General features: G+C 57.3%; 53 protein-coding genes (2 of these 53 cut by a window edge). 41 read left to right on the top strand and 12 right to left on the bottom strand.

The features are described 5' to 3' along the window. Nucleotides 1-1,114 carry the 5' portion of a choline metabolism transcriptional regulator GbdR gene (gbdR, locus tag F6Y09_RS13980; protein ID WP_152207556.1) on the bottom strand. Its footprint begins 26 nt before the window's first position, so 1,114 of the gene's 1,140 nt are visible here — the first part of the coding sequence; it begins with the start codon at nt 1,112-1,114; the stop codon falls past the left edge of the window. A gap of 309 nt (nt 1,115-1,423) precedes the next feature. Between gbdR and F6Y09_RS13975 the strand changes: the two genes are divergently transcribed. Continuing rightward, a complete protein-coding gene (locus F6Y09_RS13975) occupies nt 1,424-2,806 on the top strand; it encodes an L-serine ammonia-lyase (protein ID WP_152207555.1) in 1,383 nt (460 codons plus the stop codon). 27 nt (nt 2,807-2,833) lie between these two features. Here F6Y09_RS13975 and F6Y09_RS13970 read toward each other — a convergent pair whose 3' ends face one another. Beyond that, nucleotides 2,834-5,404, bottom strand: coding sequence for a GcvT family protein (locus F6Y09_RS13970; RefSeq protein ID WP_152207554.1), 2,571 nt, complete (start codon nt 5,402-5,404; stop codon nt 2,834-2,836). A gap of 239 nt (nt 5,405-5,643) precedes the next feature. On the opposite strand from F6Y09_RS13970, the gene F6Y09_RS13965 reads away from it, so the two are divergent. Continuing rightward, nucleotides 5,644-6,819: a metallophosphoesterase family protein gene (locus F6Y09_RS13965; RefSeq protein WP_152207553.1), complete on the top strand. Its 1,176-nt coding sequence runs from the start codon at nt 5,644-5,646 to the stop codon at nt 6,817-6,819. Further along, entirely contained in the window at nt 6,816-9,479 is a 2,664-nt protein-coding gene (locus F6Y09_RS13960; RefSeq protein WP_152207552.1) for an AAA family ATPase, read from the top strand. Before F6Y09_RS13965 ends, F6Y09_RS13960 begins: the two co-directional genes overlap by 4 nt. Nucleotides 9,480-9,525: 46 nt before the next feature. On the opposite strand, the gene F6Y09_RS13955 is transcribed toward F6Y09_RS13960, so the two are convergent. Continuing rightward, nucleotides 9,526-9,825, bottom strand: coding sequence for a DUF6482 family protein (locus F6Y09_RS13955; protein WP_152207551.1), 300 nt, complete (start codon nt 9,823-9,825; stop codon nt 9,526-9,528). 150 nt (nt 9,826-9,975) lie between these two features. Between F6Y09_RS13955 and F6Y09_RS13950 the strand changes: the two genes are divergently transcribed. Continuing rightward, a complete protein-coding gene (locus tag F6Y09_RS13950) occupies nt 9,976-10,647 on the top strand; it encodes an arginine N-succinyltransferase (RefSeq protein ID WP_152207550.1) in 672 nt (223 codons plus the stop codon). A 148-nt stretch (nt 10,648-10,795) separates the two neighbouring features. Here F6Y09_RS13950 and F6Y09_RS13945 read toward each other — a convergent pair whose 3' ends face one another. Beyond that, complete coding sequence (locus F6Y09_RS13945) at nt 10,796-11,800, bottom strand: hypothetical protein (protein ID WP_152207549.1); 1,005 nt, start codon at nt 11,798-11,800, stop codon at nt 10,796-10,798. Nucleotides 11,801-12,107: 307 nt separating this feature from the next. On the opposite strand from F6Y09_RS13945, the gene F6Y09_RS13940 reads away from it, so the two are divergent. After that, nucleotides 12,108-13,775, top strand: coding sequence for an autotransporter assembly complex protein TamA (locus F6Y09_RS13940; protein ID WP_246180543.1), 1,668 nt, complete (start codon nt 12,108-12,110; stop codon nt 13,773-13,775). Further along, nucleotides 13,772-17,476 (top strand): translocation/assembly module TamB domain-containing protein, encoded by a 3,705-nt coding sequence (locus F6Y09_RS13935; protein ID WP_246180542.1) that lies wholly within the window; start codon nt 13,772-13,774, stop codon nt 17,474-17,476. Before F6Y09_RS13940 ends, F6Y09_RS13935 begins: the two co-directional genes overlap by 4 nt. 4 nt (nt 17,477-17,480) lie before the next feature. On the opposite strand, the gene F6Y09_RS13930 is transcribed toward F6Y09_RS13935, so the two are convergent. Beyond that, nucleotides 17,481-18,173 (bottom strand): SIMPL domain-containing protein, encoded by a 693-nt coding sequence (locus F6Y09_RS13930; protein ID WP_152207548.1) that lies wholly within the window; start codon nt 18,171-18,173, stop codon nt 17,481-17,483. Between the two features lie 12 nt (nt 18,174-18,185). Between F6Y09_RS13930 and F6Y09_RS13925 the strand changes: the two genes are divergently transcribed. Further along, a complete protein-coding gene (locus F6Y09_RS13925; RefSeq protein ID WP_152207547.1) occupies nt 18,186-18,386 on the top strand; it encodes a hypothetical protein in 201 nt (66 codons plus the stop codon). Here F6Y09_RS13925 and F6Y09_RS13920 read toward each other — a convergent pair. Continuing rightward, nucleotides 18,352-19,071 (bottom strand): gamma-glutamyl-gamma-aminobutyrate hydrolase family protein, encoded by a 720-nt coding sequence (locus tag F6Y09_RS13920; RefSeq protein WP_152207546.1) that lies wholly within the window; start codon nt 19,069-19,071, stop codon nt 18,352-18,354. The genes F6Y09_RS13925 and F6Y09_RS13920 overlap by 35 nt on opposite strands. After that, the gene (locus tag F6Y09_RS13915; RefSeq protein ID WP_152207545.1) at nt 19,064-20,065 is read right to left on the bottom strand and encodes an amidoligase family protein; all 1,002 of its coding nucleotides are present in this window, start codon (nt 20,063-20,065) and stop codon (nt 19,064-19,066) included. Before F6Y09_RS13915 ends, F6Y09_RS13920 begins: the two co-directional genes overlap by 8 nt. A gap of 471 nt (nt 20,066-20,536) precedes the next feature. Here F6Y09_RS13915 and lexA point away from each other — a divergent pair, with 471 nt between their 5' ends. Then, nucleotides 20,537-21,148 (top strand): transcriptional repressor LexA, encoded by a 612-nt coding sequence (gene lexA, locus F6Y09_RS13910; RefSeq protein WP_179959424.1) that lies wholly within the window; start codon nt 20,537-20,539, stop codon nt 21,146-21,148. Nucleotides 21,149-21,239: 91 nt separating this feature from the next. Further along, on the top strand, nt 21,240-21,779 hold the full coding sequence (locus F6Y09_RS13905) for a cell division inhibitor SulA (protein WP_152207544.1): 540 nt from the start codon (nt 21,240-21,242) through the stop codon (nt 21,777-21,779). A gap of 19 nt (nt 21,780-21,798) precedes the next feature. On the opposite strand, the gene F6Y09_RS13900 is transcribed toward F6Y09_RS13905, so the two are convergent. Together F6Y09_RS13900 and F6Y09_RS13895 are read right to left on the bottom strand one after the other, a co-directional pair. Further along, a complete protein-coding gene (locus F6Y09_RS13900; protein WP_152207543.1) occupies nt 21,799-22,059 on the bottom strand; it encodes a hypothetical protein in 261 nt (86 codons plus the stop codon). 76 nt (nt 22,060-22,135) lie between these two features. Further along, entirely contained in the window at nt 22,136-22,612 is a 477-nt protein-coding gene (locus F6Y09_RS13895; protein WP_152207542.1) for a DUF6586 family protein, read from the bottom strand. 280 nt (nt 22,613-22,892) lie between these two features. Between F6Y09_RS13895 and F6Y09_RS13890 the strand changes: the two genes are divergently transcribed. Further along, nucleotides 22,893-24,251, top strand: a complete 1,359-nt coding sequence (locus tag F6Y09_RS13890; RefSeq protein WP_152207541.1) for a DUF1329 domain-containing protein — start codon at nt 22,893-22,895, stop codon at nt 24,249-24,251. A 106-nt stretch (nt 24,252-24,357) separates the two neighbouring features. Here the strand turns inward: F6Y09_RS13890 and F6Y09_RS13885 are convergent, their stop codons facing one another. Then, complete coding sequence (locus F6Y09_RS13885) at nt 24,358-24,681, bottom strand: hypothetical protein (RefSeq protein WP_218944172.1); 324 nt, start codon at nt 24,679-24,681, stop codon at nt 24,358-24,360. Nucleotides 24,682-24,765: 84 nt separating this feature from the next. On the opposite strand from F6Y09_RS13885, the gene F6Y09_RS13880 reads away from it, so the two are divergent. The 23 genes from F6Y09_RS13880 (at nt 24,766) to flhB (ending at nt 45,722) form a co-directional block, all read left to right on the top strand. Next, nucleotides 24,766-25,041 (top strand): type 2 periplasmic-binding domain-containing protein, encoded by a 276-nt coding sequence (locus tag F6Y09_RS13880; protein WP_152207540.1) that lies wholly within the window; start codon nt 24,766-24,768, stop codon nt 25,039-25,041. A gap of 94 nt (nt 25,042-25,135) precedes the next feature. Then, nucleotides 25,136-25,456, top strand: a complete 321-nt coding sequence (locus F6Y09_RS13875) for an SOS cell division inhibitor (RefSeq protein WP_152207539.1) — start codon at nt 25,136-25,138, stop codon at nt 25,454-25,456. Nucleotides 25,457-25,674: 218 nt separating this feature from the next. Beyond that, nucleotides 25,675-27,138, top strand: a complete 1,464-nt coding sequence (locus F6Y09_RS13870; RefSeq protein ID WP_152207538.1) for a sigma-54 dependent transcriptional regulator — start codon at nt 25,675-25,677, stop codon at nt 27,136-27,138. Between the two features lie 150 nt (nt 27,139-27,288). Continuing rightward, complete coding sequence (locus tag F6Y09_RS13865) at nt 27,289-28,623, top strand: sensor histidine kinase (RefSeq protein WP_152207537.1); 1,335 nt, start codon at nt 27,289-27,291, stop codon at nt 28,621-28,623. Beyond that, nucleotides 28,595-30,031: a sigma-54-dependent transcriptional regulator gene (locus tag F6Y09_RS13860; protein WP_152207536.1), complete on the top strand. Its 1,437-nt coding sequence runs from the start codon at nt 28,595-28,597 to the stop codon at nt 30,029-30,031. The genes F6Y09_RS13865 and F6Y09_RS13860 overlap by 29 nt, the downstream gene beginning before the upstream one ends. Before the next feature lie 249 nt (nt 30,032-30,280). Further along, on the top strand, nt 30,281-30,649 hold the full coding sequence (fliE, locus tag F6Y09_RS13855; RefSeq protein ID WP_152207535.1) for a flagellar hook-basal body complex protein FliE: 369 nt from the start codon (nt 30,281-30,283) through the stop codon (nt 30,647-30,649). A 15-nt stretch (nt 30,650-30,664) separates the two neighbouring features. Continuing rightward, entirely contained in the window at nt 30,665-32,365 is a 1,701-nt protein-coding gene (gene fliF / locus F6Y09_RS13850; protein WP_152207534.1) for a flagellar basal-body MS-ring/collar protein FliF, read from the top strand. After that, nucleotides 32,358-33,404, top strand: a complete 1,047-nt coding sequence (gene fliG, locus F6Y09_RS13845; protein WP_152207533.1) for a flagellar motor switch protein FliG — start codon at nt 32,358-32,360, stop codon at nt 33,402-33,404. Before fliF ends, fliG begins: the two co-directional genes overlap by 8 nt. Continuing rightward, nucleotides 33,404-34,264, top strand: a complete 861-nt coding sequence (locus F6Y09_RS13840) for a flagellar assembly protein FliH (RefSeq protein ID WP_152207532.1) — start codon at nt 33,404-33,406, stop codon at nt 34,262-34,264. The genes fliG and F6Y09_RS13840 overlap by 1 nt, the downstream gene beginning before the upstream one ends. Further along, nucleotides 34,245-35,603, top strand: coding sequence for a flagellar protein export ATPase FliI (gene fliI / locus F6Y09_RS13835; protein WP_152207531.1), 1,359 nt, complete (start codon nt 34,245-34,247; stop codon nt 35,601-35,603). The genes F6Y09_RS13840 and fliI overlap by 20 nt, the downstream gene beginning before the upstream one ends. After that, nucleotides 35,603-36,055 (top strand): flagellar export protein FliJ, encoded by a 453-nt coding sequence (gene fliJ / locus F6Y09_RS13830; protein WP_152207530.1) that lies wholly within the window; start codon nt 35,603-35,605, stop codon nt 36,053-36,055. Before fliI ends, fliJ begins: the two co-directional genes overlap by 1 nt. A gap of 180 nt (nt 36,056-36,235) precedes the next feature. Next, nucleotides 36,236-36,541, top strand: a complete 306-nt coding sequence (locus F6Y09_RS13825; protein WP_152207529.1) for an STAS domain-containing protein — start codon at nt 36,236-36,238, stop codon at nt 36,539-36,541. Nucleotides 36,542-36,584: 43 nt separating this feature from the next. Beyond that, nucleotides 36,585-38,327, top strand: coding sequence for a SpoIIE family protein phosphatase (locus F6Y09_RS13820; protein ID WP_152207528.1), 1,743 nt, complete (start codon nt 36,585-36,587; stop codon nt 38,325-38,327). 34 nt (nt 38,328-38,361) lie between these two features. Continuing rightward, nucleotides 38,362-38,709, top strand: coding sequence for an Hpt domain-containing protein (locus tag F6Y09_RS13815; protein ID WP_152207527.1), 348 nt, complete (start codon nt 38,362-38,364; stop codon nt 38,707-38,709). A gap of 78 nt (nt 38,710-38,787) precedes the next feature. After that, nucleotides 38,788-40,017 (top strand): flagellar hook-length control protein FliK, encoded by a 1,230-nt coding sequence (locus F6Y09_RS13810; RefSeq protein WP_152207526.1) that lies wholly within the window; start codon nt 38,788-38,790, stop codon nt 40,015-40,017. 185 nt (nt 40,018-40,202) lie between these two features. Next, complete coding sequence (locus F6Y09_RS13805) at nt 40,203-40,700, top strand: flagellar basal body-associated FliL family protein (RefSeq protein ID WP_152207525.1); 498 nt, start codon at nt 40,203-40,205, stop codon at nt 40,698-40,700. Between the two features lie 40 nt (nt 40,701-40,740). Beyond that, nucleotides 40,741-41,730, top strand: coding sequence for a flagellar motor switch protein FliM (gene fliM, locus F6Y09_RS13800; RefSeq protein WP_152207524.1), 990 nt, complete (start codon nt 40,741-40,743; stop codon nt 41,728-41,730). 6 nt (nt 41,731-41,736) lie between these two features. After that, a complete protein-coding gene (fliN, locus tag F6Y09_RS13795) occupies nt 41,737-42,243 on the top strand; it encodes a flagellar motor switch protein FliN (RefSeq protein WP_152207523.1) in 507 nt (168 codons plus the stop codon). A gap of 62 nt (nt 42,244-42,305) precedes the next feature. Then, nucleotides 42,306-42,752, top strand: a complete 447-nt coding sequence (fliO, locus tag F6Y09_RS13790) for a flagellar biosynthetic protein FliO (RefSeq protein ID WP_246180541.1) — start codon at nt 42,306-42,308, stop codon at nt 42,750-42,752. A gap of 41 nt (nt 42,753-42,793) precedes the next feature. After that, nucleotides 42,794-43,513 carry a flagellar type III secretion system pore protein FliP gene (gene fliP / locus F6Y09_RS13785; protein WP_425481857.1) on the top strand — a complete coding sequence of 240 codons (720 nt, stop codon included), beginning with the start codon at nt 42,794-42,796 and terminating at the stop codon, nt 43,511-43,513. Between the two features lie 15 nt (nt 43,514-43,528). Next, complete coding sequence (gene fliQ, locus F6Y09_RS13780; RefSeq protein ID WP_152207522.1) at nt 43,529-43,798, top strand: flagellar biosynthesis protein FliQ; 270 nt, start codon at nt 43,529-43,531, stop codon at nt 43,796-43,798. Between the two features lie 5 nt (nt 43,799-43,803). After that, complete coding sequence (gene fliR, locus F6Y09_RS13775; RefSeq protein ID WP_152207521.1) at nt 43,804-44,586, top strand: flagellar biosynthetic protein FliR; 783 nt, start codon at nt 43,804-43,806, stop codon at nt 44,584-44,586. Beyond that, entirely contained in the window at nt 44,586-45,722 is a 1,137-nt protein-coding gene (flhB, locus tag F6Y09_RS13770; protein WP_152207520.1) for a flagellar biosynthesis protein FlhB, read from the top strand. The genes fliR and flhB overlap by 1 nt, the downstream gene beginning before the upstream one ends. 37 nt (nt 45,723-45,759) lie before the next feature. On the opposite strand, the gene F6Y09_RS13765 is transcribed toward flhB, so the two are convergent. After that, nucleotides 45,760-47,031, bottom strand: a complete 1,272-nt coding sequence (locus F6Y09_RS13765) for a uracil-xanthine permease family protein (protein ID WP_152207519.1) — start codon at nt 47,029-47,031, stop codon at nt 45,760-45,762. 2 nt (nt 47,032-47,033) lie between these two features. Further along, nucleotides 47,034-47,672, bottom strand: a complete 639-nt coding sequence (upp, locus tag F6Y09_RS13760) for a uracil phosphoribosyltransferase (protein WP_152207518.1) — start codon at nt 47,670-47,672, stop codon at nt 47,034-47,036. 209 nt (nt 47,673-47,881) lie between these two features. On the opposite strand from upp, the gene flhA reads away from it, so the two are divergent. From flhA to F6Y09_RS13720, 8 genes are all read left to right on the top strand, one after another. Continuing rightward, nucleotides 47,882-50,044 (top strand): flagellar biosynthesis protein FlhA, encoded by a 2,163-nt coding sequence (gene flhA, locus F6Y09_RS13755; RefSeq protein ID WP_152207517.1) that lies wholly within the window; start codon nt 47,882-47,884, stop codon nt 50,042-50,044. Nucleotides 50,045-50,104: 60 nt separating this feature from the next. After that, nucleotides 50,105-51,385 (top strand): flagellar biosynthesis GTPase FlhF, encoded by a 1,281-nt coding sequence (gene flhF, locus F6Y09_RS13750; protein WP_152207516.1) that lies wholly within the window; start codon nt 50,105-50,107, stop codon nt 51,383-51,385. Between the two features lie 67 nt (nt 51,386-51,452). Beyond that, nucleotides 51,453-52,265 (top strand): MinD/ParA family protein, encoded by an 813-nt coding sequence (locus F6Y09_RS13745; protein WP_152207515.1) that lies wholly within the window; start codon nt 51,453-51,455, stop codon nt 52,263-52,265. Between the two features lie 8 nt (nt 52,266-52,273). Further along, on the top strand, nt 52,274-53,014 hold the full coding sequence (locus F6Y09_RS13740) for an RNA polymerase sigma factor FliA (RefSeq protein ID WP_152207514.1): 741 nt from the start codon (nt 52,274-52,276) through the stop codon (nt 53,012-53,014). A 162-nt stretch (nt 53,015-53,176) separates the two neighbouring features. Next, nucleotides 53,177-53,560, top strand: a complete 384-nt coding sequence (cheY, locus tag F6Y09_RS13735) for a chemotaxis response regulator CheY (protein ID WP_152207513.1) — start codon at nt 53,177-53,179, stop codon at nt 53,558-53,560. Nucleotides 53,561-53,580: 20 nt separating this feature from the next. After that, the gene (locus F6Y09_RS13730; RefSeq protein ID WP_152207512.1) at nt 53,581-54,369 is read left to right on the top strand and encodes a protein phosphatase CheZ; all 789 of its coding nucleotides are present in this window, start codon (nt 53,581-53,583) and stop codon (nt 54,367-54,369) included. 14 nt (nt 54,370-54,383) lie between these two features. Continuing rightward, the gene (locus F6Y09_RS13725; RefSeq protein WP_152207511.1) at nt 54,384-56,516 is read left to right on the top strand and encodes a chemotaxis protein CheA; all 2,133 of its coding nucleotides are present in this window, start codon (nt 54,384-54,386) and stop codon (nt 56,514-56,516) included. 35 nt (nt 56,517-56,551) lie between these two features. Continuing rightward, on the top strand, nt 56,552-57,203 hold the 5' portion of the coding sequence (locus F6Y09_RS13720; RefSeq protein ID WP_152207510.1) for a protein-glutamate methylesterase/protein-glutamine glutaminase. 494 nt of this gene lie beyond the right edge of the window; 652 of the gene's 1,146 nt are visible here — the first part of the coding sequence; the start codon lies at nt 56,552-56,554; its stop codon lies off the right edge, out of view.

Below are 57,203 nucleotides of genomic sequence, written 5' to 3'. Positions count from 1 at the left end.
CGCCGGTATGTTTGAAGGATTTGAAAGTACCGTAGGTCGGTTCGCTGCGGGCGCGTCTGAGCGCCTGCAGCGATGAGGAATGCAGGCTCTGCAGGATGTCCTCAGGAGCGTCACCCGGAGTTTCCGCTGCACAGGCTGTCATGCGTTCATATTTGGGTGCCTGCCCCATGGTTTTGCGGTAGCAGCGGCTGAAATGAGTCGCCGAGACAAACCCGCACATGGAGGCAATTTCCACAATCGAGCAAGAGGTTTGTTTCAGCAGACGGCGGGCGCGGTTCAGACGCACCCAGAGGTAATATCGGGAGGGCGTGCAGCCCAGATGTTTCAGGAACAAACGTTCAAGCTGCCGGCGAGAAATGCGTGTCAGCGTTGCCAGCTCCTGCAGCTCAATGGGTTCCTCAATATTGGCTTCCATCAACTGGGCCGCCTCGGCCAGCTTGGGTTGGGCGCATACCAACTGTGGGCGCATGGGCATGGGCTGTTGTTCGCGCTCTTCTCTCACCCGGTCACAGACAAACATGTGGGAAATCCCGTTGGCGAGCTCCTGACCATGTCGGCGGGCGAGAAAGCTGAGCATCATGTGCATGGGCACGGTGCCGCCGGTGCAGGTCATCCGTTCCCGTTCAACCGTAAACAGCCGATTATTGGTCTGGACCCGGGGGAAACCTTCTTGCATCGCTTCGAGACATTCCCAGTGGGCGCTGCAGGAGTGGCCATCCAGCAGCCCCGCACTGGCCAGGACATAGGGTCCGGTGCAGACGGCCCCCAGCAACACCCGCCTGCGCCCCATCTGTTTCAGCCAGTTGATCTCCTTACGGGAGAAGCTGTGAACGACATCCACGCCGGCGACGACAATCACCAGATCGAAAATGTGAGCTTCCCGGAGGGAAGCGTCCGGCAGCATGGTAATGCCATCACTGGCCCGGGCGGGTTCGCCCTCAGCGGTAAGCAACTTCCAGGAGTAAAGTTCGGAGCCCGCCAACTGATTGGCCATCCGCAGCGGCTCAACGGCTGTCGCCAACGCGATCAGGGTGAAATTATCGATCAGCAGAAAGCCTACCCGGTAGGGCACTTGAGTGGGCCTGTTTGCGAGCGAGCCTGTATCAGCGGTCATGTGCAACCCCCTTGCCCCGCCTGGGCCTGTTGTGGCTGCCGGTACCCGGAATGTCCGTGTCGACCACCACAACCTCAACACTAGCTGTTGCACCTCAATAGTGCAATAAGTGATCAGTTACAGTGTGGCTTCATTCTAAGGTGGTGGTCAGGACGCCAATGGTCCATATGCGACATTGTGGGTTCCAGGATGGCCTCCACGCGACTTTGAAACCTGTCGCAAATCATCTTTTCGGTGTCGCCGGCAAGCATGCGACCGGACACTGGCTGAGCTATTGTTGAAACAAGCCCCTATGGAGGAGTGCCGGAATTGGCCATCAGTGTGTTTGAACTGTTCAAGGTAGGCATTGGTCCTTCCAGCTCACATACCGTGGGCCCCATGGAGGCAGCACGGCGGTTTGCCGACGCTTTGGCGAGAGAAGGACTGATGGCGTCTGTGTGTCGGGTGAGGGTTTTCCTGTACGGCTCTCTCGGAGCTACGGGCAAGGGCCATGGCACTGGCCCGGCTGTGATGATGGGGTTGCAGGGTGAACGGCCTGACCGTATCGACCCCGAAGAAATGCCGGATTGCCTTGAGCGAATCCGGGGCAGCGAAACCCTGTTGGTGGCAGGGCACCACGCTATTCGGTTCCGCGAGAATAGCGATCTGGTCTATTACCGGCGTAAATCCCTGCCGGACCATCCCAACGGCATGATCTGCCAGGCGTTCGATGATAATGGCCAGTGCCTGTACGAAAAAACCTATTACTCGGTGGGCGGTGGGTTCGTTGTGGATGCCACCACCAAAGGCATCCCCACTATTCGCGAAGACGATACGCCACAGCCATACCCTTTCGGCAGCGGCAAGGCGCTGCTGAGCCTGTGCCGGGAAGGGGGACTGACAATTGCCGATATCATGTACGCCAATGAACAGGCCTGGCGCACACCGGATGAGATTCGCGGCGGTATCCTGGAACTCTGGCGGGTGATGCGGGCCTGCGTACAGAATGGTATTGCCCATGAAGGAGAGTTGCCAGGCGGCCTCAAGGTCCGACGCCGTGCCGCGTCGCTCTACCGTTCGCTGATGGATAAGCAGCGGGTGGATCTGATTTCACCGTCCCTGAGCGCCCTGGACTGGGTGAATCTATATGCCCTGGCCGTCAACGAGGAAAACGCCGCCGGCGGACGTATTGTAACAGCGCCAACCAATGGCGCAGCGGGCATTATTCCGGCTGTACTTCACTATTACTGGGAGTTCTGCCCCCAGGCGGATGAAGACGGTATTGTGCGCTTTATGCTGACCGCCGGGGCGATTGGCGTGCTATTCAAGGAAAATGCATCCATCTCCGGCGCTGAAGTGGGCTGCCAGGGCGAGGTTGGTTCGGCCTGTGCCATGGCTGCGGCCGGTCTGGCTGCGGCGACTGGCGGTTCGCCTGAACAGGTGGAAAACGCTGCCGAAATTGGCATGGAGCACCACCTTGGCATGACCTGCGACCCCATTGGCGGGCTGGTGCAGATTCCCTGTATCGAGCGCAATGCCATGGCCTCGGTGAAGGCCATCGACGCCGCCATCATGGCCCTGCGGGGTGATGGCAAGCATTACGTTTCGCTGGATAAAGTGTTGCACACCATGAGGGAAACCGGCCGCGATATGCTGGACAAGTACAAGGAAACTGCAAGGGGAGGGCTAGCGGTCAACATCATTGAATGCTGACCGTCAGGCGCGGCTGGCGAGAACTGGTCACGACTTGACCCGTTCGTTGTCCGGATCAAACAGGGCGCGGTAGCCCACCGCCTCGATACGGATTGGGTAGTGCTCCTGGAAGTACTCGAGGGCCAGTTCCCGGCCTTCCTGGGCATAGTCCACCGGAATATATCCCAGCAGGATGATTTTGCCCACAGAGGGGCCCCAGACTACGCTGGTGTTATAGGAGCGGCGGCCGTGGCTGTCCACCAGTACCTCGCCGGTCTGAGGGTCGAGAATCGGCCACTGGCCAACCGGATACCGCAGTACACCATTGGCGTCCCTGTGTTCCGTCATGGTCATGGTGCAAAGATACGCCGCCTGGTTGGGCCAGCCCCGCTGTTCCAGATAGGCGGCCTTGCCGTGGAAATCCGCGTCTTTTACCTTGGGCCGTTGCAGCCCGGCTTCATAAAGGTTGTATTCGGTTTCCAGGTCCACGTTCTGCAGGCGCAGGCTCTTCTCCAGGCGCCGGGTATTGGCGTAGGTTTCGATGCCCACCGGGGTAACACCGGCCTCAAACAGCAGGTCCCAGATTCGCACACCATAGCTGAACGGGAAGTAAAGCTCCCAGCCCTGTTCACCGACGTAGGAGATCCGGAAGGCCCAGACCGGCACGCCCCCGATGTCCAGTTCCCGTGCGGTGGCAAAGGGGAAATTCTCTGGCGACAGTTCCTCGGGTTCAGTGACGAACTGCGCCAAGGTTTCCCGGGCCTTCGGTCCCCAGAGCCCCAGGGTCGCCAACTCGTCGGTGCGGTCCTGCAGGCGGAAGTTGTGCAGACCTTTATCCCGGGCCATGCGGGTGATCCAACAATAGTCCCGGTGACCGGTGTCGCCGCCACAGACTACCCGGTAGTCGTTATCGTTCCGTCGGATGATGGTCAGGTCGGAGCGAATACCCCCTCGGGCATCCAGAAAATGGGTATAGACGCCTTTGCCATGGGGCGTGGTGCCGCCCACCCTGGCCACCGACAGGTATTCCAGCAGCGCTTCCGCGTCAGCGCCGGAGATGTCGAAAATGGCGAAGTGGGACAGGTTGATCATGCCCACGGATGCGCTCATTTCCAGTTGCTCGGCGTTGGATACTTCCCAGAAATGCCGGGCGTCCCATTCGTGTTCCCGCACCGGGATGCGATCGCGGTATTTTGCCAACAGGGTTGCCTCATTGGCGGCGTAGCCATGGGCTCGCTCCCAGCCGGCGACTTCCATGAAATAGGCGCCCAGTTCTGCCTCTCGCAGGTAAAAAGGGCTGGTGCGCAGCTTGCGCCCGGTCATATAGGGCTCCCGAGGATGAATCGCCGGGGTGTAGATCTTCTTGGCGGTTTCGTAGCAGCGGTTGTAGACGAAATCCGGTGTTTTCTGCAGCGGGTAGTGGCGGGCGATATCCACACTGTGGGGATCCATCTCCGGCGAGCCATGGGTCATCCAGTCTGCCAGTATCTTGCCCGCCCCGGGGCCGTCCTTGACCCACACCGCTTCGCAGAACCAGAGATTGCGTACTTCCGGGGATTCCCCTATCAGGGAACCGCCATCGGGTGTCACCGACAGCAGGCCGTTGAAGGAGTGCTTTTCCTCCCAGCCCAGCTCGCCCAGGATCGGGGTCATTTCAATGGCTTTTTCGTAGGCGCTCATTACCTGATCCAGTGAAAGGTCCCGCATGGAGGGTGACATCCGTGCCTCGCCGGGCTCGGCAATGGCGCCGGGGTAGACCAGCCGTGGGTTTTCGGCTTCGTAGTAGCCCCATTCGATACGACCACCTTCGGTGGTGGTGGGATCCCCGGTGTCCCGCACGTAGGCAGAGTTGCCCTGGTCGCGGAACAGCGGATAGACGATCTGCTTGCCGGTGCCGGCCAATTCCTCGCAGGGGCCGAAGAACAGCAGGGGGTGCTCCAGCGGCATCAACGGCAGGGGTGCCTTGGCGGTGTTCGCCATCAACGGGCCCCAGATACCCATGGAAAGCACCACGTATTCGGTTTCGATGTAGCCCTTGTGGGTGTCAACGCCGCGCACCTGGCCATCCCGGACATCGATACGGATCGCCGGGGTGTAGGCAAAAGCCTGCAGTTTGCCGGTGGCGACCGCTTCCGCCACCAGGTCGCCCGCTACTTTCTGGGAGCGAGGCACCACAAGCCCGGCGTCCGGGTCCCACATGGCGCCCTGGATCCGGCTTTCATCCAGAAGGGGGAACAGTGCCTTCGCCTGCCTGGGTGAAATCATGCTGACATTGGTGCCAAAGGCTTTCCCGGAACCTACCTTGCGGCGCAGTTCGTCCATGCGTTCATCGTCATCAACGCGAGCGACTTCCATGCCGCCGCACTTGACATAATTGCCACGCTTCTCATAAAAGACCTGGCTGTATTTGGTGGTGTAGATGTTCAGTTTGTCGTGGGAGGTGGTGAAGCAGAAGTCCGAGGCGTGGGAAGTCGAGCCGATATCAGTGGGAATGGCGGATTTTTCCAGCCCCACAATGTCATCCCAGCCCTGTTCGATCAGGTGGTGGGCGACCGAGGACCCAACGATACCGCCCTGGCCAATGATCACGACTTTTGCACGTTTCGGTAGTTGTGTCATCTTGCGCCCCTTTCTGCACAATGAACGCCTGTTTGCTCCGGTATGCCGGGCACGGCTTTGCTTCAATGTGGCTCTGATCCAGCAAGGCCGATAAATCCAATACGACATGGAGCCGTCCAAAAACGGCACGGGTGTCGGCGGGAATCAGCGGGTTTCATACCTCTGGCTTGCAACGGATCAGACCGTTCTGGATACTTTCGACCAGTCGGCTCATTCACCTATTGATAAAAGGACGTTACGTGCCGAAGTTTCTACACACAGCAGACTGGCAGATGGGACGCGTGTTCAGCCGGTTCGATACGGATGACGGCGCCGCTTTAGCCGAAGCCCGTTACGGGGCCATCGAGCGGTTGGCGGAACTTGCCACCGATCAAGGCTGTGACGCGGTGCTGGTCGCGGGTGACGTATTCGATGCACAGATGGTGTCGGAGCGGACGATACGACGGGTGTTTAACGCCATGGCCGGTTTCTCGGGGCCCTGGGTCTTGCTGCCTGGCAACCATGATGCCGCGCTGGTGGAAAGTGTGTGGACCCGGGCCCAGCGGCTCAGTGCCGTTCCCGCCAATGTTCTACTCGCGCTTGAGAGTGGCATCATCCCGCTGGCAGAGCAGGGCATTGCAGTTCTGGCAGCACCTCTGACCCAGCGCCATACCTACAGCGATCTGACCGAAGCTTTCGATACCATGGCAACGCCTGCAGGCCTTATCCGCGTGGGCCTGGCCCATGGCAGCGTGCAGGGCATCCTGCCGGACGAAGTGGACGCCACCAACCCGATCGCGCCAGACCGTGTCGAGCGGGCAAACCTGGATTACCTCGCCCTGGGCGACTGGCACGGGGCGAAAGAAGTCAATGAGCGCACCTGGTACAGCGGCACGCCTGAGCCGGAGCGGTTCCGCAATAATGACGCAGGCTATGCGCTGATCGTGGAGATCGCGGAGCCGGGTGCACGTCCTGAAGTGACCTGGCATGACACCGCAAAATACCGCTGGCATCAGTGGCGGGAGCAGCTTTCAGTGGCATCCGATCTCGACGCATTACTGAAGCGCCTGGAGAACCTGCCAGAGACTTCCGTGATCGATTGCCGGCTGGAGGGCACAATCACTCTGGCGGACGACCAGCGCCTGACAGAAGCGCTGTCTGTCGCTGAAGCAAAATATCGGAGCGTGTCCTGCGATCGCGCCGGGCTGCAGCTGGAACCCACCGATGAGGATATTGCCGCCCTCCATGCGGACGGGTATCTGGGTGAAGCGATCAAGGAACTGAGAGCCCTGCAAAGCGGCGAAAGCCAGACGGAGGCCCGTGATGCTCTGGGGATCCTGGCCCGGCTTCTGAAAGCGAGAAGCTCCCCGGGGAGTGCCGAACAAGCGTCTGCTGCTGCCGGGTATGGCACAGCGGCCGGGGGGGCCGGACGATGAAATTGCAACGTGTCCGCATTGAGGATCTCCGGCAGTTCAGAGCCAGCCTGACCCTGGATAACCTGCAGCCGGGCCTCAATCTTGTGCACGGTCCCAACGAATCCGGCAAGAGCACTCTGGTGCGGGCCATCCGCGCCGCCTTCTTCGAGCGTTATCGCTCCAGCGCGGTTGAGGACCTGCGCCCCTGGGGCGACTCCGGCGCGGCACCCACGGTCGAGATATCTTTCGAGCATGGTCAGCAACAGTGGCAACTGACCAAACAGTTTCTGCAACGCAAACGCTGTGACCTCCAGATCGGCTCGGATAGCTTCAGCGGGGAAGAGGCCGAGGAGAAACTGGCCGATCTGCTGGGCTACCAGTTCGCCAAAAAAGGCGCCAGCAAAGCCGAACACTGGGGTATCCCCGGCCTGCTGTGGGTGGAGCAAGGCACCGGGCAGGATATTGAACTGGCCGTGGGCAACGCCAGTGAGCATTTACAGTCTGCTTTGAACAACCTGGTAGGCGAGGTAGCCAGCAGTGGTGGCGACGAGGTGATCCAGTCCGTCGAACAGCAACGCGCAGAATTGCTTACCACCACCGGTAAACCCCGGGGCGATTACGTGCAACTGGACCGGGACCGGCAACAGCTGGAAACCCGCCTGGTTGAACTTGATGAGCGCATTGAGCGCTACCAGTCCCTGGTGGACCGGCTGGGAATCCTGCGGGAAGCCCACAATAAGGCGGAACGGGAACGCCCCTGGGACGGGGCCCGCGACAACCTGAAACTCGCTGAAACCCGTTTCCGGGAAATCGAGACCCTGCAGCAACAGCAACAACGGGACCATGAAGCGCTCAACAGCGTTCATCAGAGACTCGAGCTGTTGATGCGCAGCAGAGAACAGTTCGACGATCAGCGCCGAAAACTCGACCAACGACAAGCCGTCTTTCAAAGCGCCGAACGTGCCCTACAGCAGCAACAGGCTCAGGCCCCGGTGCTGAATGGCGCCGTTGAAGACGCCCGCAAACAGTATGAAGCTGCCAGACAGATGGTGGATAAAGCTCGCCTGCATGACCATCGCCAGCGCTTGCAGCGGGATCTGACCCAGCTTGAGAATGACCTCAGGGCACTGGAAGCCGGTGTGGCCAAAGCCACCGATTACCAGACCCGACTCGACCAGGCCCGGCAGGCCAAACAGCAGAACCTGATCGACAAGGCTGGCGTGGAACAGCTGCAGAAAACCCGACGTGCCCTGGAAGAGGAAACCATCCGCTCAGAAAGCATTGCCACCCGCCTGAGCTGGCAGTTGGAGCCGGGCAAAATCCTGCAACTGAACGGAAAGCCGGTGGAAGGGCAGGGCACAGAACGGCTGCTGGATGATAGTACGCTGGCGATTCCCGGCATAGGAACCCTGGGCATCATGCCCGGCGGTGAGGATTTAGGGCGGGTGCGCCGTCAGATAGAACGCCTGGAAAAAGACCTGCAGGATCAGCTCGCAGGCCTGAGCGTTCAATCGTCGGTGGCAGCAGAAAAGCGGCTGGCCCGATATCAGGACGCGAGCATCCAGGTCGAACGACTGGACGAGTTGCTCAAGTCCGTTGCACCGGGCGGGATTGACCGGCTTAAAAGCCGACAGACAGAGGTAAACGAGGAGCTCGCTGAGCGACGCAAGGACTGGCAGGCTATCCTGGAAGCGGGAGCGGATGAGGCGCCAAAAACCCTGGCCGCGGCGGAGGCAGATCTTGCCGCTGCCGAGCAACGACTGAACGATGCGGAACAGGCTTTCCGTCAGCATGAAACCGGCGTCCTGAAAACCAGCCATGCCTGCGAAAGCGCAAAGCGGGAGTGGGAAGAGCTAAGGGCCGAGCTCAACGGCCCGGAGCGTCAACAACAACAAGACGAACTGGACCGCGACATAACCGAAGAACAAAAACGCCAGCAGGCGCTGGAAACTACCATGACGCAGCGTAAGGCCTCCATCGACGAGGCGCGTCCGGAGCTGTTACAGCAGGACATGACCCGGCTAAAGGCCACCATCGACCAACTGGAAAAAGCCCATAATAGCCGTGCCCTGGAAATCCACGAACTGTGTGGGCGCCTGGAAGCCTGGGGTGCCGAAGGCCTGGAGGAGCAGCGCAACGAACTGGCGGCGGAGCTGGAGCACGTGAACCGGCGCTACAACGAACTGCATCGCCGCGCCCGGGCGCTGGATCTGTTGCTCGACCTGCTGCAAACCAGGCGGCAGGCGCTGACAAAACGCCTCCAGGCGCCCCTGCAGAAACATCTGGACCATTACCTTAGCGTGCTCTTCCCCCAGGCTCGGCTGGAAGTGAACGAACAGCTGATTCCCGGTACCTTCACCCGAGGCAACGAACTGGGTCAGGTCACCGAACTCAGCTTCGGCGCCCGGGAACAAATGGGCCTCATCAGCCGCCTGGCCTACGCCGACCTGCTCCAGGAAGCCGGCAGGCCAACCCTGGTAATTCTGGATGACACCCTGGTTCACAGCGATTCCAGCCGCCTGGTCGGCATGAAGCGGATCCTCTTCGACGCTTCCCAGCGGCACCAGATTCTGTTGTTCACCTGCCACCCGGATAACTGGCGGGATCTGGGGGTTGAGGCTAGAGATCTGGAAGCGTTGAAGACAAAGGCAGCGACATCTGCGGCGCCAGGTCAGAAGTGAACAGCAAGAATTAGCTGCTATTCAAACTCAAGAGGATGCAAAAGCCTCAGATTTTTACTTTCATCTGGACCATATCTGATGACGGCATACCAACCATTTCATCGGTACCTGTTGGCGGTATCAATTCTGTTGAAGCCGGATGGTATCGTTTGAAGTATTCCTTTACACCCGACGCGGCGGTGAACAGTACCGGGCTGTCGCTTTCATCGGTAAGAAGATAGGTGGTGGGGTCGGAGCCTGCAAAAGCAAAGCGCGCTAGGTAATAACGTCCTTCCATGGAAACAATTTCAAGTTTATCGATTCCGGTTTTGTGGGACAATTTGAGGCTTTTCTCAGACATGTGCATGTGGACTCTCCTCTTTTTAATACATACGGGACCGCCTGAGAGGAGGATCAATGCACCCATGCATTTCTGCCTGTACCAACCTGCGTGACGCTGGTGTCGGTTACGGGGAATATCCGGGACAGCTTACTTACCGAATCCTGAAGGTTTGAAATGAATACACCACCCGATGCTCGTAATTCATTAAAGACGGCAACCAAACTACGATGGCCCCAGGTTTTGCTCATCGTGCTGGCAACCATGGTGCTCACCGCAGGGCTCAGCTATTGGCTGCTGAGTAATTATCTTTTTCTGACAGAGTTTGAACCTGTCGAATTGAATACCCGTGAGCAACAGGTACTGGATAGAAAACTGAGTGCGGTTGGTCTGGATATGCAGGGTGAGGGCGCCAGCCCTGCGCTGGAACCGGAACCCTACAGTGAGGTGGGGGCGTCCCGGGAGGTGCGTTTCAATGAGCGGGAGCTCAACGCCATGCTGGCGACAAATACCGATCTGGCGCAGAAACTGGCGATCGATTTATCGGATGATCTGGTCAGTGCCAAATGGTTAGTGCCGCTGGAAGAGGATTTCCCCGTAATGGGAGGCAAGACCGTGCGAATCAACGCAGGGATGGAGTTTGCCTACCGTAACGGTCAGCCTGTTGTGGTGCTAAAAGGTGTCAGTCTGATGGGGGTGCCGATTCCGAATGCCTGGCTGGGCAATCTGAAAAACGTCGATCTGATCCGGGAGTTCGGTGGCGACAGCGGGTTCTGGCAAAGTTTCTCCGACGGCGTCGAACACATTCAGGTCCGGGATGGGTTGCTGGTTATCAAACTCAGGGAGTAGTGAACTTGCCGCCAGCAAACTCCGCTGGCGCACGGAATCCTGCCCCCCCCATTATCCTTTGATAATTGCGCAAACCTGAGTGTGGTCAGATCGATAATGTAACGCCGTCCTGTTGGTTGGTGCCTTGTGCTGATGGTATTCAGTCGGCTCAAAGCTCCTTGCGCCAACGTTTCACCCGCACCTGTTTTTTAATTGCTTCAATAATTTCATCGATCAAACGGATCAGTTCTTCGTTCTCCATCTCTTCTGCCTCCCGGTGTTCCGGGTCGGGTAAGAATACGGTCACGATATCTTCGATAAAGGCGTGATTCCGGGTCGAGGCCAGGTCGTCCAGGATCTGGTGGATCACGTCTGCCACGATGTCGCCCACAGCTTCTTCCAGAGCCTCCTGAATGGTCGACCCTACTACCGGCAGGAAGCGCAGCCGGGAGAGTTCGGTGTTCTGTTTCAGGGCATTGTCGACCCGGTTCTCAAGGTAGCTGCGCAGGGCCCCGCGATTGGGTACGTAACCTTCTTCGGCGGCCTGGGCGACGCGGGCGGATATCCAGTCAGAGATCATTTCCCGGCGGGGATAGAGAATGTCGTTCTGGATCCGGTCAAACAGTGGCGAACCCTGGTTGATTTCGTTCTGGGCGCCGGACAGCACCTTGATCACAATGCGGTCCGAGAGCTCCTCCATAAAGGCTTCGTAGTAAAAATTGAAAAACTGGAACGTCCGGGTTTTGGTGACATCGATAATGTTGTATTTGTGCAGCCGGTAGACGATGGAAATAACCCGCAGCACCCGCAAGAAGCGGAAGCCACCGGTGGGGATGCAGCCCGCCAGATCGTACCAGTGAATGAACGGGTAGAAATACCAGCGGTCATAGACCTTCGTTCCGACCGAATAGGCCCAGCGCACAGCGAACTCGGTGAGGAATATGCTGACGAAGACAAGATCGTAGAAGATGAAGTTTATATGGATCGGGTGGTAGACCTCTTTGAAGCCTCCGGCGTGAGCTTCGAGGAATTTCTGGATGGCCTCAAAATTGTAAATGGAATCAAAGATGATCAGCGCAAGATTGAAAATCAGCAGCCCAAGCATCAGGAAATCGATAATGAGCCATACCATCTGATGGCTCGACTTCAGATTTGCACGATTGATGGTGAACATCCAGGGCCTTTTTTTGGTTCTGCGGGTTGACGAATCAGCTGGCTTTTCAGAGCTCTAGCCTAGCTCATTTCCGCTCCGCAGACGACTTGTCCGGCAATCTTCGAGCAACGCCCGGTTTTTTAGAGCAGCCCCGGGCGAACCGGCCACGAGGAAAACTTGCCATGGATTAACCTGGTCGGTTACCGGTAAACTCACACGGTGTTTATAACGGAGTCCCTAACGGTCCGCGTTCTTGATGATGATCTGCTGGTGTTTTTTTCGTTGCAATTTTTGGTTGCCCGGCGTCTTTTGGCTCTGTTTTCCCATCATGGCGTGGGGGCAGGTTGAGGTGCGTATTGAGGGTGACTTCCCCGCGTTACAGCAAAACGCCGAGGCGTTTATTGGTGAGGTCGAGGGACGCAGCGCCAGCAACCTCCGGCGCTACGCCTCGACGGCTACTGAACAGGTTCGCCAGGCGCTGCGGGCTCTGGGTTACTACCGCCCCCAGATCGACTGGCAGGTAATTGACGACGAGCTACCACGGCTTGAGTTGACGGTGAAGCCGGGAGAGCCGGTGCGGATCACTTCGAGTAATATCCGTATCCTCGGCCCCGCCGCGGACGATAAAGAATTCGGAGCGTTGCAGACCACGCGCCTGCGAGAGGGCGAGATACTCAATCACTCTTATTACAGTAGCCTAAAATCCAGCATTCAGAATCGGGCCTTACGGCTCGGCTACTTTGAGGGTGCGTACACCGAACAGAAGTTACGGGTGGATCCCGATGAAGGTACCGTCACTATCGAGCTGATCTACGAGAGCGGCCCCCGCTATCGTCTTGGCAACGTCCGCTTTGAGGAAGGCCACGGTTTCGAGGAACAGTTACTTCAGCGGTTTGTGGTTTTCGAGCCCGGAGTCCCCTATCACGCCGATAAACTCGCCAGGCTGAACGGTGATTTGTCCAACAGCGGTTATTTCTCCCAGGTATTGGTGGATGCCCGGCCTGATGCTGCAGCCGAGCGTGAAATTCCGGTGGTGGTTCGCCTGACCCGCCGTGACCCGCGCTCTGTGGCCGCCGGCCTTGGTTTCTCAACGGATGTCGGGCCGCGCTTCCGGGGCACCTGGACCGAGCACTGGACCAATCCGATGGGGCATCGCCGGGGTGCGGAAACCGAACTTTCGGCGCCGCGGCAAAGCCTGAGCACCTGGTATGAGTTACCCCTGGACCCGCCGATGACCGATTCGATTCGATTGACTGCGGGCTACCAGCGGGAAGATATCGAAGATGTGGAATCCGAGCTTTTGACCTTTGGCCAGCAATGGCAACATGCGCTTGATGACGGTTGGACGCGAATTCTGTCCGTGCGTTGGGAGGGGGAACGGTTCAAAATTGGTGAGGACGAAAGGGAAACCAGCAAGCTCCTGTTACCCGGTGTCGGTTTTTCCAAGCTCAGCGCGGATTCTCCGCTCGATCCTTCCCGTGGCTACCGGCTTCAGGTTGATGTCACCGGAGCTAACAGAAACCTGTTTTCGGACACGGATATTTTGCAGGTTATTGGATTGGCTCGGGGGCTTATTACCGTGGGGAACGGCCACCGGTTTTTGGGCAGGCTACAAGTCGGAGGTATCGCTACCAACCAGTTTTCGGATGTGCCGCCGTCCCTTCGGTTTTTCGCCGGTGGGGACCAGAGTGTGCGGGGGTATGGCTACCAAACCCTTTCTCCGGAAGATGGCAATGGCGCCACTATCGGTGGTCGGTATCTGATTGTGGCGGGGGCTGAGTACCAGTTTCCGTTGTCAGACAGCTGGCGGCTGGCGGCCTTTGTTGATGAAGGAAACTCGGTGGATAATCTGAGCGATCCGCTGGCCACCGGCGTAGGCGTCGGGATTCGCTGGATCAGCCCGGTCGGACCGATCCGGTTCGATATTGCCAAGGGCCTGGACGAGGAGCTTGGCGGTGACTGGCGGCTGCACTTTTCAATGGGGCCGGAATTATGAGCCGGAAACGTGTGATTGTGCGAAGGCTATTGATAGCACTGGCCATTATCATCCTGGTGCCGCTGTTGCTGGGAGCGGCGGTGTTACTGGCGCTGCGCTCGGAAGCGGGCACGGCCTGGGTCATTGAGCAAGTACCCGGGTTGGAGGTGGACGCCGGGCAAGGCTCGCTGCTCGGGGTCTGGCAGGCGGATTCCTTGCGATGGCAGGGCTACGGCGTTCAGCTGGTGCTGACGACCCCCCATATCGATTGGTCTCCCGGCTGCCTGTGGCGCAAAACCTTGTGTCTCGATACCCTGCGGGTGAGTAACATTGAGCTGGTAACCCAGCCCGGAGAAGACACCGAAGACTCCTCTGCCATTACTCTCCCGACGGTGATCCTGCCGGTCAATCTGGACATTGGTGATATCGACCTCGGACCGTTCAGGCTCAATGACGGGCTGATCTGGGATACCCTGACCCTGAGCGCCGAAGCTGCCGGTGCAGACTTCAATATCGAAGAACTTTATGTGCGCCGGGACACGCTGGAGGTCACTGTATCGGGGCGCATCGATACCCGTGGTGACTGGCCAGTTGCGCTGAGTGTGGAGACCAGCCTGCCGCCACCGTCGGGCGAGAATTGGGCAGTGGATCTGGCACTCAGTGGTAATGTCCGCGACTTGCTCTTGCGGGGTCAGAGTCGGGGCTATCTCAATGCCCGGTTTGACGGCGAGGTTGCGCCTTTGAATCCCGACCTGCCGGCACGGCTGAAGCTCAGGGCCGACGAGTTCCTCACACTCGATAACTTACCTCCGACCCTGACCCTGAAAAACTGGCGACTGGCCCTGGCAGGCAGTCTTGCCAATGGTTTCATGATTGATACCTCCGCGCGGCTACCCGGCGCCCGGGGCGATGTTGAGCTGGCTCTGAAGGGGCGAGTAACAACGGAACAAGCGACCGGCCTGTCACTGACCCTGACAGCACCCTACCACCGCAAAGGGCAAATCAGTGAGCTTGCGGTGACGGGGTCGGTAAACTGGTCTGGGCTACTGGAGGCGACGGCGGACGTTGGCCTCAAGCATTTCCCCTGGTACGACCTGATACCCGATATGGCGGCCCTGCCGGTTACCCTGAACACCCTGGAGGCCCAAGGAACCTATACCGATGGCGCCTACGAGGCCAACCTGTCAGCGGGGGTCGGTGGCCCTCTTGGCGACACTTCATTGCAGGCTGATGTGAAAGGAGACCTGGAGCGGGTTCAGATCAATAACCTGATAGTGGATACCGGGGCGGGTGGTGTCAAAGGGGACGCAGACATTGCGTTTGCCGACCAGATCGCCTGGGATGCCGGGCTCGAGCTGGATCGACTCAATCCCGGTTTCTGGGTGCCAGAGCTGGAGGCCAGTCTGAGTGGGCCGGTTTCAACAGCGGGTCGACTGGACGAGCAGGGGTTTCCCGAGGCCAGGGCGGCCGTCGATATCTCGGGTACCTGGCAAGCTAATGACACCCGTATCCTGGGCGAGTTGGAATCCGCCAATCAACAGTGGCAAGTCAGAGATCTCGAGCTCAGGGTGGGGGAGAATATTGTCGAGGGCTCCGGTAGCTGGGCGGATTCGTTAACCGCGAGCGTCAATCTCGACCTGCCACGGTTGGGGGCGTTCATGCCGGGTTTGTCGGGGGCCTTGAAGGGCAGTATCGAAGCCTCAGGACAGCTGGATAATCCAGCTGGCACCGTTCAGCTCGAAGGCTCGGAGCTGGCATGGCAGGAACTGGTGACCGTTGATTCCCTGGCCCTGAACGGACAGCTGCAAGAGGGCCTTGCAATCAAAGGGGACGCCAGCGTCCGGGGCCTTGAAGCAGGCGGACAGACTGTTTCAGAGCTGGACTTAGGGGTAACCGGGACACTGGAGGATCATGAGGTTCGCATTCAGGCAATTACTGACGACCTGACGGCAAGTCTGGGCTTCGCCGGAGGCTGGCAGGAAGGCTGGGACGGCATGCTGGCATCAGCCCGTTTCGAGCTGTTGGAGCAGAACCAGACCTGGACGCTCGCAGACCCCGCCACCCTTGTTTATCAGCCGAGCGGTGAGCTCCTGCTGGGCCAGCACTGCTTTGAATGGCAGACAAGTTCCCTGTGTGCCGCCGAACAGGTGCTGATGCCAATGCCCGAGCTGAACTACCAGATCAGCCGCTTTCCGACGTCTGCCCTTGCCACGCTGATGCCGGAAGGACTGCGCTGGGATGCTGAAATCAATGGCGATGTTGTGTTGGCCATGGAAGAGACCGGTCCGGATGGTCGTATCAATCTGAATGCGGGGCCGGGCATGGTAGAGGTGTTAGCAGGTGAGGAGTGGCAGCCGCTGCCATACGACGAGCTGACCACCTCGCTTGTGCTCAAGCCTGATAGTGCAAAGCTTGCGCTATCGCTGGCTGGCCCTGGCCTTGGTGGCTTAACCCTGGATATGGTTCTGGACCCGTCACAGGAAACACTTCCGGTTGAAGGTCGATATAGTCTCAACGATCTGGATGTTTCTCTGGCAGGTGCCTTTATTGAAATCGAGGAAATTGCCGGTGAACTGAACGGTGAAGGGCGTATCGAAGGGCCGCTGATGAACCCGGAAGTATTCGGCGAGCTGATTTTGAGCCGTGGTCGCATACTGGATCCCACGCTACCGCTTCCTTTGGAAGATATCGTGTTGAGCATGGAGCTGGCCGGGCGTGAAGCCATTATTGAAGGCCGCTGGCGGAGCAGCGAGCGCAGTCGGGGTGAGCTGAGCGGTGGTGTCGACTGGTCAGGCTCTCCCATCGTTGAATTGAGGATAACCGGGGATCGCCTGCCCTTCAGCTATGAGCCATTCGCGCGGCTTGAAATGAATCCCGATATTACTCTCGCCTATGGGGATGGTGATCTCAGTGTGACCGGACAGGTGGATATCCCGCGGGGAACCATTAAAATCCGTGAATTGCCTGAGCAGGCGGTGTCGGTATCCGATGATGAGGTCATCGTTGGCGAAGAAGTGAAAGAGCCGGCCCTGCGAACACTGAATATGGACGTTACGGTCAATGTCGGTGAAGACCGGGTCAGTTTTGAAGGCTTCGGGGTAACGGGTGACCTGGCGGGCTCTCTGGCGATCGGTAATAACCTCGATACCCGTGGTGCTTTGCAGCTTAACGAAGGCAATTACGAGGCTTACGGCCAGAAGCTGGAATTGCGGCGGGCGCGCCTGGTGTTTGCCGGGCCGGTGTCGGAACCCTATCTGGACATTGAGGCCGTCCGTGTCGTGGATAACGTGACCGCGGGCCTCCGGCTCAGTGGCCCGGTCTCCGAGCCCCGAACAGAAGTATTTTCCGAGCCGGCCATGCCCCAGAGTGAGGCGCTTGCGTATCTGGTATTCGGGCGGCCACTACGAAACAGCGGTGAGCAGGGCCAGGTTAGTCAGGCGGCATTGTCCATGGGGCTTGCCCAGACCAGCGGGTTTACCCGGAGCCTGGGCGAGGAAGTGGGTATACAGAATTTTGTTCTGGAAACCGAGGGCTCTGGCGACTCATCGGCCGTCGTGGCAAGCGGGTATCTGACGGAAGACTTGAGTATCCGTTATGGCGTCGGCGTGTTTGAACCGGTGACCAAAGTGGCTCTGCGTTATGATCTGGGCCGCTATTTCTACCTGGAGGCCGCGAGCGGTCTTGCAGCCTCTCTGGATCTCTTCTATACCCGGGATTTCTGATCCATCAGTCCAGCTCGAAGGTGGCGCTGACGCTGGTCTGGATTTCCCTGGGGCCGACTTCGGAGACCGCGCTTTTATCACTCCGGGCTTCGGCCATCATCATCGGCATTGGGCGCCCGCCGCCATTGACGTTAATGGTTTTGATGTCGCCGCAGGTTTTGTCCAGCTCTCCGGCGACAAAGGCGCACCGTTTCCTGGCATCGGCAATGGCCCGGCCAAGAGCCTGCTGATGCAGGCCGCTCTCGTCAGAATGGAAGAACTGATGGGCTCCGAGATGATATTCCATACCAAGTTTCTGAGCAGCAGCAATCAGGGGATTCAGCAGGGCCAGATCTTTTATTACGAAGCTGACCGACTGGGAGGCTACGGCCCGCTGTTCGGGCTCTTCATTGCGCTCGCTGACCGGCAGGTTACGGGTATAGAGCGTCAGGCTGGCGTCGTTGTAGTCATCCAGTTGCGCACGATAATCACGCACTGCGTTGTTCCAGGCTGCTATCTTCTCGTTGACGGCTTCAGTGGCTTTTTTTGTGCTCTCATGCTCGGCTGCAGCCGTAAACTGCAGCCGGGCGCTGTCTGGCGTATACTTTACCGAACCTTCTCCGGTGAGACTGACTTCGCCGGCCAGCAGGGTGACGGGGAGCGCAAGTGCGACGGCGCCCAACAGGGTTGCGAAGCGGCCTGTAAGATTACGGGGCATATATAATTCTCCATGCTATTACATGATAAGCAGGTAAGGCTGACAGCCAGAGAGCGGGATATTCTGTTCCGCCTGACTGGCTCCGACCCTTCCTATGTGACTACCCGAAGCCAGCTGAAAACCTGGGTTGACCGGCATTTACAGGCACTGCCTCAAGACGCCGAAGACATTCAGCAGATTAAAGCGGTGCTTCGTCGTCACCTGCCAGTCTAGCGCGCTTCCGCGCAAGGGCGGCATCGACAAAACATCGGAACAGCCGCCGGTGCAGGGGATGATACAGCAGGTACTCCGGATGCCATTGCACACCCATCAGCCATTGTCCTTCTGTATCCTCGATAGCCTGGACGAACAAATCGTTATCCACCGCCACCACCCGTAATTGGTGCCCGAGTTGCTTTATGGTCTGGCTGTGGATTCGGTTGGCGCCAATGCTGGGCCCTCTTATGATATTGCCGATGCGGCTGTCCTGCACCACGCGAACCGTTTGGAGCGGCAGCAGGAGCGGTCGATGTCGCGTATTGACGCGCAGGGGCGTGACGTTCTGACAAAGCGAACCCTTGCGATAAATATTGATCAGCTGGGCGCCCCGACAAATGCCCAGAACCGGCAGCCCAAGCTGCTCTGCCTTCTCGAGCAGCCCCATATCGGTGGTGTCGCGACGGTTGTCATAACGGGCCTTTATCTCGGGTTCCTGACCGTATCGCTCCGGATGCACATGGGTACCGCCGGACAACACAAGCCCGTCCAGCAGGTTAACGTCAATTTTGGAGCCGGGCCTGATATAGACCGTTCTGGCACCGTGAATCCGTAATCCGAAACTGATCAATCGATGACTGAGGCGGATTCGTGACGGCCCGCTGATGCCAATGGTCAGCCCGGGAAGGGGATGCTCAGACATAGCCCTTCGCTTCCAGCCAGCGGTGGCAGTTATTTGTCCAGCTGCTGGTCAGATTATGAAAACTGAGTTTACGACTGTCACGATAAAGCCCCGCCAGTTCTTTCAGGTCCGCTGCGTTGGCCACTAGCTGCTCGAGTACAACCCAGTCATTCCAGACGGTTGAAAAGTGCCATTCCGGATTGTCGATATCACAGTCCGGCAAGCGGTAGTGCAGGGTTGGGCGAGACTTGATACGGCGATCTTCCACATGCTTCCTGAGCAGTTCATCGTCCAGGTATGAAAACAGGGGCAGCAAGTCCAGTGCCCGGTTACGGGTCGGGTTGGTGCGCAGGTAATCTTCCATCAATTGTCGCTGGTCTGGCTCGTAGTCGTCTTTCAGCAACAGATCAATGTAGTCACTGTCCCAAGGCTCGATATAGCTGGTGAACTTGCGGCTGAGGTCGAGCTGGTGTCGCGATTTGAGCCAGTCATAAAGTGTGGCAAAGGCACGGAAGTAATTCACCAGGGTGGCTGGTTTGAGATCCGGCAGTTCCGGATTCAATTGCAGACCGAAGGCATAGACGATCGCTTCTCGACTGCCCAGTGCGCCCGCTTCACGAAGTTCGTTGCAGAGTGTCTCGATGGCCTCCAGCCTGGTGAAAGGAATCGGCGGGCTCACAATTTCGAGCGGTACGATTCTCTCCGCGGCGGCGTCGATGATGTCCATGGCGTGGCCCCCAAGCTCGCGAATAGACTCCGGCAGGCGCTGGTCCTTCAGGTCCATCTCCTTTATAGGGTCAGAATCCAGCTCGATAAGGAACTCCCCCAGAGGGGTTGTCACCGAGCTGACGTAGCGGGAGGTCTGCCTTGCCTCGCCATCCAGTAATCGGGCAGTCAGCGCTACGAGTTTCTCATAGCTGAGGCCAGAGATCTCGACTTCCACACCGACCCTGCGTTCCTTGTTATCGGACGTTCGCAGAATGTCGGGCATGTGACAGCTGCCTTTGGACGTCATCGTGATCTCCTTGAAAAGTAAAAATGCACACTACCATAATCCCAAGCGTCAGTACTCCGCTACCCGTGTAGGAGCGGTTTCAACCGCGATAGAGTGCCCGGATAACTCCAGAATTCGCGACTGAAGTCGCTCCTACAACTACCTGGCCCGGTAGGAGCGGTTTCAACCGCGATAGAGTTCCCGGATAACTCCGGAATTCGCGACTGAAGTCGCTCCTACAAACACACCCGTAGAGGGGCCAATATTGGCCTGTTACCGGCCGGAGCAGTGACATTGGCGTAATCGCTGTTCGCAATGGTTGACCCGAAAACCTTCTCTTTCAAGCGTAATACCGGATGCTCGCAGGTTTTCGACTGATCAGGCATCAGTAGATACCGGATGGTCAATTATGTATCGGGTTCAGGTGCTGGCTTTACACTGGATGAAACACTGTATATATTGAGTTTACTGTATATAAAAACAGGGTCCGATATGATGAAGCTCACAGCACGGCAGTCCCAGGTTCTGGGCATTATAAAACGTTATCTCGACGAAACCGGATATCCGCCTACCCGCGCCGAAATTGCCGCTGAGCTGGGATTTCGTTCTGCCAATGCCGCTGAAGAGCATTTGCGAGCCCTCGCCCGGAAGGGCGCTATTGAAATGGTACCCGGCGCCAGCCGTGGTATCAGGTTGCCGGAGTCGGAAGCCGATCTGGGGTTGCCGGTGATTGGCCAGGTGGCGGCGGGTAGTCCGATTCTCGCGCAAGAACACATTGAGGATCACTGTACCTTACAGGCGAACTTTTTCTCGCCGTCGGCTGATTATCTGCTGAGGGTTCGAGGCATGAGTATGAAAGATATTGGCATACTCGATGGCGACCTGCTGGCGGTTCACAGCACGCAAGATGTTCATAATGGTCAGATCGTCGTGGCGCGTGTCGGTGAAGAGGTGACGGTGAAACGCTATCGTCGCGAGGGTACCAAAGTGATGTTGATGGCAGAAAACGAAGAGTTTGAACCGATTGTGGTCGATCTCGGCGAACAGGAATTCTTCATTGAAGGTCTTGGTGTCGGTGTTATCCGGCGCTCCGATATGCACTGATGCGGCGTGAGCGGCTTACCACTGCGAGTGGGTTTCTCAGCTAACAAAAAGACTTTGACGTTGTGCTGCCGAAAGGCGAGTGAGGGTTAACATGGAACAACTCAGTTTTAATCAGAACCTGTCATATGGCCAGGGCGCTCCAGGTAGAGCTGGTTTGACTTCGGAGCCAAGAATTATAGGGTCCGTAACGGTCGGGGCTGCCAAAATGCGGCAGGACACTCCAGTTGGTCCCAGGCCCGCAGTAACTCCCAAGCCCAGAACTGCGACGGAGCAGGGCAGCGGCAACGTGACGGAGATTATTCTACCGGCCGGTCAGGTGGAGAACTTTCAGTTGTTGTTACCGATGCTGACCCAACTCAACCAGGAGCGGCGCTGGTTGGCATGGATTGATCCACCCCAGGCTCTGGTGAGCAAATGGCAGACCATGCACGGTATCATCACTGGTGAAATTCTGGTGCTGCGTTCATCCGACGACTATCCAGCGCTTGAACTGGCCGAGCGAGCCCTCAGCGCTGGCACTTGTCACGCAGTGGTGATGTGGACCAGTAAGCTCGGGCTTGCATCGCTGGAGTCTCTTCAGCAAGCATCAGCCAGGGGGCGGAGCCATGGGGTAGTCCTGAGGCAGCGTTAAGCTCCCCCAAGCACCCAAATTAATGCAGCGTGTATGAGCGTTGGCTCGGGGTGTGGTCGTTATCGTCCTCATCCCAGTCAAGGTCATGTCCGACCGTTCCAACGGCCTCTATACCAGCAGCAATCATGGCTTTCGCAACTGACATTTCTTTATCTTCCATCATTTCCTTGGCTTCAGCCGAAAACGAGATGCGCACCAATGGCGCTGCATCATCGTCAATACGCCTCAGGGCGTAGTCACCGTCGGTTAACTGAATAATCTCAAAAAAAGAAGCCGACATTTCTCAAACCTTTGGTCAATTGAGCCTTATGGCTCATATATGAATTGCTTTGTATGGCGCCCTGCGCCTGGTTTCATCACCACTCTTCATGCCTTTCCGCCAGGATGGTCAGGTATTGCCTCATGGCAGCGATTGAGTCTGCCAGCAACGCTGCACTCCGGTCGGGGCCGGTATCGATGGCAACGGCAATAATATTGTCTTCTGAAATGGTTTTCTTCTTACCCGGCGGTTTGCCCTGGCTCAATTCCATCTGGTCCAGATAATCCCACCAGCTCCCTGGCTTCTTGGCGATGGCCAGCAGTTGAACCGACTCGGGCGCATCTGTACCTATAAGCGCTTTTAACTCATCCAGAGATTCCGGCTGGGCGGATTTGTGCTGATAATACCGGGCGATCATCAGCAACAGGCATTTCCGGGCCCTGAGAGAAAGCTCGATCGCACCTTGAAGTGTCGCCTCCACAGTGCCCCGGTCGGGAGCTTGTTGTGAAATCTTTATAAGTGTTTCAGCCAAAAACAATTTCTGTGAGGTCAGTGTGTACCATTCGGAACTCATGGCGGATCCCGTTTTAAAAACAACTGTTAGTTTATCAGATTCCGCAAATAAATTCCCCTCGAATTACCACCGCTGCGGGTGGGTTTTCTTTCGTCAAAACAGTGTCATAACAACTGAAAACAAAATAAATGTTGTGCCATATTTTGTTTTCAGGCAATAAGCCACGCGGAATATCACATTCATAGGCACCTATCTTTCTTCCAGATTTTGCAGGTCGAAGGCCCTGGGGAAGCAGATCGCCGGATAATGGTTAAGTTGGTGCCACAAGGAGGAAGATGTAATGCGCATTTGCTTTTTTGCAGCTATGGCGACGTTGTCGTTAATGCTCGGTGGTGTGGCGCTGGCCAAGGTTAGTGTGACTGAGGCCGCAAGGCTCGGTTCAGACTTGACTCCGATTGGTGCGACCCGGGCCGGTAACGACGCCGGCACCATACCGGCGTGGACAGGCGGGTTATCGACGCCGCCGGCGGGCTGGCAGCGCGGCAAAATTGAAACCAATCCGTTTTCTGATGACAAGCCGCTGTTTTTCATAAACCAGGCAAACCTGGGGTTATACCGCGATAAGCTGACCGACGGGCATCTGGCGATGTTGCGGCAATATGGTCCGGACCTTGTGATGCCGGTGTATCAGACTCGCAGAACTGCTGCGTTCCCAGAGGCCGTTTATGAGAAGTCCCGCGCCAATGCGGTGAATGCCGAGCTTCTCGAGAATGGCAATGGCGTAACCAAAACGATTATGACCAGTCCATTCCCGATTCCCCGGAACGGGCTTGAGGCAGTTTGGAACCACATCTTGCGCTACCGCGGTGAACAAGTGTCTTTTCGCTCTGCCTTTGCCACGCCTACCCGTGAGGGATCCTTTAACCCGATTCTGACCGAGTACGGTTACTATTTTGCGTACAGCGAACCGGATACCGAGTTGGCGGACATTGATAACAAGATTTTCTATCTGAAAACACGGATCATGGCGCCCTCGATTCTTGCCGGCACCATCAACCTGGTTCACGAGACGCTGGATCAGGTTCGCTCTCCACGGCTGGCCTGGCGGTACGAGTCCGGCTCTCGTCGGTTGCGGCGTTCACCGAATCTGGCCTACGAGACAGATCTTCCAAACAGTTCTTCCATGCGTTCAGTCGATCAGAAAGATCTCTACAACGGAGCTCCCAATCAGTATGAATGGGAGCTCAAAGGTAAAAAAGAAATCTATGTCCCTTACAATGCCTACAAATTGCACCAGCCTGAAGCCACGGGTGAGAAAATCGTTAAGCCCCGGCATATTAATCCGGAGTTAACCCGTTACGAATTGCACCGGGTATGGGTTGTCGAGGCGACGTTGCGAACCGGGCTGAGGCATATCTATGGCAAGCGGGTTTTCTACATGGATGAAGACAGCTGGCAGATAGTGGCAACCGAAGAATATGATAATGAGGGAAAGCTGTGGCGCGTATCCGAAGCCCACAATATTTCCTATTATACGGAGCCGGTGTTCTGGACAACCATTGAAGTCACTTATGACCTTAAAGCAGAGCGCTACTTCATTGACGGATTGGATGACGGCCAGGGACCTTACGATTTCAACCCCGGCTTCCGCTCGGGTGAGTTCACGGCATCGTCGGTACGCCGGGATGCAGGTAGCTGAACCGCAGGTAGCCGACGTGCATGGTATGACTTGTGGAAAAAAGTCCCGAGTCGTTTATGACCGGGGCTTTTCAGCTTCAGGCCCTCAAGAACCAGCGGTGTCAGAGTCAGTTACTCGGCTGTCGCCGGTTCTGAGGCGCGATTTCATCCCGCAGCGCCAACGCAATCTGGTCAGCCATGACCGGAGTGGCGAGATCTTCCCTGACAGACGCCCAAGCGATCATGGTCGTGGAACCTGTAAGCATGCCCTTTACCGGCCTTAAGCTGAGACTTTGAGCATATTTCGCCCAGTGCAGCGTTATTGGCTTTTCCTGATAGACGTCGCCGTAAATGATGGGTCGTTTGACCAGCGGGTACCATAATTCTGGCCCCAGCCGTTCCGGGATGTAGTGAAGCCGGCGAGCGAATCCGCAAGTACTCCACCATATCATTACGATCGGGTTCACCATGGACCAATACATCAAGCCCCAGTTTTCTGGCATCTGGATGCTCTGCCTGCGCTGGCTTGGGGAGAGTTGGACCTGGTCGTCACTTCGGACCCGCAACCGATTGCCGGTTTGGTTTATGAGCCACTTTTCTGTTTTGAAATTCTTTTGGCGCTGCGGGAGTATACCGAATCCGGTTTGCTGGCAGCCCGTCCACTTGGGGCAGGCGGGGTCTGGTCAAACCTGTATGCGGCTGTGCGTCATGATAACTATTCAGCGCCGCACGTGCGGGCATTTCTCGCCACCTTGCGGGAAATCTCGTTCAGGACACTCAACGGCATACGGGAAATACAGGCGCAGGACTAAAGCCGCTATACTATTGATAAACCCCGCCGAACTCTGATGGAGCCGCTGGGTTTGCTGAGCAACATCACAGAATGTCCGAAACAGGCAGAGGCTTATGACGCAGGCACTTGAACAGCTGGATACGCTTATTGATGGCCTTCGCCACGCTGTTGTCACTGAAAATTGGACGGCGCTTGCGAGTCTCAATGACAGTGTCCGGCCACAACTGGAATCAGTGATGGATGAGCTTGAGGCGGGTGGGGTCAGTCCCACTCTGGTCCAGGAGCGCCTGGAAGAGTTGCGTGGGTTATGCGACGAAGGCGAAGCGGGTGCCAGGAAGGCAAAGGCAAATATCCTGCAGTCCCTGAAAGAAGTCGCCAGCAGCCGTAAAGCTGCGCGGAGTTATCAGGACGTATCGGTTCGTGGTGGCGAATAACAAAAAGTAATTTAAATCAGACAGTTTTCCGCGATTTTGTCCATCTTTTGCAATTTGTCGTAAATATGTGTCATTAAATTGACTCTCATCGCCATAGCGTCTTAAATACCGCACTGGCCCGTTTCATGAACTTTGGGTAACGGCTGTGTGGCGTAAGATCTGACTTCCGAGAGCTTTTATTTTCCGTAGCTCCATCCAGACTAAAGAGATCCAGAAGAATGCTGAATAACAACCAAGTGCTTGTCCTGAGCCGAGATGCAGTGCGGGCTCGGGACATCGAAACTATTCTGGAATTTATTGGGGAAGAGGGCGTATTTTCCGGTGATGCCGCCGAAGCGATGATACGGGACGCGGACAAGGAGCAGATGGCGTCGTTGCAGGTGGCTATACTTGACGGTCAGGATACAGACGTTCGCGAGCGGATTGCGTCAGTGTGTGCCGCCGAAAAAGGATTGCCAATCCTGCTGATTGGCGATCCCAATCTGAAAGGCCTGTCCGAAGAAGACGTTGAGCGGGTTATTGCCCGTCTGGACTGGCCTTTCAACTACACCAAGTTTATCGATTCACTCTATCGCGCCCAGGTTTTTCGTGATCAGTACGCGCGCTCCCGGGATCAGGGGCAGCAGCGGGGGCAGCAACGAGGAGTGCAGCTATTCCGAAGCCTCGTCGGCACCAGCCGCAGCGTCCAGCACGTTCGGCAGTTGATGGAGCAGGTGGCGGACAAGGACGTCAGCGTCATGATTACCGGGGAATCCGGTACCGGCAAAGAAGTTGTCGCCCGTAACCTTCACTATCACTCAGCACGACGGGGCCGACCGTTTGTGCCGGTAAACTGCGGCGCGATACCCGCGGAACTGTTGGAGAGTGAGCTTTTCGGTCATGAGAAGGGTGCCTTCACGGGTGCGATTACTGCCCGGGTCGGTCGTTTTGAGCTCGCTGAAGGCGGCACCCTGTTTCTGGACGAAATTGGCGATATGCCGCTCAATATGCAGGTCAAGATTCTCCGGGTGCTGCAGGAGAAAACGTACGAACGAGTGGGAAGTAACCGCACCCAGACGGCAGATGTGCGGGTGATCGCAGCCACCCACAAGCATCTTGAAGAAATGATCGTCAGTGGCGAGTTCCGGGAGGACCTGTACTACCGTCTTAACGTTTTTCCGATCGAAATGCCCGCTCTGCGGGAGCGGGTTGAGGATATTCCGCTATTGATCAATGAACTGATTTCGCGGATGGAAAAAGAAAAGCGCGGCTCCATTCGAATGAACTCAGCCTGCATCATGAATCTCTGTCGCCACGACTGGCCCGGAAACGTAAGGGAGCTGGCCAACCTTGTTGAACGCTTGGCCATCATGCACCCCTACGGTGTTGTTGGTGTTCAGGAGTTGCCCAAGAAGTTCCGTTATGTGGATGACATCGATGAGAACCGCCCGGTCGACGATATCGGTATGCCGTCGATGGCACCGGGCCTGATTGGTCTGGATGCCCCGGCCCTGCTGCCGGTAAACGGTATCGACTTGAAGGATTATTTGGGCAATCTGGAAAAACAGCTGATTCAACAGGCACTGGATGAAGCAGGCGGAGTCGTTGCGCGCGCAGCCGAGAAGCTTCGTATCCGGCGCACAACGTTGGTGGAAAAAGTCCGCAAGTACGGTCTGCGGGAAGATGAATCGGAAGATGCCTGATCCGACAGAAAACCGTCACCTGGCGGTTTTTGATTCTGTTTACTAGCTGATATAAAACAAAAAAACCTTCCTGGCACAGCTTTGGCATAGTTACCCCTAAATGAATCTGAACGCGACGGCATACTGCCGCAGTACCTCAGGGGGGGCACGATGAACCAATTACAGTTTCTGGCGGCAGCGCCATTGCGAAAGCCGGGGCAAACCGTCGAATATGCCGGCGCCGCAGACTGCAACGCTGCAGCGGACGTGAACGACAAGGTCACGGCCCTGTTTCCGCATCAGGACAACGGCGAGACCGTCGGTACGGCGCTGGAACTGTTCAATCAGATGTCCCGTCAGATCACCGATTCTTATCGCACCCTTGAGTCCAGGGTTAACCAGTTGTCCGGCGAGCTGACCGCAGAAACCCGACAGCGACAGCATGAACTGGAAGAAAAAGAACGTCTGGCAGACCGGCTGACCACCTTATTGTCCATCATGCCTGCCGGTGTGGTGGTGCTGGATAGTCAGGGGGTGGTCAGCCAGTGTAATCCTGCGGCGGTCAACCTGTTGGGTGAACCGTTGGACGGCGAGCGCTGGGTCAGCGTGATCCAGCGTTGTTTCGCCCCGCGCCGGGACGACGGTCATGAAGTCTCCCTGAAAGACGGTCGCCGCGTCAGCATCGAAATTCGTTCCATGGAGAACGAGCCCGGTCAGCTGATTCTGCTCACGGACCTGACCGACACCCGTCGGCTTCAGTCCCAGCTTGCCCATGCCCAGCGTCTGTCGGCCATGGGCAAGATGGTGGCGTCCCTCGCTCATCAGATTCGTACACCCTTGTCCGCAGCCATTCTTTACGGCGGTCATCTTTGCCAACCCGATCTTGAGCCGGAACTGCGTGAACGCTGCGCCACCAAGCTGATGTCCCGGTTGACCCATCTGGAACAACAGGTGCGCGACATGCTGATATTTGCCCGTGGCGAAACCCGGCTGGCGGAAGAGTTGTCCTCCGATGCGCTGATCCGTGGCCTGAAAGCGGCAACGGAAGGGCTCGGCAGTCAGGACAACGTACACATAGCCCTGTCCGAGCCGGAGTCGGCGGTTTCCCTGATGTGTAATCGCGATGCCCTGGTCGGTGCCTGCATGAACCTGGTGAACAATGCGATAGAGGCAGGGGCAAACGATATTCAGTTATCCATTGGAATACTGGATCAGTCTCTCGAAATTCGGGTGGAAGACAATGGCCCCGGCTTCAGCGCTGACCAGGCCAGCCAGCTTGTAGAGGCTTTTTTTACCACCAAATCCCACGGTACCGGGCTCGGTCTTGCCGTGGTTCAGGCGGTGGTCAAAGCCCATAACGGCGAGTTCTTGATGGAGTCGCCGTTATCCGGTGGTGCCCGGGCAACCATCCGGTTGCCATTGGCGGGTGGTCGCCGGATTCATTCAGATCCGATCAGTCAGTCAGCGGAGGCATTTTATGGCCAGGGCTCAGATTCTCATTGTTGAAGACGACCGTGACCTGCGGGAAGCGTTGGTAACCACACTGGAGCTGGCAAAATTCCGGGTCCGGGAGGCGGATTCTGCCGAGCAGGCGATGGTGCGGCTGGCGGAAGAAACCGTGGACATGATTGTCAGCGACGTCAACATGCCGGGAATGTCCGGCCACGAATTGTTGGCAGAAGTGCAGCGGCATTATCCGGGACTACCGATGATGCTGATCACCGCTTACGGTCAGATCAGCCACGCGGTTTCAGCCATGCAGTCCGGCGCTATCGATTATCTGGTCAAGCCGTTTGAGCCCCAGGTTCTGGTTGACGCGGTAAATAAGGTAGTTGGCGGCGCCCGTCAGAGTCGTGCCGACGAGCCAGTCGCGGAAGACCCCATCAGCAAGCGACTGTTCCAGCTCGCCAAAAAAGTGGCAACCAGTGATTCCACCGTGATGATCTCGGGCGAAAGCGGCACCGGCAAGGAAGTGCTGGCACGTTTTATCCATCAGCAGTCGAGCCGTGCGGACCAGCCTTTCGTGGCAATCAACTGTGCCGCGATCCCCGAAAACATGCTGGAAGCCATACTGTTCGGCCACGAAAAGGGTGCTTTTACGGGCGCTCACGCCTCATCGCCGGGTAAGTTCGAGCAGGCTAATGGTGGCACTTTGCTGCTGGATGAAATCTCCGAAATGGACCTGAGCCTGCAGTCAAAGTTACTGCGGGTTCTGCAGGAGCGGGAGGTGGAACGGGTCGGCGGGCGCAAGGTCATCAAGCTGGATGTGCGGGTGCTGGCGACGACCAACCGGGATCTGGCCGACTATGTGCGTGAAGGCAAATTCCGGGAGGACCTGTACTACCGTCTCAATGTTTTCCCCATGCAATGGCGACCCTTGAGGGAGCGTCCGCTGGATATTCTGCCCCTGGCCAAAACGTTGTTGAAGCAGCATTGCCAGAAAATGAAGTTGACCGGCATTACCTTTGGCCCTGATGCCCGCCAGGCATTGATGGCCCACGCCTGGCCCGGCAATGTGCGGGAACTTGACAACGCAATCCAGCGGGCTTTGGTGTTGCACCAGGGCAACGTGATCGAAGCGGCGGATATGTGTCTGAACACGGGTTTGTCCGGCCTGGTTACAGAACCTGCAGGCTTTCAGCCGGTGACTCCCCACAATGGCATTGCTGAGCAGGAGGATATCGAAACCGAAACTGAACTGCCTGTGAGTTTGGCAGACGAGGATGCTTCCTCACTTGGCAACGACCTGAGACAGCGGGAATTCCGGATTATCATCAATACGCTCCGCCACGAGCGGGGCCGCCGTAACCGGGCGGCGGAAAAATTGGGTATCAGCCCGAGAACCCTGCGTTACAAGCTGGCCCAGATGCGGGATGCCGGTATTGATCTGGATGCCGAGCTGGCCCTGGCCTGAGTTTCTCGATTTCTTTCAGGCTCTGTTGTCGGACCTGTGTTGATGCTTTCATGCGGCGCCCTCTGGCGCCGTTTTTATTGGCGTGGCGGTGGCGTCAATACTTCGGCGCAGGCCTCCATCAGTGAATCAAAGATAAGCCTAACCTGCTGTAATAGCTAAGATAAATTAAGGTGGCCGGGAAATTGCTTTGAGTCAGGAACATACAAAACTGCACCTGCCAAGCCAGCTGGTGTGCCAAGGGGGTTAGCCATGGTTGAACGCGCCGACATCAACAGTGTTCTGTCAGACATACGCTCTCTGCGCTCCCAGATGCAGCAAAGCCAACAGGTCGCACAGGATAACTCCATCCGCGGCCGGATGGATGGGCCTGCACGGGTTGAACAAAGCAACGAGACCTCCGGCTTCAGTAACGTGCTGAAACAGGCGGTCGGCCAGGTCAACGAATTGCAGCAAACGGCAGGTGACATGAGAACAGCCTACGAACTGGGAGATCCTGACATGGACATTACTCGTGTCATGATCGCCTCCCAGAAAGCATCAGTTTCCTTCGAAGCGTTGACCCAGGTTCGCAATCGGGTTGTCAGGGCCTATGAAGACATTATGAACATGCCGGTTTGATAGCGGAGCTAAACCATGGCCAGTGTACCTGCACAAACCAATCGCAATACCATGCCGGCAACGGAAGAGCCTGACGGGCTCGATGGCCGGAATGATCTGGTATTCGGTTTCAACCGGCTGACTTTGCTGCGCCAGATCGGCCTGATGGTCGGTCTGGCGGCGAGTGTTGCGTTGGGCTTTGCGGTGGTGCTTTGGGCCCAGGAACCGAACTACCAGCCGGTGGTCGGAGACCTGTCGAGCTACAATCCCCAGGAAGTTACAGCCATTCTCGATCAAAGCGGCATCCAGTACCGCATGGATCCAAAGTCTGGCGCCTTAATGGTGCCCTCGGAGAATGTTTACGACGCCCGGCTTGCCCTCGCTGCTCAGGGTGTGACCGACACCAAGACCATCGGCTACGAGCTGCTGGATCAGGATCGCGGGCTGGGAACCTCCCAGTTCATGGAAACCATCAGCTACCGGCGCGGACTTGAGGGCGAGTTGGCGCGAACCATCAGCAGCATGCGCAACGTCAAGGCCAGCCGTGTCCACCTCGCCATACCAAAGCGTTCTGTGTTTGTTCGCGATGCCCGCACGCCGACGGCATCGGTATTTCTTGAGGTTTACGCCGGCCGCAGACTGGAGCAGGAACAGATCGCCGCGATCATGAATCTGGTCGCTGGTAGTATTCCGGAGATGCAAAAAAGTAACGTCACCATCGTAGACCAGACCGGCAACCTGTTGACGGGCCAGGAAGAGGACAGTGGTCGTCAGCAGATGCAGGATCAACAGGACTACCTTACCCGGGTTGAGCAGCGGCTGACCCAGCGTATCGTCTCGATGATTGACCCTATCATCGGCGACGGCCGCTTTCGGGCCGAAGTGACCGCGGACCTGGATTTCTCCTCCGTGGAGCAGGCCGAGGAGCTGTTTAATCCCGACCAGCAGGCAGTTCGAAGCGAGCGGGAAATGACCGACCAGAGAACGACGGGTGCAGCAGGTGGCATACCGGGCGCGTTATCCAACCAGCCGCCCGCTGATCCGGTGGTTCCGGAACAAGCCAATGGTGACAATGGTGAGCCTGTTGCCGCGCCGCCCGTCAACGTGCGCCGGGAATCCACCCGCAACTACGAAATGGACCGTACCGTGAGCTATGTCCGGCAGGAGCAGGGCCGTGTCCAGCGCCTTACCGTGGCGGTAGCCGTTGACGACCGTAAAACGGTCAATGCTGCTACCGGTGAAGTAACTTACGAACCCTGGACAGAGCAAGCGTTGCAACGGATGACCCTGCTGATACGGGATGCCGTGGGCTACTCTGCAGCTCGCGGTGACAGTGTCACCGTGATGAATACGCCCTTTGCCGTGCCGGAAGCCATTGAATATCAGGAGCAGGGCTTCTGGGAGCAGCCCTGGTTCTGGGATCTGATGAAGCAGGTGCTGGCCGGGCTGGTGATTCTGGTGTTGGTGCTGGGTTTGTTGCGGCCCACGCTGAAGAGCTTGTCCGGTGGCGCTCGCCGCGATCGTGACGAGGCTCTGGAGAGCAGTGACTACGACGGGCTGGAGGATCTGGGCGGAGCCGACGCCATGAAGAGTGCCATGGGTGGTAGCGATGATCTGCTTTTGCCCGGTGCCTCCGACGGCTATGATAGGCACCTGAATGCATTGAAAGGCCTTATCGCTGAAGACCCTGGCCGGGTTGCACAGGTGATGCGCCAATGGGTGAATGTCGATGAGTGACGAAAACCGGCCGCAACAGCAGGCTGAAGCGCCCAGAAAAGTTCAGCGCAAGATTCCCCGGGTCGAGCAGGCGGCCATCCTTCTGATGTCCCTGGGTGAATCCGATGCGGCCCAGATACTGAAGCACATGGGCCCGAAGGAAGTTCAGCGTGTGGGTGTTGCCATGGCCCAGATGAAGGACGTCAGTAAAGACGACGTTACTTTCGTGATGGACCAGTTTGTTGATGCTGTCGGTGGCCAGACCGGTCTCGGGGTGGGCAACGATGATTACATCCGGGCGATGCTGACCCAGGCGTTAGGCGACGACAAAGCCGCCAGCCTGATTGACCGCATCCTGATCGGCGGTAATACCACCGGGCTGGATACCCTGAAATGGATGGAGCCCCGTGCGGTGGGCGATATTATCCGTTACGAGCACCCGCAGATTCAGGCCATCGTGATTTCCTATCTTGATCCTGACCAGTCCGCCGAGATACTTCGCACTCTCGATGAAAAAGTGCGTCTGGACGTCATGATGCGGGTGGCCTCCCTGGAGAGCATCCAGCCTCAGGCCCTGCAGGAGCTCAACGACATTCTGGAGAAGCAGTTCTCGGGCGGTTCGGCTGCAAAAACCAGTCGCATCGGCGGTATCAAGCGTGCCGCCGATATCATGAACTTTATGGATCGCAGTATTGAGGGCAGCCTGATGGATTCCATCAAGGATATGGACCCGGACCTGGCCACCACCATCGAAGACCTGATGTTTGTCTTTGACAACCTCAAGGACATCGAAGACCGGGGTATCCAGGCGTTGTTGCGGGAAGTGTCTTCGGATGTGCTGGTGATTGCACTGAAGGGCTCTGACGATGGGGTTAAAGACAAGATATTCAAGAACATGTCCAAGCGTGCCGGTGAGTTGCTGCAGGATGACCTGGAAGCCAAAGGCCCGGTGCGTGTCAGCGAAGTGGAAAGCGCCCAGAAGGACATCATCACCATAGCCCGTCGCATGGCCGAAGCGGGTGAAATTACCCTCGGTGGTGCCGGCGAAGAAATGATGTGATGAAAGACCGCAGCCGCCTGGACCGTATTCCCAAGGAAGATCTCACCGCCTATGAAAAATGGGAACTTCCGCTGTTGGATCAGCAGGGCAACGAAGTAGGCCGTGAAGAAGAGCGCGACGTCAAACCGCTGACCGCCGGCGACATAGAGGCCATTCGGCAGGCTGGCTGGGACGATGGCCACGCCGATGGGCGGGCGCAAGGCGTCAAGGAGGGCCACGCCGAGGGTCTCGTCCTGGGCCGGAAAGACGGCCTGGAAGCGGGCCAGGCCGAGGGCCATAAAGCGGCTCTGGAAACGACCCGTTCAGAGGTAAATGCCAAACTGGCCAGGCTTGAGTGCGTAATGGCGGAGCTGCTCGATCCTATTCAGCGTCATGAAGATGAATTGGAAACCGCCCTGGTCAATCTGACCACGGTACTGGCCCGTGCTGTTATTTTCAGGGAGTTGTCACTGGATTCTTGCCATATCGGGAACGTTGTTCGCCAGGCGATCGCCAGCCTGCCGTCCACACGGGAAAACGTCAAAGTGCGCGTAAACCCGAAAGACAGCGAGTGGGTGCGGGAAGTTGCTGACCGTTTTGAGGCCGAAACGTCCATTATTGACGACGACACTATTCTGCCAGGGGGCTGTAAGGTCGAAACCCGGCACAGCCTGGTGGACTTCACAGTCGAGAAACGGTTCCAGAAAGCCGTTCAGGGTATGCTCGATCAACAGCTCTCGAGCGATCAGCCCGGTGACAGCGTCGAGCTCGATGCCATGATGGGCGACCTGACCGATTTCCACCGGGACGTTCTTTCGGAACCCAAACCAGAACAAGAGCCATCGGGTCAGGAGGAGGAAAATGAGCAGTCCCCTGGCTGATCGCCTGCAACGCCTGACCGATTATTTTCCCCCCGAACTGGAGCCTGAGCTGTCCGGCCGCCTTACCCGAATGGTAGGTCTCACCCTTGAATGTGTTGGCTGCCCGATGGTGGTCGGGGATCGCTGCCTGATCCAGGGGCAGGCCGGTGGTACGGTGGAAGCCGAAGTTGTCGGTTTCGAGGATGAACGTGTTTACCTGATGCCCCTGACCGCCATCGAAGGCTTGCGTCCCGGGGCTCTCGTGGTGCCGATGTCGGTCGCCAGCCGGGTGCCCGTGGGCCCTGAATTGTTGGGTCGGGTGATCAATGGCACGGGTGATCCTCTGGATGGTCACGGCCCCCTTCGGGCGGAAGCTCAGGTAGCGCTGGCCGGGACGATTATTAACCCGCTGCACCGGGCGCCGGTGCGACAGTCCATGGATGTTGGTATTCGCGCAATCAACGCTCTGATGACCGTTGGCCAGGGTCAGCGCTTGGGGCTTTTTGCCGGCAGTGGTGTGGGCAAAAGTGTGTTGCTGGGTATGATGACGCGGTTCACCGATGCCGACGTCACCGTGGTCGGCCTGATCGGTGAGCGAGGCCGGGAGGTCAAGGAATTCATCGAAGATATTCTCGGTGAAGAAGGCCTCTCCCGTTCTGTAGTGGTGGCCTCACCTGCAGACGATTCTCCGTTGATGCGCCTTCGTGCCGCTATGCTGACGACCCGGATTGCTGAATACTTCCGTGACCAGGGCAAGCGCGTACTGCTATTGATGGACTCGCTCACCCGGTATGCCCAGGCTCAGCGTGAAATCGCGCTGGCGGTGGGGGAGCCTCCCGCCACCAAAGGCTATCCACCTTCGGTGTTTGCCAAATTGCCCCAGTTGGTCGAGCGCACCGGTAACGGTAAGCCGGGCGGCGGCTCAATCACCGCTTTTTATACGGTATTGACGGAAGGCGATGACCAGCAGGACCCTATTGCCGATGCAGCCCGGGCGATTCTCGATGGTCACATCGTATTGTCCCGTCGTCTGGCGGAAGAAGGCCATTACCCCGCCATTGACGTGGAAGCCTCTGTGAGCCGTGTGATGCCGCAGGTAACGGACCCGGCGCATTTCGCTCGTGCCCAGCGTTTCAAGCAGGTATATGCCCGCTATCAGCAGGCCCGGGACCTGATCAGTGTCGGGGCCTATGTGAAGGGGTCGGACCCGGAGACGGATTACGCGATTGACCATATCGATGATATGCGGGCCTTTCTGCGCCAGAACCTCAAAGAAAGCGCTCCGCTGTCCACCAGCGTGGAGCAGTTGGCGGCGGTCGTGCCAGAGCTCAAACCGGCCCGGGGCGGAAAGACTGAATAATGCTGAGATCCAAAAGACTCGAAGTGGTGCTGGCACTGGAACAACGCCGGGAAAGCGATGCGCTCGAACACATGACCCGTGCCCGGCAGCAGGTTGAGCAGCATCAACAGCGCCTGGATGAGTTGAGTCAGTACCAGGTAGACTATCGTGCCCAAATGCGGAACAGTCAGCAGGGTGTGATTTCCGTCAGCCGGCTGCAGGGGTGGCAGGCCTTTATCGCTCAGCTTGACCAGGTCATCCAGCAGCAGGAAGGGCAGGTCGCCCGTGCGATGGAAGTGCTTGATAAGCGCCGCGAGGACTGGCGCGGGGCTTATGAGCGCCGGCAGGGCATGTCGCGGCATATCGACGCCTGCCGGGCCCAGGAGCAGCGGGCCGCCGATTCGCGGGACCAGAAGCAGCAGGATGAAACGGCCGGTCGTGCCCATGCAAGGCGTCATCTGAAACCAACATAGGCCAAAGCTTCATGAAAATCCCGATGCAAATTGTGTGTGCTCAGCTATTCTCCTAGTAATCACCGCGTGAAATGATATATGAAGTGGAAGACCATCACGGCGTGAAATGAATGGTAATCACTGTCTGAAACGAAATCCCGCCTTGCAGACACCTGCTCACAGAACTATGGAGGATGCCGGATGGCGATCCAGACAAAGCTACACGAAGATGGCCGTACCCTGACCATAAAGATTGAAGGCCGTTTTGATTTCAGTACCCACCAGGCGTTCCGGGATGCCTATGAGAATGGTGATCAGGAAGTCAGCCATTACGTGATTGATATGTGTGACACCACCTACCTCGACAGCTCTGCGCTCGGCATGCTGCTGCTATTGCGGGATTACGCCGGTGGTGACGCGGCTCGCATCCGTATAGAGAACTGCAACAATGACGTCAGGCGGATACTGACAATTTCCAATTTTGAACAGTTGTTTGCCATCCGCTAGTCGTTCGCACGGCTTTTCATAATGCCTCATTGGGAGATTTTTTATGGACGAACCTCTCCCCGTAACCGGCCCGCTCAGAATTCTGATTGCTGACGACAGCGACAGTGACCGGTTGATTCTGCAAACCATGGTGCGGCGCCAGGGCCACGAAGTGCGGGGGGTCTCGGACGGCGTTGAGGCCGTCCGGGAATTCCGGAATTTTCACCCTCAGATCGTACTTCTCGACGTTATGATGCCCCGGATGGACGGCATGGAAGCCGCACAGATTATCAAAGGGTTAGCCGGGGAGCTTCTGGTCCCGATCATCTTTCTGACCTCATTGTCGGATGCCGATGCGTTGGCGCGCTGCCTCGAGGCCGGTGGCGATGATTTTCTCTCCAAACCCTTTAACCGCATCATTATTGAGGCAAAGATCAACGCCTTTAACCGCATGCGGTTGATGCATCGAACTCTCAGCCATCAGCGGGATCTTATCCACGCCCATAATCATCAACTCCTGGGCGAGCAACAAGTGGCCAAGCGGGTGTTTGACAATGTGGCCCACACCGGCTGTCTGGATGCCTCGAATATCCGCTTCCACGCCTCGCCAATGTCCATTTTCAATGGAGATATCCTGTTTGCGTGTCCGCGGCCCTCCGGTGGTATGCATATTCTGATCGGTGATTTCACCGGCCACGGTCTGCCCGCCGCCATCGGTGCCATGCCGGTCGCCGAAATATTCTACGGTATGACCAGCAAAGGCTTTGGTTGCGGTGATGTACTGAGGGAGATCAACCAGAAACTGAAACGCATCTTGCCTACGGGTATGTTCTGCTGTGCCGCGTTTATCGAAGCGGATTTTCACCTGCACTGCCTGCGAGTGTGGAATGGTGGTCTGCCGGACGGCTATCTGATCCGACGCAATGGCGAGCGTGTGGTGTTGGCATCCAATCACTTGCCCCTCGGTGTGCTGTCGCCGGAGCGGTTTGCCGCCAGTGTTGAGCACTTCCGTGCCGAGCCGGGTGATACCTTGCTGGTCGCCACGGACGGTATTCTGGAGGCCGAAAACGCGGAAGGAGAAATGTTCGGAGAAGACCGGCTGCTGGCGCGACTTGATGAAGTGGGTGATTCGCTGACTGCCTTTGACGCGGTGATGAGGGGGGTGCAAGGTTTTACCGGGGCTCAGGTGATTCAGGATGATCTCACCGTCGTTACCCTTGAGATGGTTGACGAGGAAGAGTTGGCAGACCTGCCAAACCGCATTCCCCAGTCAGCCCTGCAGGGGCCGGCACAGTGGTCTTGTGTTTACGAAATCAGCAATCAGACGTTGAGCCACTTCAACCCGTTGCCGTTATTGTTGCATATTTGTATGGAAGTGCCCGGGCTTCGACGTCGCAGTGGTGAGGTGTACACTCTGCTGTCAGAGTTATACACCAACGCACTCGAGCACGGCATCCTCGAGCTGCCGTCAAGTTGGAAGAACTCGCCCAAAGGCTTCGGGCATTACTATGCCGAGCGGGAGCGTCGGCTGGCAGATATCGATGGGCACTACATCCGGTTCACTATGGACCACAAAACCACCCGTCGAGGTGGCGAACTGCGTATTCGGTGCAAGGATTCCGGCTCAGGCTTTGATTTTGCAGGGCTGGTGTCGGTGCTTGAGAGCGGCGAGCCCCAGGCTCGGTATGCCGGCCGGGGTCTGATTTTACTGCAACAGCTCAGCCGCTCGCTGACGTTCAAAGAGCAAGGCAATCATATTGAACTGGTTTATCATTGGGATTTTACCGAAGCCTCGACTCAGGATTGAGCCGGTCCCTACAATCAGTACAGGGGAATTTGTTATGAACGACAAGCCACACCTCGACGAGGAAGCACTGGCTGAACTGCAGGATGTAATGGAAGATGAATTCGGCGTGCTGATTCGAACCTATATCGCAGATTCCCGTGACAGGATCGAGGCGCTCAGATCTGCTCTGCAGAAGTCAGACGCGGACGCGTTCAAAAAATCTGCCCACAGTTTCAAAGGCAGCTCTATCAATATTGGAGCGCCGAGATTGGGAGCACTGTGCATTGAGGCCGAGAAAGCCGGTAACGAGCAGCAGCTGGATGACGCTGCCACCTTACTGGATAACATAGTGATGGAGTTCGAGACCATCAGTCGCATGCTGGAACGAAGCCTTCAGCATTGAACGCCAGCCACCTTGGCATCCGTTTTGCTCTGTTCAGATCAAACACACATCTGAGCCAGAAAGCGGCAAGAGGTTGCCATGTCAGGATTGGTACTACCCATCAGCCCGACCCCTGAAATGCAGGGAGCGACGGCGGAAAAGTCCCCCTCGGTAAATCGAGCGGCGTCTGATAACCGTCATTACGAATCGATTTCCCGCCAGGAGCAGCAACGACTGGAGCGCCGTGAGACCGCCCATGCAGCTACCCGCGCACGGCAGGACCAGCGCGCCGAAGACCGCCGGGTCGATCAGGCCCAGGCCGATAAATCCGCCCGATCCGCTGATCCGGAGCCTGCGGAAACTTCCCCGGCAGACCCATCAACCGGGCCCGCCCCCATGGAAGAAACCGCCGCGGAGGCAACGACTCCCGTGCAGGACGAAACGGCCGCTACCGAGGGTGCGCGGCCGGCGGGGTTCGAGGCGTCATCATTGGAAGCACAGGCTACAGATACCGGTGTGGTTTTCACTTTTGCGGATTTGCAGGCTCTGGTGAGCGAAAGCCAGAGCCCGCCCTTGATGAGCGCTCAGGGCAGGGTTTCAGGTCAGCCGGGCCAGGTCCAGTCAGCCTCGGCCCTGATGGCAGGCATGTTCGAGGGTATGACGGGCGGCAAGGGCAATTCGCCATCGGGGCAGGGTAAGTCATCCGCAGAGTCAACGTTAAGATTGATGGAAAGCCTGGTCGGTCAGCTATCGACAGACGCGGGCAAGAGCGCTGATCCGGGGTCGGCGATGGCCAGCCGCTTCCAGGGCACCCTGGATCTTGCCGGACAGTCGCTGACTGCGGCGGCAGGCCAAAAGCCGCTGGAGGGCGCAATGCCGTTACGAAGTTACACCACCAGTGTCGAGTTGCCTGTCGGCCATGCCGAATGGGGTGACAAGCTGATGGGCAAGCTGGCCTGGCTGACGTCCCAGAATATGTCGATGGCTGAAATACATCTGACACCGCCTGGCATGGGGCCGATGGAAGTCCGGGTGCAGGTCCAGAATGAACAGGCGGCCGTGACGGTCCTTACCGCCAATTCTGCGGTTCGGGATCAGCTGGAACTGCACAGTCACCGGCTCAGGGACATGCTGGGTGCCCAGGGGCTGGGACTTGAAAGTTTTGACGTGTCAGATTCCTCAGCGCGCTCCGGCCAGCAACAATCAGGCGACCAATCTGAGGATGTCAGCGGTGAGGGTGTGGTAAGCCTGCTGGATGACAATGAACCGGGTGACACCCAGGGTGTCCTGGATCTGAGCTGGAAAGGTGAGCTGGACATCTATGCCTGACTCCTGCTGTTGTTGCCACGGTTAAAGCACCCGCTTTCTGTAACACCATTTTGCCGACGTCTCCGCACGAGGACAATCTGTTGCTTTACATCTGCAAATCTGCGCAGCTTGTCAAGCTGGCCCGCCCTTTGCATCAACCCCGGTAATCAGCGACACTGCTGACAAAATTCTGACAGAAGCGACTTATGGCTGAAAACGACGTTCCTGCGGAGGCGCCTGGAAAAGGCAAGCTCAAGCTCATTATCCTGCTGGTGCTGGTAGTCCTCCTGGCGGTCGGACTCTCCATTGCCGGCACTTTCTGGTTTCTGAACAAAGGCCATCCGGACGCCCCTCAAGGCAATAACGTGGAAACGGTCGAGATATTCGTTCCAAACCAGTATCACGTTATCGAGAAGCCGTTGGTAGCGACCATACAGGATGAAAATCGCACCCGTTATGCCCAGATTTACCTGGCATTCGAGGCTCAGGATGTGGCCCCGCTGGTCGCGACCAAAAAGCACCTGCCACTGCTGAGAAGCAGGCTTCTGAGTGTTCTTGGTGGTCAGAGTTTTACCGGTTTGCAGACCGTTGAGGGCCGGAACCAACTGATTGACGCCATGCTGGCGTCGGTTAACGGGGTACTCGAACAAGAGGGTGCGCCACCGGTGGCGAAGGTACTTTTCCTGAATTTTGTTTTGCAGTAAATGACCCGATCCCGGGCTGACTTGATGGGCAGGTAAACGTATGCAGGATTTACTGTCACAGGATGAAATCGATGCGCTTCTACACGGTGTGGACGATGGCGATATCGACACCTATGACGATGTTGATGCTTCCGGTATAAAAGATTATGACTTGGCAAGTCAGGATCGTATCGTGCGCGGCCGGATGCCGACTCTTGAGATGATCAACGAACGGTTTGCCCGCTATACCCGCATCAGCCTGTTTAATTTGTTGCGCCGCAATGCCGACGTCTCCACCGGCGGTGTGCAGATCATGAAGTTTGGTGAATATATCCACACGCTGTACGTGCCTACCAGCCTCAATCTTGTAAAAGTAAGACCCCTCCGGGGCGCCGGGCTGTTTATTCTCGATGCCAAACTGGTGTTCAAGCTGGTCGATAATTTCTTCGGAGGTGAGGGCCGGCACGCCAAAATTGAGGGACGTGAATTTACCCCGACCGAAACTCGCATCGTTCAGATGGTTCTCGATCAGGTCTTCCGTGACATGAAGGAAGCCTGGCATGCGGTATTGAAAGTGGATTTTGAATACCTCAGTTCCGAGGTGAATCCCGCTATGGCCAACATTGTCAGCCCCAGCGAAGTGGTGGTGGTCAGCACGTTCCATATCGAGCTTGATGGCGGTGGTGGCGAGCTGCATATGGCGCTGCCGTACTCCATGATCGAGCCGATACGGGATGTGCTGGATGCGGGTGTCCAGAGTGACATTGATGATACGGATGAGCGTTGGGTGAATGCTCTTCAGGAAGACATTAAAGACGTCAGCGTGCCGATCAACACCATGCTGTGCCGGAGACGGGTCTCCCTGCGCGAAGTGGCCAAATTCAAGGCCGGGGATATTATTCCGGTTGAAATGGCAGATTTCCTGACCATCACCGCCAACGGCATACCGGTGTACAAAGCGACCCTGGGCACCCGTGACGGCAAACTGGCACTCAAGATTGCTGGTCGGGCCAGGCAGCCCGTCGTGAAAAAACAACTGAAGGTAAGGTAGGACGCTATGGCTGACGACGATAAGAAAGATGAGCAAGAGTTGAGCGAAGACGAAAAGCTTGCTGCCGAGTGGGAAGCTGCCATGGACGAGTCCGGGGATAGCGGTGAAGAAGACCGGGGGGACGAATGGGCTGCCGCCATGGAAGAGGCTGGTGAAAAACCCGCAGCCAAAGACGAAAAGAAACAGGTCAAGCCCGCTCCCATGGAAGAATTTGAGGACGCGATAGAGGATATGATCGGGGACGGCCCGGCACCGAACCTTGACGTCATTCTCGATATTCCCGTCACCATTTCGATGGAAGTCGGTAATACCCAGATTCCCATTCGTAATCTGCTGCAGCTGAATCAGGGGTCGGTCATCGAACTCGACAGACTGGCTGGTGAACCGCTGGACGTGCTGGTGAATGGCACCCTGATCGCCCATGGTGAGGTGGTGATGGTGAATGAAAAGTTCGGCATCCGGTTGACCGATGTGATGAGCCCGGGTGAGCGCATCAAGCGGCTATCCAAGTGACCTGTCCAGGCCTTGGGGCCTTTCGGTGGGCGCAACGGTCACAAGCTTTTTTTGGCGTACTGGTGCTAACGGGTTCGACCCTGGCTGGCGCTGAGGAATCCGCCGGTCAGACTGCGGCCAAACCCGCCACCGGCAGCGGGCCGGATACGCTGATATCCATGGCCACACTCGGTCTTGGCTTGCTGGCAGTGCTTGCCCTGATTATGGGTTGTGCCTGGCTGGTCCGCCGAATGAACGGGCTGACGGGGATGAACAGCAACGCCATGAAAGTGGTGTCCGTTATGGCCCTGGGTACCCGTGAGCGTATTGCTCTGGTGGAGGTTGGCGACACCCAGATACTGGTCGGTATCACGCCGTCTTCTATCCGCACTCTGCACGTGTTCGACGAGCTTGTGGTCAAGCCGGGCGAGGGCAGTAACACCGATTTCGCCAAGCGGTTGCAAGGCTTGATGGGGCGCCACTGGGCGTCGGCCAAAACCCCCTCGGAGCCCCCCGGAGACAGCTCGTGAAGCGTTGCGGTGGCCATCGAGGTGTGGCTTTACTTGGCTTTCTGGCCTTGGTGTTGGCACCCTCGGTGCTGGCGGATTTGCCCGGTATACCGGCAATCCAGATGACGCCCGGGGAAGGCGAGGGTGTGGAGGAGTACTCGGTCACGCTGCAGATTCTGGCGTTGATGACCGCGCTCACCTTCCTGCCAGCCATGATGATGATGATGACATCCTTCACCCGTATCATCGTGGTGTTCGCCATTCTGCGTCAGGCGCTGGGTTTGCAGTCCACGCCCTCTAACCAGATTCTTCTTGGTCTGACGCTGTTTCTGACAATTTTCATTATGAAACCGGTGCTGGAAGAGGTTAACGAAGTAGCGTTGCAGCCTTATGTTCAGGAGGAAATCGGGCCCCTGGAAGCCGTTGATCTCGCCAGCCGACCGTTTCGCGAATTTATGCTGGGGCAGACGCGCGAAAGTGATCTTGCGCTGTTCATGCGGATAGCGGACGAGCCCCAGTACGAGACTCCGGAAGATGTCTCCTTCTGGATACTGATGCCGGCGTTTGTCACCAGTGAGCTCAAAACCGCCTTCCAGATCGGGTTTATCCTGTTTATTCCGTTCCTGATCATTGACATGGTAGTGGCCAGCGTTCTGATGGCGATGGGTATGATGATGCTGTCTCCCATCATTATTTCGCTGCCGTTCAAGATCATGCTGTTTGTCCTGGTGGATGGCTGGGCCCTGATTATCGGCACTCTGGCCGCCAGCTATGGTATTTAGGGAGGACTCTGGATCATGACACCGGAAACCGTTATCGACATCATGCGCGAAGCGCTCTGGATGATTGTCCTGCTGGCCGGGGTTATCATCGGCCCGGGGTTGGTGGTGGGGCTGGTGGTGAGTACGTTTCAGGCTGCGACCCAGATTAACGAGCAAACCCTGAGTTTTCTGCCGCGGCTTATGGTCACGCTCATCGTTATTATTGCTGCTGGTCCCTGGATGCTCACCAAGCTGCTTGACCATGCCAGAAACCTGATCTCCAACATTCCTTATTTGATCGGCTGATACCCATGCCCTATGAAATCAGCGCGGATCTGATCGGGCAATGGGTAGGCCAGCACCTCTGGCCGCTGTTCCGTATTGCCAGTTTTATGATGGTGATTCCGTTCATCGGTACGCAGTTAGTCCCCGCCAGAATCCGGCTTGGTCTGGCCTTGCTCATCACCGTACTGATTGTGCCCATGCTGGATGAGGTGCCCCGGGTGGAAGCCCTGAGTGCGGATGCGGTCATTATCACCCTGCAGCAAATCCTGATAGGGGTTGGCCTGGGGTTCGCGCTGACGGCGCTGTTCCAGCTTTTTGTGGTGACCGGCCAGATGATCGCCATGCAGATGGGGCTTGGCTTCGCTTCCATGGTAGACCCGGCGAACGGCGTCAACGTACCGGTGCTTTCCCAGTTGTACACCATTTCTGTGACCTTGCTCTATCTGGCCATGAACGGCCATCTGGTGGCGTTTGAAGTGTTCCTGGAAAGCTTTCGAACCCTGCCGATTGGTCTGGAAGGTCTTGGTCAGGCAGGCGTGTGGGATCTTGCCCACCGGATCAGTTGGGTGTTCGTGTCGGCCATGTTATTGGCGTTGCCAGCGGTTACCGCAGTGTTGATCGTCAATATTTCGTTCGGGGTGATGACCCGGGCTGCACCCCAGATGAATATCTTCGCCCTGGGTTTTCCGATCGGTCTGATGTTTGGATTGTTCTCCATCTGGGTATTGCAGGCTAATTTTCTACCACATTTCCAGCAGTACGCCGAAGAGACCTTCGAGTTCATGCGCCAGTTGCAGGGAGTGCCCTGATGGCGGAAGAGAACGACAACAGTCAGGAAAAAACAGAAGAGGCCACCCCGCGACGCATTGAAAAGTCTCGCGAGGACGGCCAGACCGCACGTTCCAAAGAGCTCGCAACCATGTCAGTGCTGCTGGCCGGGGCGGGGGGTTTGCTGATGTTCGGCGCCGGTCTGGGGGCTTCCCTTGAGAACATCATGCGGGAAAATTTCGCGCTGGAGCGCGAGACGGTGTTCGATACCAACACCATGAGTCTGCTGTTACTGGATTCGGCCTGGGAAGCGGCTGTAGCCCTGATGCCCCTGATGATCCTGTTGTTCGTGGCGGCGATTCTCGGCCCCATCGGCATTGGCGGCATACTGTTCAGCGGCAAGGCGATCGCGCCAAAACTGAACCGGATGGATCCGTTCAAAGGTCTTAAACGGATGTTTTCGACGCGCTCCCTCATTGAACTCGTCAAGGCTGTTGCCAAAATCACGTTGGTGATGATCATCGCCATCCTGATTCTCGATCTGCGCACGGAAGATTTGCTCAGTATTGCGGAAGAGCCGGCCATCCCGGCGATGGAGCATGTGCTCTGGACTCTGGGCTGGAGTTTCTTTCTGCTGGCCTGTGCGACCATCGTTATCGCGGTCATCGATGTGCCTTTTCAGATTTACGATCACCAGAAAAAGCTGCGTATGACCATGCAGGAGGTCAAGGACGAGTTCAAGGACAGTGAAGGCAAACCGGAGGTAAAAAGCCGTATTCGTCAGTTGCAACGGGAAATGGCTCAGCGCCGGATGATGCAGGATGTGCCGGGCGCAGACGTGGTCATCACCAACCCGACCCATTACGCAGTAGCTCTCAAGTATGACCAGAAAACCATGGCCGCCCCGGTCGTGGTAGCCAAGGGGGGCGATGAGATAGCGTTCAAGATTATGGAGATTGCGAGGGAGCACAAAGTGGATATCCTTCGCACGCCTCCGCTGACCCGGGCGGTGTATCACAACACTGACATTGGGGGCGAGATCCCCGACGGCCTGTATATGGCCATCGCCCAGGTACTGGCCTATCTGTTCCAGCTGCGGCGGTTCCGGCGCGGCCAGGGGCCCAGGCCCGGCATGCCGGACTTTCCGATACCCACTGAGCTGCGCCGCGATCCCTAGCGTCCGGTCTGGCTTTTGCTAACAGGCCACCCGCTCCTCAGAAAGACTTGTCCAGTGACTCCTCTTCGGTGGCCGCTTCGCCCCAGGCCGCGGTTTTACTGCCAGGCAGGATCAGGTTCAGGCCAATAGCGACCAGGCCACAAAGCGCAATACCCTCGATCTGACCGATGGCCATACCGCCGATACCAAACACCAGAGTTACGCCGGCAATGACCAGATTACGCCGTTCCGAAAAATCCACCTGGTGACGAATCAGTGTGTTCAGCCCCACCACGGCAATCGACCCGAACAGCAGGCACAGAATGCCGCCAATAACCGGGACCGGGATGGTTTGGAGGGCTGCACCAAACTTGCCGACAAATGCCAGCACAATGGCGATCACAGCGGCCCAGATCATTACCTTGGGATCAAAGTTGCGAGTCAGCATCACCGCTCCGGTAACCTCCGAGTAAGTGGTGTTCGGCGGTCCGCCCAGCAGGGCAGCGGTGCTGGTGGCAATGCCGTCACCCAGCAATGTGCGATGCAGGCCGGGCTTTTTGATGTAGTTATTGCCGGTCACATTACCGATCGCCAGGACGTCACCGATGTGCTCGATCGCAGGGGCAATGGCCACCGGGAGCATAAACAGGATGGCGGACCAGCTGAATGCCGGCGCCACGAAATTCGGTACCGAGAACCAGGCTGCTTCCGCGATGGCGCTGGTGTCCACAATGCCTGCAAAGGCGGAGAGCGCATAGCCGACGCCAATACCGAACATGATGGGTACCAGTCGGAACAGACCTTTGGCCCAGACCGCTGCGAAGATGGTGACCAACAGTGAAATCATCGCAATCACGATAGCGGTAGTGTAGGGCACCAGCTCCGCGCTGCCATCGCCGGCCCTGCCGGAGGCCATGTGAACCGCAACCGGTGCCAGGCTGAGGCCGATGACCATAATCACCGGGCCAATCACCACAGGCGGTAGCAGCCGGTTGATAAATCCTGTGCCTTTGAGCCTGACCGCGCCGCTCAGCACCATATAGAGCACCCCGGCCGCCGCCAGACCGCCAAGGGTTTCCTCCAGGCCAAACTTGGCCTTGGCTGCAATCACCGGCGCGATGAAGGCGAACGAGGACGCCAGGAAAACCGGCACCTGTCCGCCGGTGACGATGTGAAACATCAGGGTGCCCAGGCCTGCCGTGAACAGGGCCACGTTGGGGTCGAGCCCGGTGATCAGAGGCATCAGAACCAGCGCCCCGAAAGCCACCAACAACATCTGCGAACCTGCCAGTGCCTGACGCCAGACGGCGCCCTGTGTAGGGTCCTGCATGCTTATACGTCCTTCTGTTTGGTGCCGAAAATCTTGTCACCGGCATCGCCCAGGCCAGGCAGTATATAACCCTTCTCATTGAGGCGATCATCCACCGACGCGGTATAAATCGAGACATCGGGGTGGGCGTCCAGCACTTTTTTGATCCCCTCCGGCGCCGCTACCAGAACCAGTGCGCGTATTTCGGTACTGCCCGCTTTCTTTAACAGTTCAATGGTCGAAATGAGCGAGCCGCCGGTAGCCAGCATCGGGTCGACAATCATCGCCATGCGTTGGTCCAGTTCGCCCACCAGCTTTTCCAGATAGGTGCTGGCTTCCAGGGTTTCTTCGTTCCGGACCTGGCCTACCACGCTCACGCGAGCGCCGGGAATCAGCGTGAGAACGCCTTCCAGCATGCCCATGCCGGCCCGGAGTATCGGCACAATCGTGACTTTCTTGCCGGTGATGCGCTCAACCGTCACCGGGCCGGCCCAGCCCATGATGGTTTCTTGCTGCAGCAAGAAATCCTTGGTGGCCTCGTAGGTCAGCAGTGCACCGATTTCCTGGGCCAGTTCCCGGAAGTTTTTCGTGCTGATATCTGCCCGGCGCATCAGGCCCAGTTTATGGCGGATCAGGGGGTGTTTTACCTCGTGGATCGGCATGGCTCACCTATTTTTGCGGTCAGAAAAGGACGCAAGGATACCGCATCTCCGAGGCGGCGTCAGGTCCGGAATAGAGCGCTGGGCGCAAGTGGGTTTGGCGGTATGTCAGCCTGGTACGGTTCTTGCGATACGGGTGTAATCAGGCCCTGAGGCGTCAAAAAACCGACCGGCAAACGTTACAGAGCGCACTGCGCGGAGAGCACCGGAAGATGGATCGAGCTTTAATCTTCAACAACGTCAAATCCCTGACAGCCGGAAATCTGGGCATTCCCGTGATGCTGATGGCACTGCTGGGGATGATGATTCTGCCGATGCCGGCGTTCCTGCTCGACGTGCTGTTCACCTTCAATATCACCCTGTCCATTGTCATTCTGCTGGTCTGTGTTTACGCCCTGCGTCCGATGGAATTTGCCGCCTTTCCAACCGTGCTGTTGGTGGCCACGCTGCTTCGACTGGCGCTTAACGTAGCCTCCACACGAATAGTCCTGCTCAACGGCCATGAAGGCGGCGACGCCGCCGGTAAAGTGATCGAATCCTTCGGGGAGGTCCTGATAGGCGGTAACTACGCGGTCGGGCTGGTGGTGTTTGCCATCCTGATGATCATCAACTTCCTGGTAGTGACCAAGGGTGCCGGCAGGGTGTCGGAAGTGAGCGCCCGGTTCACCCTGGACGCAATGCCCGGCAAGCAGATGGCCATCGACGCCGACCTGAACGCTGGCCTGATCAACCAGGATGAAGCCAAGTTCCGGCGCGCGGAAATTGCCCAGGAAGCGGATTTCTACGGTTCTATGGATGGTGCCAGCAAGTTCGTAAAAGGCGATGCGGTCGCTGGCCTGCTGATTCTCGCCATCAATATATTTGGCGGTGTCGCCATTGGCATGCTGCAGCATGATCTGACGTTCACCGACGCGATGCGAAACTACGCACTACTGACCATCGGTGACGGCCTGGTTGCGCAGATTCCCTCGCTTTTGCTGTCTACCTCCGCGGCGATCATGGTGACCCGGGTCACTTCCAGCCAGGACATGGGCGGGCAGATCCTGGAACAGATGTTCACCGCCCCCCGGGCGCTGGCTATTGCCGCCACCATATTGCTGATTCTTGGTTTGATTCCCGGCATGCCGCACGTGGCGTTTCTGGGCCTCGGTTCTTTGTCCGCCGGGCTGGCCTACTGGATCTGGAAAAAACAGCTGCAAACGGTAGAAGAAGACGATGTTTTTCCGGTGCGTGGCGGTGCCACGCCAGCACCACCGGGAGCTGAAACCCGCAGCGGTGCTGAGCCAGGTCAGTCGCTCCCGGCGCCTGGTGAAACCCGGGAGCTGGGCTGGGATGACGTGTCGACTGTGGACATCGTAGGGCTTGAAGTCGGCTACCGGCTGATCCCGTTGGTGGATAAATCCCAGGGTGGGCAACTGCTGACCCGTATCAAGGGCGTGCGCAAAAAACTGTCCCAGGACCTTGGATTCCTGATGCCCTCGGTTCATATCCGCGACAATCTGGATCTGATGCCCAACGTATACCGCATCACTCTGATGGGCGTCACCATTGCCGAAGCGGAGATCCATCCGGATCGGGAACTGGCCATTGATCCGGGCCAGGTGTTTGGCAAGATCGACGGGATCGAGGGCAAGGACCCGGCATTCGGCCTGGACGCCAGCTGGATCGAACCGGAGAAAAAGGATCAGGCCCAGACCCTGGGCTACACCGTGGTGGATGCCAGCACGGTGGTGGCCACCCATCTGAACCAGATTCTGCAAAAGCACGCCCACGAATTACTCGGTCACGAAGAGGTCCAGAAGTGGCTGGATCAGCTTGAAAAGCTGTCACCCAAGCTGACAGAAGAGCTGGTGCCCACCACGGTGTCCATCAGTGTGCTGCTGAAGGTGTTGCAGAATCTGTTGCGGGAAGAGGTCCCGATCCGCGACATGCGCTCCATTGCGGAGGCTATCGTCAATGTCCATCCCAAGAGCCAGGACGCCAAAATGCTCACCACGGCCGCGCGCCAGGCGTTGCGCAGGATGATCATCCAGAGCATCTGCGGCAATGAATCCGAAATCCCGGTCATAACCCTCGATCCGGAGTTGGAACAGTTATTGCTAAAGTCCATGCAACAGAGTCAACAATCCGGCGCTCAGGATGACATCGGGCTGGTATTGGAGCCAGGCATGGTAGAGAAACTGCAACGATCGCTGCAGGACACCGCGCAACGCCAGGAAATGCTCGGCAAGCCGGCAATACTGCTGGTTTCAGCGCCGCTCAGGCCGGTGCTGGCGAAATTTGCCAGTTTCGGGATCGAGCGTTTGCATGTGCTCTCTTACCAGGAAGTGCCGGATAACAAACAAATTACGATTGTGGCGTCAGTCGGTCAGTAAGTGCCGGAGATGCCAGGCAGGGGCGGCAGTTAACCACCGCCACCGGGAGGATGAAACAGTATGAAAGTAAAACGATTCTTTGCGCCATCCATGGCTGAAGCTCTCAAACGGGTCCGCGAAGATATGGGTGCGGACGCGGTCATCCTGTCGAATCGGCGCGTGGATGGGGGTGTCGAAATTGTGACGGCCCTCGACTATGACGAAAATATGGCGCGTCAACGTCTCGGCGATCTGGCAATTGAAGCCACCAATGGTTCCCGGCTGGCGGAACTGCAGGCGGATCATCACCGTCGCCTGGAAGACGAATTGAGCCGTTCCAGAGACCGTATTCGCGACGTTCGTGAACTACGGGCAGCAGAAGGTCAGCGCTATCAAGGGGCTGTCAGCCAGGCTGAGGCGTCATCGGGCCCGGCAGCAGAGGCCTTTGCGAATAGCGCGCTGGAGGAAATGCGAGCGGAAATCACGTCATTACGGGACCTGGTTACTACACGGGATAGGGTTAACACGGGATCTGCTGCGGTGCCACTTACCCAGGCACCTGATGCTTCCCAGCAACGGCTGACCGAGCGCCTGGAAGAGTTTGGCCTGGCCCGGCCCCTGGCGATGGCATTATCGAAAAGCCATGGCAAGAGTCGTCTGGACGAGGGCTGGAAGCAGTCCCTCAAAACCCTGGCAGCCGGTATCAAGACCACCAGAACCGAGTGGCTGGAGCAGGGTGGGGTCTTTGCCCTGGTGGGTCCCACCGGTTCGGGCAAAACCACCACCATTGGAAAGATGGCAGCCCGCTATGTTTTAAAGCACGGCGCCGATTCTCTGGCCCTGGTGACAACCGATCGCTATCGGGTGGCGGCTCACGAGCAATTGTTTGTCTTCGGTCGCATTCTGAATGTTCCGGTGCGGGTGGTGGATGAAAGTCACTCCCTGGACGCTATTCTTGAAGAGCTGTCGGACCGGCATCTGGTTCTGATTGATACCGCTGGCCTTACCCAGTCCGACCGGGGTTATCAGGAGCAGCTTCTGGAGTTGGCCCAAAGCCGTCATGGCATCAAGTCGCATCTGGTGGTGTCGGCCACCAGCCAGGCGCGCATTATGAAATCCATGTGGCATTGCTATAAGATGGCGAAGCTTGCCGGTTGCGTCATTACCAAGATTGATGAAGCGTTAACCCTGGGTGAAGCACTTGGCTTCGTCATGGAAACGAGTCTGCCGCTGGCTTACTATACGGACGGCCAGAAAATCCCCCAGGATTTGCATCACGCAGAGGCCATTCCGCTGGTGAGGCTGGCGGTCGAACGTTTAAAAACTGTTCAGAAAGAGCTGGCCCTGGCAGAAGGTGCGTAATAAGCGGAAGCGTTATTGCGCAGCGATGACCGACCAGTTTTAACGAGTCACAGAGACAAGAGTCAGTATGACTAAACCACATGCGGTTCAGGTGATTGCCGTCACCGGTGGAAAGGGCGGCGTTGGTAAAAGCAACGTGTCGGTCAATCTTGCTATTGCACTGTCCCAGATGGGACGCCGGGTCGTCGTGCTGGATGCCGACCTTGGGCTGGCCAATATCGATGTGTTGCTGGGCATCACCTCGAACCGGAACCTTGCGGACGTGTTGGCCGGTGAGTGCGACCTGCGCGACGTATTGGTCGACGGTCCCGGCGGCATCAAGATCGTTCCGGCGTCGTCTGGCACCCAGCGGATGACCCAGCTGACGCCGATGGAACATGCAGGACTGATCAACGCCTTCAGTGACATCGGTGACCAGATCGACGTGTTGATCGTCGATACCGCTGCCGGCATCTCGGAGTCTGTGGTCAGCTTCCTCAGGGCCTCCCAGGAACTGTTGTTTGTGGTATGCGATGAGCCCACGTCCATTACTGACGCCTACGCGCTGATCAAGCTGATGAACCGGGATTACGGCGTTAGTCGCTTCCGGATTCTTGCCAACCAGGTCCGGAACGAGCAGGAAGGCAAACACCTGTTCGGCAAACTGACTCGGGTGACCGAACGCTTCCTGGATGTTGCACTGCAGTACGTGGGCATGGTGCCCTACGACGAGGCAGTTAAAAAAGCCGTTCAACGCCAGCGCGCTGTGATGGATGTCTATCCACGAGCCAAAGCCTCTCTCGCCATCAAGGCCCTGGCAGAAAAAGTCGACAGCTGGCCGTTGCCCTCTTCGCCACGGGGCCATCTCGAATTCTTCGTAGAACGCCTTTTAGAGGTCTAACTGGATACATGACGTTGGCGAAACGCCTGGGAATCTATAACCAAACTGGCGCCCGACAAGCCGATGCACTTGTCGAAACCCATGCTCCGTTGGTTAAAAAAATCGCGTTGCACCTGCTGGCGCGTCTTCCCGCCTCGGTGCAGTTGGATGATCTTATGCAGGCCGGCATGATCGGCCTTCTCGAAGCTGCCAATAAATTTCAGTCTGACAAGGGCGCCTCGTTCGAAACCTACGCCGGTATCCGTATTCGCGGATCGATCGTGGATGAGATTCGCAAAGGTGACTGGGTTCCACGGTCTGTCCACCGGAATGCCCGTCGTGTGGCCGGTGCCATCAAGGTTGTGGAGGACCGAACCGGTCGCGAAGCACAGGACGCCGATGTGGCGGAAGAGCTTGAAATGTCGCTCAGCGAATATCACGCCTGTCTTAACGATGCCAGCAGCGGCAAACTTTTTAGTCTTGATGAGCTCAATGAATCCGGCGAGCTGCCGATAGAAGAACATGGGGCGTCGGATAATCCTCTCGATGGCATTACCTCGGATGCGTTTCGCAAAAGTCTGGCGGGGGCGATCAGTGAACTGCCCGAACGGGAAAAACTGGTGCTGAGTCTGTATTACCAGGACGAGCTTAACCTGAAAGAAATTGGCGCGATCATCGGGGTCAGTGAGAGTCGGGTCAGCCAGATTCATAGCCAGGCCGCGCTGCGGCTTCGGGCCAGGTTATCGGACTGGTCCAACCCCAAGGCCTGAGATCTGTAGTTTTTGGTAACCGTTGCTTTACAACGGCGCGGCAGACAAGACAATGAGCGGTGTAATTCTGGCAGGCTGCTCGACTGGCAAAACGGTCAGCGTCCTGAGCGACAGGGCCCGGAATTGATTTCAATTCCGGGCTTTATTTACTGGAGGTCCCTTTTGGACAAGAACATGAAAATCCTGATCGTGGACGATTTTTCCACCATGCGCAGAATCATCAAAAACCTGTTACGTGATCTCGGCTTCACCAACACCGATGAAGCCGATGATGGCAACACCGCACTGCCGATGTTGAAGAGTGGCAAGTACGACTTTCTGGTGACGGACTGGAACATGCCCAACATGTCGGGCATTGATCTCCTCAAGGAGGTGCGGGCTGACGAAAACCTGAAAACCCTGCCGGTGCTGATGGTGACTGCAGAAGCCAAGCGAGACCAGATCGTGGCAGCCGCGCAAGCGGGTGTTAACGGGTATGTGGTCAAACCATTCACCGCGGCTGTGCTGAAGGAAAAGATCGAAAAGATCTTCGAGCGCATTCAGTAAACGGGGTCGGGCTCGCGCTCATGAGCAAAATTAAAAAGAATCAGACAACTCTTGATCCCGAGGTAACGGAAAAGCTTCGCAGTCAGGCCGCCGAGCTGATGGACCAGGTGAACGCCGGAGATTATGGCAAAGCCATGGCTCTGATCAGCGATCTCAGCGAGGTTCGGGACCAGAGTCTGTATCGGGAAGTCGGCCGCCTCACTCGTAGCCTCCACGAAGCCATTCGGAACTTTCAGATAGACCCCCAGAATCAGGAACAGCAGGAAGCGCTGTCGAAGATGGCAGATGCCTCCGACCGCCTGGAATATGTGGTCCAGATGACCAGCAAGGCGGCCAACCGGACCATGGACCTGGTTGAAGAGGCCATGCCCCGCGTGATTGCAATGCGCGACCAGGCAAAAGCACTGCGGGAAGATTGGCAACGGTTACGTCGTCGGGAGATTGGCCCGGCGGAGTTCCGCGAGCTCTATGTCCGGATTGACCAGTTCTTTGCCACCACGGCCGATGCCACCGATGCCATCTACGGCAGCCTGTCTGAAATATTGCTGGCTCAGGATTTCCAGGACCTGACCGGCCAGGTGATCCAGAAAGTCACCACGCTGGTCAAGGAAGTTGAAAATCACCTGCTCAGCCTGGTGGTGATGGCAAGTCACGTTGACCAGATGACCGGCACCGTGCATGAGCTTACAGAGCAGGAACAGACCTCCCCGGAGAAAGGTGAGGGCCCACAAATGCGAGCTGCAGAGCGCGCAGACGTAGTTTCCGGACAGGACGACGTAGACGATCTGTTATCCAGTCTCGGATTTTAAGGTGAGGGTGTTGCATGTCATTTGACGCTGATGAAGAGATCCTTCAGGACTTTTTGGTAGAAGCTGGAGAGATACTCGAGAAGTTGTCAGAGCAACTGGTTGATCTGGAACAGAACCCGGACGACAGTAATCTCCTGAACGCGATATTCAGGGGCTTCCATACCGTCAAGGGTGGCGCAGGATTCCTGCAGTTGGAAGCGTTGGTTAACTGTTGCCACTCCGCCGAGAACGTGTTCGATACCCTGCGTAATCACAAGCGTCGGGTAGACGCTGAATTAATGGATGTGGTGCTCGAAACCCTGGATTACGTCAACGTTATTTTTGACCAGGTTCGCAACAAGGAAGCGCTTACGTTTGCTCCACCAGAGCTGATCCGGGCACTTGATGGGTTTGCGCTGCCCGCATCGCAAGCTCCTGCAGTGAGCTCCGATGCCACAGTGTCACCGGCAGTTGAGGAAACAGCCGGCACAGGCGAGCATGGCGACATCACCGATGACGAATTCGAAGACCTGCTGAACGCGCTTGATGACGGGGGCAACAGTGCCCAGTTATCGTCTACCACCTCCCAGGAGGCGTCGGCCAGCGACAGTAACGAGATTACTGATGATGAGTTTGAGGCCTTGCTGGACAACCTGCATGGCAAGGGCAAGTTCTCCGGGCCGGTAGGCGCCCCGGCGGACGGAAATAAAAAGTCCGAAGCCGCCAGGCCGGAAACTCCGGAGGGCAGTGCACCTGCCAACGGTGGCGACGACTTGATTACCGACGACGAATTTGAAAATCTGCTGGATCAGCTCCACGGCAAAGGCAAGAATCCCACCCAAGACAAGAGTCCCACCCAAGACGCCGGCGGGGCTGCTGCAAAGCCGGCCGAAAAAACTGAATCGAAGGTGGCCACCACGCCCTCGCCACAGTCAGGTAAAACACCCGAGAGTGACAATCCGGCGGCAGCAGCCCCGGCAATGCCCGCCAGGGATTCAACGGCTGCTGCCGAAACGACCGTGCGCGTCGACACCAAGCGTCTTGATGACATTATGAACATGGTGGGTGAGCTGGTACTGGTGCGCAACCGCCTGCAGCGTCTGGGCTCGGAAAGTGAAGACGAGCATATGCAAAAAGCGGTTTCCAACCTCGATGTGGTCACCACTGATTTGCAGGCTGCAGTGATGCAGACCCGCATGCAGCCAATCAAAAAGGTATTTGGCCGGTTCCCGAGAGTCGTCCGGGACCTCGCCCGCACCCTGAAGAAAGAAATCAATCTCGAGATGCACGGGGAAGACACCGGTCTCGATAAAAATCTGGTCGAAGCGCTCTCTGACCCCCTGGTCCACCTTGTTCGTAATTCCGTGGATCATGGCATTGAAGCACCGAACGTGCGGGAAAGAGCCGGTAAGCCGCGTGTCGGCCTGGTCACGCTGTCAGCGGAACAGGAAGGTGATCATATTCTGCTGGTGATCGAGGACGACGGCGCCGGTATGGATCCGGAAATCCTCCGGCGCAAAGCAGTCGAGAAAGGTATTTACGATAAGGAGGCGGCAGACCGTCTTACCAAAACCGAATGTTATAACCTGATTTTCGCCGCCGGATTTTCGACCAAAGAGCAGATCTCTGACGTATCCGGTCGCGGTGTCGGCATGGACGTGGTGAAAACCAAGATCGGCCAGCTCAATGGCATGATCAATGTCGAATCAGAACTGGGTAAAGGGTCCCGCATCGTCATCAAGGTACCGTTGACACTGGCGATCATGCCAACGCTGATGATCAAGCTGGGCGAGCAATCGTTCGCGCTGCCGCTGGTGAATGTTGTGGAAATTTTCCACCTGGATCTCAGCAAGAAAAACATCGTGGACGGCCGCGAATGTATTGTGGTTCGGGACAAGGTATTTCCCCTGTTCCATATCAAGCAATGGCTGGTGAAAGGCGCCGCCGGAGCACCACCCCCGACAGACGGTCATGTGGTGATTGTCGCGATGGGCACCAAGCGCGTCGGGTTTGTGGTAGATCAGCTGGTTGGGCAGGAAGAAGTAGTGATCAAGCCCTTGGGCCGAGCCCTTCAGGGCACACCGGGTATGGCCGGCGCAACCATCACCGGCGACGGCCGGATTGCCCTGATTCTCGATGTTCCCAGCCTGCTCCAGCGCTACGGTTGATGCGTTAGCGGTCCATTCCTCTGAAGGAGACGAGCATGGCGGTTTCTGTACTGGTCGTTGATGATTCAGGCTTTTTTCGCAAGCGACTGACTGAAATCCTCAATGCGTCCGATGGCATACAGGTTATTGGTGTTGCCTCGAATGGCCGCGAAGGGGTCGAGATGGCCGAAAAGCTGCGGCCTGATGTGATCACCATGGATTACGAGATGCCGGTCATGGATGGCATCTCGGCGGTGCGGGAAATCATGAAAACCCGTCCGGTTCCGGTGCTGATGTTTTCCTCGCTGACCTATGATGGCGCCAGGGTGACCCTGGATGCGCTGGAAGCCGGCGCCGTGGACTTCCTGCCCAAGAATTTCGAGGACATCGCAAAGGACAGCAGCGAGCTTCAGAAAATCCTTCGGGACCGGATCCTGGATGTGGCCCGCAGTCGCCCCAGCAGCAACCGCCCGGCGCCGGTAGCGCGCGCCATGCCCGGGCCTACTGCCAATACCCCGACTACCGCAGTGGCGACGCCCGCCCGCCCGGTGGCGCCTCGTCCAGCCGCAAGACCGGCCGCACCAGCACCGGAAGCACCGGCTCGACCCAGTTACCGTAAGACCCCAACCCGGCATTACGATGTGGTGAGTATCGGTACCTCTACGGGTGGCCCCATTGCCTTGCAGAAGGTGCTCACGGTGTTGCCAT

The sequence above is a fragment of the Marinobacter changyiensis genome (assembly GCF_009193265.1).
Classification (GTDB): domain Bacteria; phylum Pseudomonadota; class Gammaproteobacteria; order Pseudomonadales; family Oleiphilaceae; genus Marinobacter; species Marinobacter changyiensis.
Note: the sequence above shows the minus strand (reverse complement) of the source record. Positions and strands in the feature narration are given on the sequence as shown.

Bases quoted from the DNA above. Each gene is read 5' to 3' on its own strand.
- F6Y09_RS13970 (WP_152207554.1), bottom strand. From the start codon at position 5,404: ATGACACAACTACCGAAACGTGCAAAAGTCGTGATCATTGGCCAGGGC.
- F6Y09_RS13960 (WP_152207552.1), top strand. From the start codon at position 6,816: ATGAAATTGCAACGTGTCCGCATTGAGGATCTCCGGCAGTTCAGAGCC.
- F6Y09_RS13955 (WP_152207551.1), bottom strand. From the start codon at position 9,825: ATGCACATGTCTGAGAAAAGCCTCAAATTGTCCCACAAAACCGGAATC.
- F6Y09_RS13950 (WP_152207550.1), top strand. From the start codon at position 9,976: ATGAATACACCACCCGATGCTCGTAATTCATTAAAGACGGCAACCAAA.
- F6Y09_RS13945 (WP_152207549.1), bottom strand. From the start codon at position 11,800: ATGTTCACCATCAATCGTGCAAATCTGAAGTCGAGCCATCAGATGGTA.
- F6Y09_RS13940 (WP_246180543.1), top strand. From the start codon at position 12,108: ATGGCGTGGGGGCAGGTTGAGGTGCGTATTGAGGGTGACTTCCCCGCG.
- F6Y09_RS13935 (WP_246180542.1), top strand. From the start codon at position 13,772: ATGAGCCGGAAACGTGTGATTGTGCGAAGGCTATTGATAGCACTGGCC.
- F6Y09_RS13930 (WP_152207548.1), bottom strand. From the start codon at position 18,173: ATGCCCCGTAATCTTACAGGCCGCTTCGCAACCCTGTTGGGCGCCGTC.
- F6Y09_RS13925 (WP_152207547.1), top strand. From the start codon at position 18,186: ATGCTATTACATGATAAGCAGGTAAGGCTGACAGCCAGAGAGCGGGAT.
- F6Y09_RS13920 (WP_152207546.1), bottom strand. From the start codon at position 19,071: ATGTCTGAGCATCCCCTTCCCGGGCTGACCATTGGCATCAGCGGGCCG.
- F6Y09_RS13915 (WP_152207545.1), bottom strand. From the start codon at position 20,065: ATGACGTCCAAAGGCAGCTGTCACATGCCCGACATTCTGCGAACGTCC.
- lexA (WP_179959424.1), top strand. From the start codon at position 20,537: ATGATGAAGCTCACAGCACGGCAGTCCCAGGTTCTGGGCATTATAAAA.
- F6Y09_RS13905 (WP_152207544.1), top strand. From the start codon at position 21,240: ATGGAACAACTCAGTTTTAATCAGAACCTGTCATATGGCCAGGGCGCT.
- F6Y09_RS13900 (WP_152207543.1), bottom strand. From the start codon at position 22,059: ATGTCGGCTTCTTTTTTTGAGATTATTCAGTTAACCGACGGTGACTAC.
- F6Y09_RS13895 (WP_152207542.1), bottom strand. From the start codon at position 22,612: ATGAGTTCCGAATGGTACACACTGACCTCACAGAAATTGTTTTTGGCT.
- F6Y09_RS13890 (WP_152207541.1), top strand. From the start codon at position 22,893: ATGCGCATTTGCTTTTTTGCAGCTATGGCGACGTTGTCGTTAATGCTC.
- F6Y09_RS13885 (WP_218944172.1), bottom strand. From the start codon at position 24,681: ATGATATGGTGGAGTACTTGCGGATTCGCTCGCCGGCTTCACTACATC.
- F6Y09_RS13875 (WP_152207539.1), top strand. From the start codon at position 25,136: ATGACGCAGGCACTTGAACAGCTGGATACGCTTATTGATGGCCTTCGC.
- F6Y09_RS13870 (WP_152207538.1), top strand. From the start codon at position 25,675: ATGCTGAATAACAACCAAGTGCTTGTCCTGAGCCGAGATGCAGTGCGG.
- F6Y09_RS13865 (WP_152207537.1), top strand. From the start codon at position 27,289: ATGAACCAATTACAGTTTCTGGCGGCAGCGCCATTGCGAAAGCCGGGG.
- F6Y09_RS13860 (WP_152207536.1), top strand. From the start codon at position 28,595: ATGGCCAGGGCTCAGATTCTCATTGTTGAAGACGACCGTGACCTGCGG.
- fliE (WP_152207535.1), top strand. From the start codon at position 30,281: ATGGTTGAACGCGCCGACATCAACAGTGTTCTGTCAGACATACGCTCT.
- fliF (WP_152207534.1), top strand. From the start codon at position 30,665: ATGGCCAGTGTACCTGCACAAACCAATCGCAATACCATGCCGGCAACG.
- fliG (WP_152207533.1), top strand. From the start codon at position 32,358: ATGAGTGACGAAAACCGGCCGCAACAGCAGGCTGAAGCGCCCAGAAAA.
- F6Y09_RS13840 (WP_152207532.1), top strand. From the start codon at position 33,404: ATGAAAGACCGCAGCCGCCTGGACCGTATTCCCAAGGAAGATCTCACC.
- fliI (WP_152207531.1), top strand. From the start codon at position 34,245: ATGAGCAGTCCCCTGGCTGATCGCCTGCAACGCCTGACCGATTATTTT.
- fliJ (WP_152207530.1), top strand. From the start codon at position 35,603: ATGCTGAGATCCAAAAGACTCGAAGTGGTGCTGGCACTGGAACAACGC.
- F6Y09_RS13825 (WP_152207529.1), top strand. From the start codon at position 36,236: ATGGCGATCCAGACAAAGCTACACGAAGATGGCCGTACCCTGACCATA.
- F6Y09_RS13820 (WP_152207528.1), top strand. From the start codon at position 36,585: ATGGACGAACCTCTCCCCGTAACCGGCCCGCTCAGAATTCTGATTGCT.
- F6Y09_RS13815 (WP_152207527.1), top strand. From the start codon at position 38,362: ATGAACGACAAGCCACACCTCGACGAGGAAGCACTGGCTGAACTGCAG.
- F6Y09_RS13810 (WP_152207526.1), top strand. From the start codon at position 38,788: ATGTCAGGATTGGTACTACCCATCAGCCCGACCCCTGAAATGCAGGGA.
- F6Y09_RS13805 (WP_152207525.1), top strand. From the start codon at position 40,203: ATGGCTGAAAACGACGTTCCTGCGGAGGCGCCTGGAAAAGGCAAGCTC.
- fliM (WP_152207524.1), top strand. From the start codon at position 40,741: ATGCAGGATTTACTGTCACAGGATGAAATCGATGCGCTTCTACACGGT.
- fliN (WP_152207523.1), top strand. From the start codon at position 41,737: ATGGCTGACGACGATAAGAAAGATGAGCAAGAGTTGAGCGAAGACGAA.
- fliQ (WP_152207522.1), top strand. From the start codon at position 43,529: ATGACACCGGAAACCGTTATCGACATCATGCGCGAAGCGCTCTGGATG.
- fliR (WP_152207521.1), top strand. From the start codon at position 43,804: ATGCCCTATGAAATCAGCGCGGATCTGATCGGGCAATGGGTAGGCCAG.
- flhB (WP_152207520.1), top strand. From the start codon at position 44,586: ATGGCGGAAGAGAACGACAACAGTCAGGAAAAAACAGAAGAGGCCACC.
- F6Y09_RS13765 (WP_152207519.1), bottom strand. From the start codon at position 47,031: ATGCAGGACCCTACACAGGGCGCCGTCTGGCGTCAGGCACTGGCAGGT.
- upp (WP_152207518.1), bottom strand. From the start codon at position 47,672: ATGCCGATCCACGAGGTAAAACACCCCCTGATCCGCCATAAACTGGGC.
- flhA (WP_152207517.1), top strand. From the start codon at position 47,882: ATGGATCGAGCTTTAATCTTCAACAACGTCAAATCCCTGACAGCCGGA.
- flhF (WP_152207516.1), top strand. From the start codon at position 50,105: ATGAAAGTAAAACGATTCTTTGCGCCATCCATGGCTGAAGCTCTCAAA.
- F6Y09_RS13745 (WP_152207515.1), top strand. From the start codon at position 51,453: ATGACTAAACCACATGCGGTTCAGGTGATTGCCGTCACCGGTGGAAAG.
- F6Y09_RS13740 (WP_152207514.1), top strand. From the start codon at position 52,274: ATGACGTTGGCGAAACGCCTGGGAATCTATAACCAAACTGGCGCCCGA.
- F6Y09_RS13730 (WP_152207512.1), top strand. From the start codon at position 53,581: ATGAGCAAAATTAAAAAGAATCAGACAACTCTTGATCCCGAGGTAACG.
- F6Y09_RS13725 (WP_152207511.1), top strand. From the start codon at position 54,384: ATGTCATTTGACGCTGATGAAGAGATCCTTCAGGACTTTTTGGTAGAA.